Raw genomic sequence first — 57,508 nt, 5'->3', positions numbered from 1 at the left:
CGGCCGGAGCGGCAGGCGGTGAGCGGCAGCATGCCGCCGGGGAGTTGGGTGCCGGCGGGCAGGTGGACGGCGTGCGCGTGGAAGCCCACGGCGGACGAGCGGGCGCAGCGGACGGCGACGGTCCGGGCCAGCAGCCGGCTGCCGTCGGACAGCACGCTGAAGCTGAGCGCCTGGGGCAGGCCGCGCAGATCGGCGTCGGTGAGGTGGTCCGGGATACCGCGCGGCGGCTCGTACGCGAGGAGCGATCCGGCCTCGGTCAGCACGGACCCGGGTATGGAGGGGTCCACGGCCGCGAACCGGGCGGCCGTGCCGCCGTCCTCGCCGGTTTTGTCCCCGTCCGCCGAGGTGTAGTGCAACTGTGCGAGGCTCATGCGTCGGCTCTCTTCGTCCCTGCCTGAAGATCCCCTGCCACCCGCACCCGCCCGCGCGGGGGCGACGGCCTCCCGGCAGAGCGGCGACCCCGGCGGGGAGTGCTCCGCAGTCGCTGGGGCGACGCTATCAAGGACCGGACGCACGAGAGGGTGAAGGCCGCTCACCCCCCGGCGGGCTCAGATCCAGCCGCGCTCCCGCGCCCGGACCCCCGCCTGGAACCGCGTGCCGGCATCCAGTGTGCGCATCAAAGCCGCCACCCGCCGCGTCGCCGTACGGACGCTGACCCCCAACTGCCGGGCGATCGCCTGGTCCTTGAAGCCGGCGTGCAGCAGACGCACGAGCACCAACTCCTCCTCGCTGGGCCCTCCTGCACCTGGGCCACCTGAGGGGCCAGCAGGGGTTCGGCGCGTTCCCAGTACGCCTCGAACAGCTCCATCAGCCCATCCAGCAGGCCCGACGGATGCACGAGCACGATGGATTCCTTGCTGCCACCGGTCAGCGGCACCATCGCCACCCTGCGGTCCACGATCCGCGCCTTGAACGGGAGATGACGCAGCAGCCGCGACTTCTCGCCGAGCGCAGCGAGCCGCACAAGCGTCTCCATCCGGCCGGGCGGATCGATCGACTCCAGGCAGTACACGCCCCGGATGTCCACACCGCCCGGTACACGTTCTCGTCGAACGCGCTCACCCCCACGGCTTCCAGCACCGCCAGCCCCTCCTTGCCACGCGAGAGGACAGCGCAGAAGGCCCCTGCCCGGTGCGGGCCGACCGGTCCGGCACGTGCGGAGCACGCGTGCCGCCCCCACACGCGTGCTCCGCACGTGCCGGCTACACGAACCGCGCGGTGTCGCCCGGGACCTCGCCCGCGCCGGACACCGCCGACGTTCCCGCGGCGGTCGACCCGGTGCTCGCCCCATCCGACCGTCTGCGCCGGGCGAGGCTCTGCACGCTGTCCGGCTCGACGCCGACGCCGGGTGGGTCACCGGTCAGGTCGGCGCCGGCCCGCGGAGCCGCCGACGTTCCTCTGTGACGAACCGGGCCCGCAGCTGGCACGGGGCAGACCGCGAATGCCCGAGGCAGAGCAACGATTCGCTGAGCGACCACAGTTCACCCGACACGAACCACGGCCGCCACTGACGCTTCGTCACATCCAGCGCAGCGAGCCGGCACGTCCGGCTACCACCGTCTCAGACCTCGCTGCGAGCCCAACCCCGACAAGTACCTGGCATTCCTCGGACTCGCCGCCGCGCTGTGCTGTGACAAACGGCTCGTCCGCCGCGCCACGTAGGACGCGGTCCAAAGAAAGCTCCACGCAAGGCCCCTAAAGACGTAAAGAGTGACAAAGTGGGCAATATGAGGCATCGGTGCGGTCGTGCAGGAGACCCGTTCGACGCCAACCGGTCACGGCAGTGCCCGGCCGCCACTAGGGGCGACCGGGCACCTGAAAGGAGTCCCTCATGGCTAACGCCATCAACGTCGCGCTACACGTACAGGTCGAGGCCCAGCCAGGCAAGGAGGAAGAGGTAGCCACCTTTCTCCGCGAGGGCCTTGCCATCGTGCAAGAGGAGCCCGGCACCGTCGCCTGGTTCGCCGTACGCCTGAGCCCGTCCACCTTCGCCATCTTCGACGCCTTCCCCCACGACGACGCACGCCAGGCCCACCTCGCCGGCCGCCTGGGCAGTGCCCTGATGGAACGAGCCGGTGAACTGTTCGCCCAGCCTCCTTCCGTCGAGCAACTCGACGTCCTTGCCCACAAACTCCCCTGAAGACCAAACCGCCTTGTCCACGCCGGTCGCGTCGAACCTGTCCCGGCCGGCGCCCAAATCACCAGACCGGCGATCGATCGGGCCGGCACGAGCACCTGCCTCCTTCGCGGAGCCGCTCCCCGCGGCGAGGAAGCTCCTGCTGGCAGCATGAAGCGTTGACCTGACGTCAAGGTCATCGCCGTTCCGCCCCGACATCCAGATCGCCGGCCGATCAGACACAGCGCCGCACGACGAACTGCCTGCCGCGAACTTGGCAGGCAGTGAACTTGGCATGCCGTGAACCGCCATACCCATAGCTGCTCGCAGCCTCATATGACTCCGCCGGCTGCGGACATCCTGAAGCGATCAGCTGACTACGCTGAACCACCCCGGCCGCACTTCGGCCAGCAGCTGCAGGGACCGCACGGCGGACCGCAGGTCCTCCTCCGTGACGTCAAGGGGCTCCGGCAGGCTCAGCCCATACTGGCGCAGTCGCCAGAGATCGAAGACTTCGCTCCCGTCGGCTGCGAAGTCCACATCGACCTCAGTGCCGTTGCCACCGACGAATCGGCATCCCGCTCCGTGAACCGTGTAGGAGTAGGTACCCAGGTGCCCACTCCGGCTGATCCGGCGCGAACGGGCCAGGCCAAGTACATCTGCCAGGCGCTCAAGCGAGGGGATCGCCCCCCTCATGGCCTCGTCGATCGCGTTCAGAGCGTGGACGTAACCGAGCACGAGGTCTCGCGCAGCCCCAACCCGTTCCATACGGTGTCATCCCCCTGAGCCCGTGGCTGAAGAAACTGTTCCACGGGCCGCCGGCGACTCCGCAGGACGACATTCTGCAACGATCGGTCAGCGGGCGTTCTGAGGAGGTACTGCTGGTGCACCGACGGCTCGACGGCGGACGCCACCAGGTAGCCGATCTGGCCGCCGACAGGCCGCAGCGGGAAGGCCCACCACCAGGCCGCCTCCGGGCGCGGCGGTCGGGCCGTCCGGCCAGGTCGGTGAACCGAGCACGGGGCACCCGGTCGACCGTGGTGGTCGCCCCCTGCCCGTTTCGCAGCCACGGGTGCTTGGGTCGGTCCTCGGGTGGGCCCGCCGTGCGCAGCGGAGCACGCGAGGTTCGGTCTGGCAGGTGGAGGCGCGCGGGGTCGAAGTGGACCACGCTGTGGGTACACAACCGCGTACCCACGGCAGAAATGGGACCTTGCCATGACCATCAAGACGGAGTCCGTGTCCCTGGAGGACGCCCGGCGAGTCGTCGCCGCGGGGGAGGCCAAGGCCGACGAGATCGGCTCGCCGAGCAACATCGCTGTCGTCGACGTCGGCGGCAATCTCGTCGCACACATCCGGATGGACGAGGCCTGGATCGGGAGCGTCGACATCTCCATCAGCAAGGCCTTCACGTCCCGGGCCTTCGACATCAGCACCGCCGACCTGGCCGCCAACGCGGGCCCCGGTGAGCAGTTCTTCGGGATCAACACATCCAACAACGGACGCGTCATGATCTTCGCGGGCGGTGTCCCGCTGCGGCACGGCGGCCGGATCGTCGGCGCCGTGGGCGTCAGCGGCGGCAGCGGTGAGCAGGACCAGACCGTGGCCGAGGCTGCGGCGACGGCCTTCTGAAGACTGGCCCGCGCCAGGCCGTGGTCAGCGCAGCCGCAGCGCGGCCGCTCGTTGGAATCTTTCTCGTCCACCAAGAACAAACCGGGCTGGATCGCTACCAGGTCCGCATCCGCGACGCCTGGTACCGGTACATCATTCCTGCCGGTGCTTGCCGCCGCTCTCCTCGCCATCACCGCCCACCGGCAACGGATACGGTGAAAAACGCGAGGGAAAGAGGCGCCACGACCGCCGGCAAACGCCGGATTCCGATATCCCGCCACGACATCGCCAACGGCGACGCGGCGCCGGACTTGGCAACTTTGGGCGGCCTGCTGGCCATCCGTCAGCACACCTCCTTCAAGCGGCAGCCGTGCGGACTGATCGGGCAGACCAAGGCCAAGCTGCCCCGCCTCGTCTGCCAAGAGCTGTCGCTGGACCGAGCCCCGGCTGACCGGCACTTCGGCCACTGCGCGGACGGTTGGACCAAGGTCCTCCGCCACCTCGACGGCAGCTGAGCGGCGACAGCGCGGACCCGAACCGGCTCCCCGCCGACAACCGGAAGGAACCACGCATCATGACCAACGAACTGCACGGCACGAAGGTCGCCATCTTGGCCACGGACGGCGTCGAGCGCGTCGAGCTCGAAGAGCCTCTCGGCGCACTGCTGGGCGCTGGAGCGCAGGCCGAGCTCCTCTCCCTCCATACCGGCGAGATCAACGCCCGCCAGATGGACATCGACCCGGCCGGAACCTTCACCGTGGACAAGAAGGTCGCAGACGCCCGCGTGGGTGACTACGACGCGCTCCTGCTTCCCGGCGGCACCATGAACCCCGACCAGCTACGCACCGACCCCGACGCCGTCGCCTTCGTGAGGCAGTTCGTGGAGACCGGGAAGCCCGTTGCCACCATCTGCCACGGACCTTGGATACTGGCGGAGGCTGACGTGCTGCGCGGTCGCCGCCTCACCTCTTGGCCCAGCATTCGTACCGACCTGCGCAACGCCGGCGCCGAGGTCGTCGACGAGGAGGTCGTCATCGACCGCCAGCTGATCTCCAGCCGCAGCCCGCAGGACCTCCCCGCCTTCTGTAAGGCGATCGTCGAACGCTTCGCCGCCGCAGTGCAACCCTCCTGATCGGGAGACGCGTCCTGTCCGCCCTCGCCGACGCCACGAAGAACGGCACCGACATCAGCGTCACCGCGATCGCGCGCCGCGCGGGTACCGACCGCACCTTCCTCTCCCGCCACCGCGACCTCCTCACTCAGATCCACGCCCAGGCCGCCGACCCCGCACTGTCGCCGCCGGTCACGGCCCGGCCGTCAACCGGGCCTCGCTCATGGCCGACCTTGCGCCCGCCGACGCCCGCCCTCACTACACAGGTCCGTCGCCTCGAAGCACGACTGAGCGAAGTACTCGGTGACCAGGCCTGGAGCGAGCCCGGTGTCGGCGGACCCGACCACACCGAACAGCTCAACGCTCGGATCACGCCCCTCGAACAGCAGCTGATCGACCTGGAGCTCAAGCTCCAACAACGGGACGCCGCCCTGGCCGCTGCCCGCGCGGCCAAGCGGGAACTCAGGTTCACCTCAACCGCCTCGCCGACCGCTTACCCAACCCGCCCGGGCACGCGCACGCACCCGCAACACCCCGGTCCCGGTCTCTCAGCGGCCGGGAACCGGGTTGTCGGGAACGGGGCCTGTGACGGATCTTGTGAGCCATCACCCCATTTCAGAGACATACCCGCGCTGTTCTGCCGGCGGTGAACACCGGCCGAACCGAGCTCGACAATCACTACGGTCCCGTCTCATGACGATGACGACGCACACGGTCGAGTACCAGGCCGACGGACTGACGATGATCGGGCACCTCGCCGTCCCGGCCGGTGTCGATCGCCGACCCGCGGTGCTGGTCGGACCCGAGGGCATGGGGCTCAGTGACGTCGAGCGCCGGCGGGCCGATGCTCTTGCCGAACTGGGATATATAGCGCTGGCCTTCGACCTTCACGGCGGGCGCTACCTGGGTGACCCCGAGGAGATGCTGGCCCGTTGCCTGCCCCTGCTCGCTGATCCCGGACGGATGCGGGGCATCGGCCACGCGGCACTCGACGTGCTGCACGCCGAACCGCGGACCGACCCCGACCGGATCGCCGCCATCGGCTACGGCACCGGGGGCGCCATCGCGCTGGAACTCGGACGCGACGGCGTCAACCTGAAGGCGATCGGGACAGTCAACGCAACTACCACGGGCCGACCGGGCGAGGCGGCGCGCATCCGCTGCCCGGTGTGGGCCGGGGTCGGATCGGACGACCCGATCATGCCGCCCGCGCAACGGGACGCGTTCAGCGCCGAGATGCAGGCCGCAGGCGTCGACTGGCGCCTCGTGGTCTACGGCGGCGCCTTGCACGCCTTCCACCACCCACCGGTCGACCACCCCGTGGTCCCCGGCGTCGGCTACCACCCACGACACGCGCAGCGAGCCTGGCACGACGTCGTCGCCCTGCTCGCCGAGTGCCTTCCCGTAACGGAATGATCTGGTCGGCATCGTCGCGATTCCGGACCGCGAACAGGCCGGTCGAGCGCCACCGCTCCGGCTTGGGGCCGGCGCTCCCTCACTGGGATCGGCCGCCTGCCGACCAGCGCTTATCGTTCGTTACGGCAGATTTCTGAGTATTCGATCCCACCCCAAGATCGCCCGACGTACTGCAGACGGCGAAGGCGAGTAGCTGCTGCACCACACCTGTTGCATCCGCTGCAGGGCTCGCGGCCGCTCCTGAGGTGCGAAAACTCCATCCGCACACTCCGGGCCGGAGAAACATCGGTCGCGGTCGCTCAGCGCCTGCGTGGCCTGCCGTTTTCAAGGTGGCGTCGGGAAGGACGGTCAGGCCTGGGCCTCTGCGCCGGTCGGGGCGCTGAGGGGGCATGCGAAAAACCTTCCCCTCAGTGGCCAGCCACTGAGGGGAAGTGGATGCCTGACTATGACGATCAGCGAACGCCGCAACCCCGCCAGCTACCAGGTCGCCCTGGTGTGCGCGGCGCTCAGCTCGAGCCGCGGCCACGCCGACGCCGACCAGGCCGCCACCGGGGCGGGCCTGCGGCCCCTGGCCCTTGCCGCATTGCGCGAGACCGTCCGGGAAGCCCTCCAGCGCCCGGTCGACTTCAGGGACGTCACCGGCAGCCCGGACGCCGTCATCGGCGGCAACGACATCAGGCAGGCCGTGTTCGACGCCGTCAGCGAACGCCGCCCCCTGGTCGGGCTCGGCGCACGCGGCCGTCCGGTCGTGATGGTGCCGCAACCCGTTGAGGTGCCGGCGTGAGTGCCCACAACAGCCAGAGCGCCGGGGCGCGCGAGATCGCGTTCGCCCCGGGCGTGCCCGACAACCTGAAATGGCGCAGGGGCACCGGCTCCTTCCACCGGGCGGCCTGATCGTGCACACCGGCTGGTCCGCCCGCTGGAGGGCGCACCGAACGAGCGCAGCCAACACCCGCCCACGAGGGCAGCTGCGTCCAGTGCTGGCACATCTCCACATCCGACGGGCGCCGCGTGGGCCACTTGCCGTACCTGCGGCGCCCGGACGCGACTTGGGCTGCGGCACGCATCACGGTCAGCCTGCCCGGCGGGCTTTGGCCCGCCGACGCCGACACCGCGGAGCTGCTGCCGCGCGTCAGGTCGAGTTTCATCAGGTCGCGGAGTGTGGGCCGTTGGTTCTTGAAGGTGTGCAGGACGTAGTGCATCAGGGCGTCGGCGATGAGGTGCTGGCGCTCTGTCAGAGGGGGGCGGCTCCGGCGGGCCAGTTGAGGTGGGGGCGCGTTGGCGTGGGTCATAGTTTGCCGATGAAGAAGCTGGAGCTGGCGACTGCGAGGAGCAGGTAGCCGCCCGGGAAGGCGATGTTGTGGACGACACATGCGCGGATGTGAGCTAGGACCGCACCGATGAAGAAGGCCGTCAAGCCGACTCCTGCCGCCAGGCCCAGCCAGTGGACCCCCAGAAGGCCGACGAGCAGGCCGACAGCGCCCGCGAGTTTGAGGGTTGCCAGGTACGGCAACGCGGCCGGCTGGAGCCGGATCGCTGCGGAGTTCGCCAGTACGAACGGCGCCCGCAGGTAGTCCGCGATCGCCATGAACCCGTTCGCGACGACACACCCGACAGTGGCGATGATCAGCACGGAGCTCACGGGTTGTACGACCCCACGACGACGAAAGGCTCTGGCGGCACCGGCGCCCCCGCCGCTCGGCTGATGAGTTCTCGCAGCTCAGCGGCTTGCGGCAGTGTCAGCAGCGGATTCGCTTGCGCCTCCTCCATCTCAAGGGCCAGGATGAAGTCCGTCCCAGACTTGCTGGAGTACGCCGTATAGAGCACGCCCTGGGGTGATGCCGTCTGCAGGGCGGCGAACACCTTCGCAAGTTGCGACCGGACCTCGGCAGCTGTGTCACTGTTGGTGCGGAACCGCACCATCTGTAGGCTCATGGCGTTGCCATCTCCTCGGGATGCGAACAGGAATGGGTTGAACCGACCGTCCTGACGTCCGCCAGCCCGAAAAGGTGACACCCATGCCTGTCACGGTCGAAGAATTCGAGACCGCACGACCGCATCTACTGTCGGCTGCCCACCGCATGCTCGGCTCGGCTCATGACGCCCAAGACGCCGTCCAAACCGTATGGTTGCGGGCCATGACCGCCCGTTCCTCGTCACCGATCGAGAACGCGTCAGCCTGGCTCACGACCGTCACCGCCAGGGTCTGCTTCGACGAGCTGCGTGCCCGACGCCGTCGCAATGAAGCGCCGCTGCTCGCGGACGCCATCTCGGCCGTAGAACTGGCTGCAGACGAAGCAATCCTCCGCACGCAGGACGTCTCTCGGGCGCTCATGGTCTTGTCGAATCAGTTGACCCCGCCTCAACGGGTTGCCTACGTCCTGCATGACCTGTTCTCCGTGCCGTTCGACCAGATTGCCCTTGTGCTGGGCGGGACAGTGCCCGGTGCCAAGAAGCACGCCAGCAGGGCCAGACAACGCCTCGACAGCGCCCAGCCCTCCTCAGAGCAGGACGGTCGACCAGACCAGCAGATCGTTGAAGCCTTCCTGACCGCGGCCCAAACCGGGGATACACGCAGGATGATCCAGCTGCTGGCGCCCGACAGTGTCCGCGACGCCGACGCGGCCCTCCTGCCTCGCGGAGCCCGCACCGCCGTCATCGGTGCTGTCGACATCGCCACCGAGACCGCGCACTTCCGTGATCGCATTCAGGCAGCGTGCAGGCTCACCCTCGACAACAAACCGGTGTACCTCATCGCCCCGGGCGGACACCCTCTCGCCACGATCGAGATCAGCACGGCCAATCAGAAGGTCACGCGTATCACGCTGCGATCGGTCCAGGTCGACGACCGCTTCGAGGCCGCCCCACCGTCATCAACCTCCCGACCCGCAACACCTGGTTGGAGAACGGCGCCGCTCAGGGCCGTCGAGTGTCGACTCCCATCGCCTTGATCACTCGCTGGTGTTGGTGGTACGAGCCGGCCGCAGGCGGCCCCTGATACGCCCGAGCGTTTGAGCTCCCGCGGAGACCGGGGCTCGTGTAGGCGAGCTGGTGCCGCGCACCGTTGCCGAGGTGTCGGCCCGGCGGTTACGGGCTCATCTCCCACCGGCTGTGCACGGAAGACTGCACAGCCGCTATGGGCCCAGACGATGTCGTCGAGGCTGTGGCTCCGGCTGCGGGACTGCCCCTGCCAGGTGCGAGGTGCCGGCGGGGGAGGGGCGTGTGCTGCATGCGGCTCGCGCCGCGGCAAGGGGCGCCGCTGATGAGCGGGGGTAGGCGGTGGTGCTGGCTCTGCGACGAGCCGATCAGACCGGGGCAGCCGACGATGACCTTCCTCAAGATCTCCATCTCGGTAGGCGGAGCGCCCATCACCCTGCACGCGAGGTGGGCAAAGCGGGGGGATGCCTCCACCGCATGCAGCGATAGCCCCCGCCCCGTGGCTGCCTCGCAACAGCCGCGGTAGGGGAGAGCCCCGGGGCGTGGGTGGAGGAGGGCGCCAAGGATCTGCTGATCCAGAGGCATACGGTCGAGGAGCGGACGTGCGCCATGTAGCTCCCACGCCGACCCCGCCAAGTCGGCAGTCCACTTGAAATGCGGCACTCATGGTGGGCGCTGCGGCGGGGGCAGCGGCCGTGGCCGGGAAGCTGAGACCTGCCGTGGCCCCCGGGCAGGGGGGATGCTGTGCGGGAGCTTCCTCCTGGTGGCTGCCGCGGGGGTCTGCCGCCCGAGGGGGCGGCGGGTACCGGAAGGACTGTGGGCGCCAGGGCGGGTTCTCCCTTGACGGCCGTCCGGAACGGGGGCGGCAGGACGTGCAGCCCCCTGGGGCGGCCCGCCTCGTGACACGGTGTCGGGTCTCCCTCCTCGTGCTGCCTCCCTCTCTCCGCGCCAACTCTCCTTCTGCGTTCGATGCCGAGTGTCTTCGTTTCGAATGAACGAAAATCTATGTTGGCTGGAGTAGACATTGGGATGTGGTGTGGTTATGGTTTCTCTCGTAGCCGAGATCAGCAGGGCCCGGCAGACACGAACTGCCGGGCAGTAGTACCCGCAGGAGCAGTTGCAGGACGGTGCGGTGGTGGAGTTGCGAAGCCAGAGCGGTTGCAGGACGGCGACGGGACTGACGACCGGACCGAGTGGCCCGCAGTGATCAGGGGGCTGCCACGAGCAGGACCGTAAGTGCAGTACAGGTAAGTGCAGTTCGCAGTATCAGCAGCGAAGTCAGAGCAGCACCTTGGTGAAGGCGTCGGCTGCGGGCGCGCGCACCGGGAGGTTCGGCAGTGGGGTTCCAAGCCAGAGCAGATGCAGGAGGGGCGACGGGGCTGGCTGTCGAAGAGTGGCGCTGTCACAGGCCACCAGGTGGTTCGCATCACGAGGAGTACGCAGAACAGCAGTATCGCCAGTAGGCAAGTGCGCGATCCCAAAGGGAAAGAACGGAGGACCGAGCGCCATCAGGATCGCCCGGACGGACGTCTGAGTCCGGGTACCGCAGGACATCGACAGTGAGGTGGTCTCCGGTCAAGCAACCGCGATCCCCGCAGCCCCGACGGCAGGTTGGTCGGGCAGGCGGAAACAAAGAGTCGGCGCAGATATAGGGCTGGCAGATGGTGCAGTAGTTCCTTCGGGGCCCTGGTGCGAGTACGGCACCAGGGCCCCTCCACGCGTTCCAAAGGTTCCAGGGGCTCCAGATGCTCCACGCGTGTTCCAGAAACAGGTGCTATGACAGCAGACGACACGTTCAACCGACTCGATGACGATGACTACCCCGCCTACACCATGGGCCGGGCCGCCGACATGCTGGGCACCACCCAGGGCTTCCTGCGCGCCCTCGACCAGGCCCGCCTGATCGCCCCGCTACGCTCGGCGGGCGGACACCGCCGCTACTCCCGCCACCAGCTGCGCATCGCCGCCCGCGCCCGCGAACTCGTCGACCAGGGCACCCCCGTCGAGGCCGCCTGCCGCATCGTGATCCTCGAAGACCGGCTCGAGGAAGCCCAGCGCACCAACGCCGGATATCGGAGCACCGCCGCAGCAACGGCCCCCCAGTCGCGTCTGGAGAGCGCCACCGAAGGCGGCTAGGCTTCCTGCTGCCTTTACCGGCGGTCCGGGGGCAGCCGGCCCGGGGCGCCGAACGCGGCGACGGCCGTGACTTCGCCGACCTCCTGGTCGCCGACCTCGCGGTCCGCGCGACGGCCGACGCAAAGGGCGTGCGCTGGTCCAACGTCGAACACTGCGACACACCCAGGGACCTCGCTCCTGCCACCGGCTGGGCCATGGGCAACGCGGGCATCATCCGCGAACTCCTGCGCCACGCCCGTGCCCAACCGCGACCCGCACTACGCCGTCTCGTTCCCGGACCAGCCCCCCACCGCTTGACTGCCCAGACTGGTGGTGTGCTCCAAAGCTGGCAGCCATCCACACGCTCGCGCAGGACCACCAGATCGCGGCGCAGATATCCGGTGATCTGCTGCGGCGCCCGACAGCGGCGGGCAGGTTCACCTCGGAGGTCAAGGTCTTTGTGGTGAAGGTGTTCACCCGGGACAGAGGTTCGGACACGGGCGCTACGGCGCAAGCGATAGTCCGCCCAGGTGCATTGTGCTGGGCCTGTCTACACTGCCGCCATGGGACTGGATCTGACGCTGTTCATGGCGGACTGGGAGCAGTTGAGCACCACCGCCGTCGAGCACCGGATCCAAGCACTGCACGACACGACCTGGCCGCGGGAGCTTGACGACGAGTACCAGAGGTACGCAGCAGGGGGCTGGTTGTGGCCCGTGGACCGGGAGGCTGCGTGGTGCGCCGAGTATGACTTCTTCACCACCACCGGCGCCTATCGCCCGCACGCTCGCGCGGGCGACGCATGGGCCGATATGCGGGTCCTCGTCGCTGCATCCTTCCGTGACGGGATGGACACCTTTCTCGATGGTCTGATCTGGGACGCGGATCCGGCCGACGACCCAGCGCTGACAGGCGGCGGAGGCTTCCTCCCGCCGGCCGCCGATGGCCGGAGGCCGCACGTCCTTCTCGTGTGCACGCCCGCGGGCGTGACCGCCAAGGCCCGTGCCTGGGAGCGGGTGAAATCCCACCTTGCCGAGCTGCGCGGGCCGTTCTTCGCCGAGTGCGAGGGCTGGGCAGGCCGCCCGGACACCTTCGAGGACTTCACCGCACTGCTGCACGAGTGGGGCGACGTGACCACGGAAGCCGCCCGCCGCAACTGGGGGCTGGTGGGGCTGCCCTAGCCAACCAGGGTGAGTGAACAGCTGCCCCAGCTCGCCCCGGAGCAGAGGCGGCGGACCTGCCTTCGACACGCCCCTGGCCAGCTGAGATCGGCCAGTTGAAGTCCAGACCATAGGCTCTAGGTGGTACCGATAGGCTCAGTCGTCGCGCGGAGGGAGCCTCGCGCACTTCGACTGTTCCTTTCAGGGGGATCATGCGTCACATCACCACGGCACCCGCGCTCGCAGCGGTCTGCTGCTTAAGCCTCGCCGCCTGTTCCGACAGCGGTGATAGCAGCGATCCACGGCCAAGTCCGCGCACCGTGCTCAAGCTGGGGCAGGGATCCGACACTGCGGGGGTCGACGGCAAAGGCACTGTGAAGATCACTGCAGACAGCGTCGCCTACGTGGAGAAAGCCGGCTCCTCCGCCCCGGAGCATGATCTCTTCGCCGTCATCAGGTACGACGCAGCGAATCGGTCCAAGACCCCGGTGACAAGCACGGCCGACACGGGTGGCTTCCGATGGAAGACATCCGACGGGCATACCGTCAAGGCGGGCAACACCACGGCTGCACGAGGGGTAACTTCCCTCGGATCCAGTAATGAAGGTGGAGCAACAGTGCCACCCAAGGTCTTTGTAACCGACACAGTCGCGTTCGACATCACCATGGCCCAGAAGGGAGCCACCCTCATCTACATCGACGGTGACGGCGTCACCTACCGATGGAGGATCCCTCCCACAAGTGCAGGATCTACGGCTTCCGCCCTGGAGTCCGACCTGCAGTAAATGCCCATCACCAGCGTCGCTGACGCGCGCTATGGGCTTCGCCCATTCTGCACGCTACAACGCCTCATTCGACTCGCCCGACACTGGCCCGCAGTCGCCGACTCGGCATCGATGATGACCTGCACATTCGCCGAGAACCGGTAGTTGCGCGAGGAGGCGGCAACCTTGCGGTCGCGGACCGGGATGGGCGTGCCGTCCACAACCGGCCAACCGGGGCCAACCGGCCAACCGCATCCGAAGGAGGCCCATCGGCTCCATCGTCAGCAGCGGACCCAGTTTCTGGATCACCCGGCAGACAGTCGCCGGCCTCCGAACAACGGCGCCAGCTGCCGCATCGTCAGATGCGCGCAGTGGTACACCGCTAACAGCAGCACCCGCTCGCCCAGTGGCAGACACCACGAACGCCCCATCCCGGTGCCGTTGCCGCCTCGCTCACGCACAACCTTCAGCAACCGCTCAAGGGCACCTATCCGCAGCCCAGTGAACGTCTCCACCCACAACGCCTCAGCCCGCAACGCCCCACGAGGAACTGCCCATTTCGCAGCTTTGTGCGACACCCTTTAGCTGGATGCTGGTATCAGTGGCTAGCTCATGAGCGAACGGTCGTGCTGCGTGACCTTGCCACCCAGGGGCCAGGCCATGCGAAGCGAGTCCACGACGACCGCCACCCGCGTGCGCACCCCTCCGTCCGCCCCTCGCATAGACCTACGAACCGATGCCGCGATACACCCGCGCCTACCTGGTGGCCGCGCTGGAAGCCGTGTTCACGATGCTGTCCGCGCTCTAGTGGGCTACTCGTCAGGCCATCAACGGCCAACGCCGGCCTGCCCGTGGCCCGGAGGCTCGGCGGGCGCAGGCGAATTATGTCCCTGCCGTGGTCAGGCGGCCTCGGTGACGTCGTCCTGTTTCTGGGCGGGCGAGAATGCCGGGCCGACACTTGACGTCACGGTCGGCAGGCCAGTGGCGGTGCTTTCCACGATGGCGTCCGCGACACGCATCGCCTCGAAGATGTTGGTGGTGCCCGTCATGGTGCAGAGCGTGTGGGCGCGGTCCTCTCGTGTACGGGCTGTCTCAAGCGTCGAATGACGCTCGTCATCAATGGCAGCGTCGGCGTATCGCGCCAATGCCCGTCGAAGTTCGGCAGGCGTGGGAAGCAGCACCGTCATCTCCTTGCACATCAGGAGCCTCTGTCAGTCAAGGCCTTTGTTGTGCCATGTGCCCCAAAATTGCGGTCTTACGGAAGAAATTCGGCCGTTCTCAAGCGGCTTTCGGCCCGCCCTCGCAAAAATCAAGGGGGGTCTGGACTATCTGACTCCGCTCACGGACCCATTTCTGGGTACACGCAGATCATGCGAACCCATCTGGCCGGTCTGGCTGCGTCCAGCTCCGCTCCTGTGCTGCTGGCTGTGATCATTTTCGGGCTGGTCAGCATCTACCTCGCGGGACGCAGGTGGACTCTTGCCGAGGGAGCGCCCACGGCCGGAAGGCCGGCGTGGAACTGCCGCGTTGACGCCGTTCCGTGCCACGACGTGCCTGCGGGGATTCGGTATCCCCGAATTCCTGAGAAGAGCCTCGATCCCGTGCCCTGCCGCCATCAGCGCGACAGCAGCGGTCCGAGCGGTCAGAGTTCGAAGTTGAGGTCCTCGGGGCCGAGGCCATAGCGCTCGCACGGTTCGGCCATCCGGTCCTCGAGCAGCCTCAAGGTGAGACCGATCCGCTCCTCCTGGTCCTCCGACAGATCCCTCGTGTCGTTGCGGCGTACAGCCTGACGTCCCATCACCGGCCGCCGTCGGCATACTCAGCCTCTTGTCACACCCTGCTGTTACGTTGGCGCGTGGATCTTGCTTCGACCTCTGGAGAAGGCGCATATACCACGAACGGCTCGCCGAGTTCTCCCGCGAGCGACTGGACGGCCGTCCGATACCCGGCGATCTGCGCGAGCTGTTGGTCGCGCAGTGGGAAGGCCGCACCGACTTCACTCACCTTCTCGACCTCGAATTCTTCGAGACGGGAGAGGTCCATCCGCTCCTGGACACCAGCTATCGCAGCGAGAAGGAACTCGCGGACCCGGAGTCGCAGGCCGTCGACGCCGGAGTCGCAAAGATGGCCAGGTACGTCAAGCTCGTGGCAAAGGGCGGAAAGGGGTGGATGGGCTACTGGCTGCACCCCGACGAACCCGCGGACCGTGCCTGGCCCCTCATAGAGCTGGACACGGAGTTCAGCTTCTGGGGTCTGGCCGGGCTCACCCTGACCGAGGGGGCCGCCGCCGCGCAGGCAAGCTACCAGGACGAGCCCGACGAGCGGATCGCGTTCACGCACCTGGCCGCCCGGCTCGCCGAGCTCGGGCTGCCGCCCAGCACCCGGGACTACGACGCCCTCGATGACACCGAGTACACGGTTGAGCCGGAGCAACTCATGAAGGAATTGGTCGAAGCCGAACGCGAGACACGCGGTCTTAACTGAGCAGGCAGACTGCAGCTCCTTGGGTGCCGCAAGGGGGGAGTTGGCAGATTATCTTCCCGACTGCGCCGCTTCCTTCGCGGGCTTTTTGCGCGTCGCCGAGCAGTGGAGCGCACCGCTGCCGTGTGTAGTGGGCAAAGGCGCGCAATGGCGCGAATGCCAAGCAGCGGCAGGATCCCGGGCACGCTTCGAGGCGATCCAGCGAAGAGGCTCGCAGCGCGCGTACGGCCCGCGCCCCCAGCACTGGGGGCGCGGGCCGTACGCGCGCAGGTCAGGTGCGCTCGTCCGCCGAGCGCACCGGGCTGCCGCCGACCGAGGTCGACGCCGTGGCGGACTCCTACGGCCTCGGCGCAGCTGGACGGCCTGAAGGCCGCGATCCTGGCCACCGGCTGCGTCGCCCTCGTCAGCTTCCTGGCCACTCCGCACCTGCCGACGGGGCGAGGGGATCGCCGGGCTGAATGCGGAGCAAGCCACCGGTGTCCAGAACCAGAGTCAGGACCGCGACCGGCCGGGCCGCGGGCCGCGGGGAGCACCGCGCCGAGCAGGTTCCTGACGGACCCAGCCGTAGCCTGCGGTGGGCTGGATCTCGTGCAGGCCGAACTCATCGAAGGCGAAGAGCGGGTGCGGGAAAACGGGCCACCCCTTCCTCACTTCGGTCCAGCTGTGCCTCTCGCTGGCCGGGCCGGAGGCTCCTTCCCTGTCTCGGGGTGCTGGAAGGTGAGGCCACGGCGGGCGAGCAGGCAGCGCAATGTTGCACGGTTGCTGCGGATGGATCGGTCGTGGACTTTCCGCACTTACGCGGCGAGCTTCCGCGGTGACCAGCAGGTGAAGCGCTGGCCGAGCTCGACTGGTCCGGTGGTGGCCGTCTGGATGACGAAGTGTGCGTGCTGACACATGAGTTGGCGGGGCCAGCATCCCGACCGGCGAGCGTCCAGGAAGGCCATGCCGATCTCGTGTAAGCGGCGTATCACATCGCACGGTGTCCTCGGCTGCCTGCACCCGCTGGCCGATCACCTGCGCCCGGTTCCCGCTGGCCGCGCCCACAGCATCGAGTGATGGCCGACTGGGCCGGCCGACCCGAGGGGTGGATCGGCCGGTCGCGCCGGATCTCAGTAGCGCTCGGGCAGGTCACGCTCGGCGGGCAGCGGTGCGTGGTCAGGGGCTGCGGAGGGCGCCGTGGAGCGGGCGGTCGAGGTGGTTGTAGGGCTCTTGCCGCAGAATGCGGCTTCCAGGGTGCCGCCCAGCGCGGTGTTCGCGGCGCCGTGGTTGGAGGTGTTGGCCAATGCCGAAAGGCTGCGGCTGCCGTCGCGGGTGGAGAATGCGTAGGTGTAATAGCCTTGGACGGTGCCAGTGTGGCCGTACACCTGGGTGCCGCATGTCAGATCGTAACGGCGCAGACCGAGACCGTAGAACCGGGTATTGGTGGTGTCCGTCGGCGTCACCGTGGTCATCGCCTCCAGCATCGCCGGGGACAGCAGTCGTCCACGCATGAGGGCGCTGGTGAAGGTGTTGAGGTCGGCGGGGCTGGAGATGACGGCGCCGGCGGACTGCGCCCAGGAAACGGTCTGCTCGGTGGAGTCGACGAGCGGCGCACCAGCCTCGTCGGGGTGCAGATAGCCGCGCACGTGTGCGCCCTTGATCCGGGTGTCCGGGTGGACGTATGCGGTTTTGCGCAGCCCCAGCGGCTTGATGATGCGTCGCTGGTAGGCGTCGGCCACCGACCCTCCGGTCAGTTTCTCGATCAGCATGCCGACGACGACGAAGTTGGCGTTGGAATACTTGTACGCGGCACCGGGCTCGGTGGTCCGAGGTTCGGCGAGGGAGAGGTCGACCAGCTCCTGGTAGCTGAACACCCGGTTTCGCACGGCCTCGAAGCCTGGCACGGTCTGGTTGAACATGGCGTCGGTGTAGTCGGCCAGGCCACTGCGGTGAGTGAGGAGATGACGGACCGTGATCCGGTCGTCAGGCAACAGCCCCTTGAGGTACGTGTTGACGGGCGCGTCCAGCTTCACCTGGTGCTCTTGGACCAGCTGGAGCAGCACCACGCTGGAGAACGTCTTGCTGACGCTGCCGATCCGGAACCGTGCCTGGGTGTCCATGGCCGCGCCGGAGTCCCGGTCGCGGACGCCGAAGGCCCTACCTCTGGCCCCGTCCGGGCCGGAGTAGCGGGCCATCGCGCCCGGCGCCCCGTTGGCCATGGCGGACTTGAGTGCGGCATCGATGCCGGCCATATCGGGCGCGGGCGTCTGGGTCTGGGTGGTGGTGGGGGCCGCAGACGCGCTGGTGGCGGGGGCGAGAGCACCGGCGAGGGCGGCGATCAAAGCGGCGCTTACGGTCAGACGTCGGTGTGACGACAGAGGCACGGTCATCCTCGGTTCTTGCTCGGCTGGATCAGGAAGGCACCACGATGGTGATCCACCGCAGGCGCCACCGAAGGAGAGTCCCGGACAGCCGGAGTGGTTCCCAGCACAAGTGGTACAGCATCCGGATGAACTGGTTCCGATGTCGGATGCGAGGGGCCGCTGAGAGAGTCTGACTGAGCGCTGCACTCGGGCCAATGCGCCCACCTCGGGTAGAGCTTGGCCGCGTCCGGTGCTGGGCCGTTACTTCCGGCTTGACCGGGCGCCGTCTTGACGCAGCGGCTCGGCGCCCCCGGGATGCACTGCGGGGGTAGCGGGCCGTTTGCGGTGTGTCAGGCGTGGAGGCGGGGTGGTCACCTAGTCTTTCCTCTCAGGTACTGGCTGATGAGTTCCCGTGATGTGGTCACGGGCAGTGCGGCGTCGGCGGCTTTCTTGAAGACCTCGGTCATGTATGCGATCTCGTCGCGGTCTTCGCTGTGCGTGCCGCCCAGTGGAGTGGCGACGCTGACGACCGCTGCCCAGGGATGCGCGAACGACAGGAGGGTGGTCGCTGCGTTGGATCCGAGGCCGGATGCGACGTGAGCGGGAGGACCCGCAGGCGCACGGTGCTCTGCTGGGAGACGCCAATGAGCCGGCCCATTTGGTCCTGCATGATCCTCGCGCCCGACTCGAATCGAGCGTGGAAGGCGGACTCGGGTACGAGCGCGTGCAGCCTGACCGGGGGACTGGTAGGCGGCGGGCAAGCGGTCCGGCGGCAGCATGGGCTTCGGGATGATGGGCGCATCCGGGCCCCGCCGGGGTCGCACGCAGCACGACAACAGGCGGCGCGGCACAGCCAGGGGCGCGCCCCGCAAGGGACACGCCCCGTGTAGAGGTCAGCCGGCCTGGCCGAGACTTGGGTCGCCCCGGTCGTCGTCACTGCCGCCGGGAGAGTCGTCGTCGCCGCGCTTGTAGGGACTGTCGTCGGCGGTGTCGTCGAGCAGGGGCTCCTCCACCTCGACGGGGCGGTAGGGGGAGGGGTTGTCTGTCAGGAGCGGGTTGCTGAGGCCCCTCCCTATGATCGATATCCCGGCCTGGAGCTCCGTACCGGCACCGGCGTTCTTGGCGGCCACGGAGTGGATTCCGTCGGCGGTCAGCCTCCACTGGTACGACGGGTCGTCAGGACTGCACTGCCCGGTGTCCGCGTACCAGTCCCGGCCCTGCGGCTTCGCGACGAGGCACTTGTCGCCCGCGACCGACAGCATGTATGTGCCGGGGTAGTTGCTGTAGCGCACGGTCACCCGGAAGCTGGGATCGTTTTCGGCCGTGATCTTGTCGAACTTGGCCACCTGTGGACGGTCCGCGATCGAAAGGGCGTGTCCTGTTTCCTTCTGGGACTCGAACCGATAGGTGCGGCCCGGCAGCGGGGAGGTGCAGTCGGCGATGTCCCTGCGGCACTGGTTGCGCACGAGGTTCAGGTAGAAGTGGTCGGAGGTGTCTGGCCCGCCCGGACGGTCGAGGCTGAGGGTGCCGTTGTTGCGTCCGCCCATCAGCCAGTAGTCCAGCTCGCGTCCGCCCTGGTGGGTGGGCTGGTCCGCGACGATGGCGTGGCGCTGGAGCTGGACTGGGATGCTGCCGGGCGGGTTGTTGAAGTCAGCCATGAACATCCAGTCGGCGCCCGGGGCGTGGCCCCGCATGCAGTCCCTGGCCGCTTCGTACATCTGCACCTGGTCGTTGGGCTGGTTGCCCAGGGACCGGGCGTGGCCGGTCCAGTACCAGTCGTTGTTGATCTGAATCCCGAAAATGGGTCGCCGGGACCCGGCGACGTCCACCGTGACCGCGTCCGTCACGGTCTCCCGCGTCACGAAAGCCAGGCCGTTGCGCTGCTGGCCCACGTCGGCCCAGTAGATGTTGGCCGGGCCGATCCGGTTCGGGTTGCGCTCGTTCGCTCCGGCATGCCAGATGTGCTCGGAGACAGTCGACTGGGAGAAGCGGCGTCCGGTATTGGCCCCGGGCGGCTCGCTGCCCGCCTCTTGAAGGGCCAGGACGTCGACGTTGTCGAACCGGGGCACCACACTGGTCGCCCAGCGCGAATCGCGCCCGGGGCCGTCCACGCCCAGGAACTGGCCGTTCATGTTCCACGAACCGAGGCGCCGGTCCGTGGGCTCGGCGTGGGCGGGCGTCCCCATGCCGGGCAGAACCGGCACGACGAGCGGCAGCGCCAGCAGGGCTGCCACGGCGCCGAACAGGGTGACGCGCGCGCGGCGGCTCCGTGGAAGGCGTATCCGATGTTTGCGATGTCTCAACAGCATTGCCTGGGGGTTCCTTTCGGAGAGATCGTCGGCCGGCTCCCGCCACGGAGCGGGGCTGAGCGGACCATGCGTCCGCGGGGCGGGGGATCTCCGTCCGGAAACGGAGGCACCCCACCGGCCCTCTCCTCCTCGGACCCGGGGCCGGAGGCGGAGCCCTCCACGGGGCTCCGCCTCCGGGCGCCCCGCCTTCGGACAACCGCAGGGAGTCAGCGAAAGCCGGTCTCCGGCGCTGTCGTTGCCGGGAAGCGCATTCGGCGGTGAGGGAGAGGACTGATGCGCCGGACAACGGTGACAAGCGTGCGCCGCCGCCGGCAGGAACGAGCTTCGCGCCGGGGCGGCCCGACCCACAACGTTCTACTGGAAGGAAGGGATGCTGGAACGGTGAAGCAGCCTGTGGCCTGCAGGAGTTCCGTCCCCATGGAACGATGGACTGGGACGGGAAGAGGCACGACGACGGCCTGCGGAGCACACCCCGTCAGGGATACAAGACTGCGCGAGTAGCCACCACGCGCCTGCGGTCTGCGACGCACGGGCAGGGGCACCCCGTCCCCAGCAAGATCCACCGCTCGGTGACGGAGACATGGGGCGGGGTGGAAGTCGTCAAGGGTTGCGAGCAGGGACCACCCGCGCGTGCGCGGAGCGGACGGTGAGCAGCACCGGCATCTGCACCACCTGCCACCAGCCCCTGCCCACCCGAACAGCAAGACCAAGACAGACCTAGCGGAGTCCTACTCAGTGCCAAGGCCGTGAAGTTACGGGTCCGGTTGGGTTGTTGCGGGGTCTCTCGGCTGCGATTTCACCGGACAGGGGGAGCGGAGGCCCGGTAGAACTGGCTGTCGACCAAGACAAGTCATTTTCAAAGCCTGGAGGCTCCGCCTTCCGGACGGTCTGCCATCACCCGTGCCGTTCGCGTGGCCGGAGGCCCCTTCGCGCCAGGCCATCTCGGCGAACTCACGCAACTCGCGCCTTTCGGGATGCCGTCAAACGTTCGAAATTTCCCCCCTTGACGGAAATTGGCGGATTGGTGTTGAGTCACAGCAGAGAGCAGAAAGTCACAACTCTTGCCGCCGAGGTGACGCATGCCCCTCCCCGACTCCCACCTCGACGCCCCGGCACTGAACGGAACCCCGGAAGCGGCCTACGCCAGCCATGAGGAACGGGCCCTGGGGATCGCTCGCCACTACGCCTACACGCACCCTCTCGGCGAGTTCGACGACCCGGGCGGCAGGGAGTTCAGCGAGGACGCCGCCACCGCGCTCATCGCGCACCTCCACGCCGCGGCTGCGGACCCGGCGTTCGCCGCCCCCGGAGCCGAGGCCAGTCGCACCCTCATCCCCAAGGTGCTGCATCACTGGAATGCCGGAGACGGCGAGGTCGGCACGAAACGCGATTACGACATCGCGCTCAAGGGTTTGATGACGGCCGTCTGCCGCTACCCCGGCCTGTTCGGTCCCGAGGACCACGACTTCATCCTCGACACGTTGATCCCTTACCACATGACGAGCGGCCACCGCCCGTCGATCGAGTACTACGAGGTGACATTCCTCAACATCGACGTCCCCGAGACCGAGAACCACCTGCTCATGATCGAGAGCTGCCGGTACCTCAACAACCAGCTCTTGCACGACAGGAACCCCTACCCCGCGTACGACAACGTAAAGAACGGGCTGCGCGACTGGCTCCTGGGATATCTCCAGCGCGTCGCCAAGCATGACTTCCTGGAATTCAATTCCAGGCCCTACGCCCGCCTCGCGCTGCACTCGTTGCTCAACCTGTACGAGTTCGCGCGAGACCCACAGATCCGCACGGCCGCGCAGGTGCTACTCGACTACACCATGGTCAAATACGCGGTCTCCAGCAACCGAGTGCGCCGCGTGAGCCCCTTCCGGCGTGTGCAGCACCGGATCAACCACGCCGCGAACGAGCGCAACGACCTGTTCGCCGCCTCCGGCGACCAGGTGACGGGGATGTTCGCCGCCTATACCGGGTACATCGACACCGCCGGGAACCCCGCCCGCTTCCCGCCCTCGCTCACCGACACCGCGCTGATCGCGGCGACGAGTTCCTACCGTCCGCCGGCCGCGGCCTACCTCATCGCGATGGACCGCACGACGCCGCCCTCGCTGCACCGCTTCTTCCACGGCAACCGTCCTCGCCTCACCACCTCACCCGACGACGCCGACGGCGGCCTGGAAATCTACTACCGCTCGCCGTCCTTCCTGCTGACCGCCGGAGGAAACTTCCTCAACAGCGGCTACGGACGCGACGAGTTCAACATCGGCGTCAACAGTTGGGAGCAGACCGCCAGAGCCCAGGCCACCACGCTCATCCCGACCGGCGCCGACGTCGCCTACGCCGACCTGCTCAGGTTCGAGTCCTGGCCGGATCCCCAGCTCGATCCGTATGTCGTCAACCGATACGACCCCGACGAGGACCCGTACGCAGAGAAGATGTCCGCGGTCAATATCGGGGTCCACCGCGGCATCATGGCGGGCGCGAACCTGCGTCCGGCGGAGAAGCAGATCATCGGGCAAACCAGCTCACACGGGCCGGCGGTATGCACGCACAAGGACCGTCTGTACGTGGCGTGGAAGGGCTCGGGCAACGAGAACATCAACATCGCGCGGGCGCAGACCACCACGCTGATGGGCATCGACGGCATCGAAGGACTCCAGGACGTCGTCACCTACGCGTTCACGACCGAGACCACTCCGGCCATCGCGTCCCAGGACGACCTGCTCTACCTGGCCTGGAAGGGCGCCGGGAACAATCAGCTCAACCTCGCCGTCTCCGCCGACGACGGGCGCACCTTCTCCACCCCCACCACGCTCGGCGACAGCTCCGACATGGCGCCCGCGCTGGCCTCCCACAACGGCCGCGTGTACCTCGCCTGGACGGGCGAGGGCGAACAACGACTGAACGTGGCCCGCATCGTGCTGATCGGCAGCACCGCGGGTACATACGACATCGAGGGCCTCGAGCGCAAGGCCGTCCTCGGCGACACCAGCGACGGCGCACCCGCGCTCGGCTCCTGCCAGGGGCGGCTCTTCCTCGGCTGGCGCGGATCCGGCAACGAGGACCTCAACCTCGCCTTCTCGGGCGACGACGGTCTGACGTTCCACGGCAAGCACATTTTCGGCGAGTACAGCGACAGGGGCCCGGCCCTCACCACCCACGACGACCTGCTCTACCTCGGCTGGCGCGGATCCGGGAACGAGGACCTGAACCTCGCCCGCGTCGTCCTGTACGGCAGCACCGCCGGCGACTTCGGCATCGACGGGCTCACGTCCAAGGTCATCCTGCCGGACATCAGCACCGAACCGCCCGCCCTCGCCTCCGCGGCCGGCCTGCTCTGTCTTGCGTGGAAGGGCGAGGGCTCCGACCTGCTCAACCTGCGAATCTCGCGGGACGGCTCCTTCACCGCCCCCGGCCCGTGGATCTTCACCGATCTGTCCCACCTCGGCATCCACCTGGCCGTCTACCGTCCTCCCGCCGCACCGCTCCCGCCGCCGCCCCTGCCCGACCAGCCTCGCCTGCCCCCCGTGAACAATCTGGGGTTCGTCTACGCCGCCGAGGCGTCGGCCCGTACCTTCGACGACTTCCGCGACCGGATCGTGCAGTCCAACAACCATCTGCCGAGCATCCTGGAGCACGGCTCGACCCACGTGTTCCATGCCCCGGACGGCACCGGCTTCCGCATCTGGTTCAGCCACCAGGACAGCAAGTACCGCGCCCGCATCCAAGACGAACGCGGCGACGTCCAGGACCTGGACACCCTGCCCCTGGTCAGCGGCGAGTTCCTGCGCTCGGACGGCCATACGGGCATGCTGGAGATCCACACCCCGGGCTGTGACGCCCCCCTCGTCCTCGACTACCGCAACCCGCTCGACCCCAAGCGGACCGGCAAGCCGGCCTGTTCCGCCTGGTACGACCGGCTGTGGCCCGCTTATACGGACCTGGCCGTCGACCGCCTCCGCACGGGGCAGACCACCGCCGCCCTGTCCCTCACCCACGAGACCCTGGACCAATTCCGCCAGGCTCGTCTCAACACCCCCGAACTGGACAGCGCCGGGCTCCTCGCCGCCGCCGGAAGATTCCACGCCATCGCCCGCGCCGCCCACCCCGCCGACATCCCGCTCCAACTGGCCGCAGCCCAAAGCGCCTGGCAGCTCTACCAGTTCCTGGCCGCGGAACAGCCCCCGGCACCCGACCTCGCCTCCCGCATCGCCGGTCTGCCGGGCTACCTGGCCTTCGGCGCCGCCGACAGCGCCGACGCCGTCGCGGCAGGGGCCGTAGCCCGGGACCTGTACGCCCGCCTACCCGGCGACCACCGCCTCGACATCGCCGCCGTCTGGACGAACGAGGCACTCATCCACCACTCGGCGGCTGTCCGTCCCGGCCACCCCGACCCACCCGCCGAACTCACCCGCCAGCGAGAGGCCGCCGCCGAAGCCCTCGCACTCCTCCGCCCCCTGGTCCAAGCCGCGCCGCCCGCATCCGACCTGACACGCATGGCCCCCCTCCTGTCCCGCCTGATCGGGGTGGCCTCCTTCGGCTCACCGGATTCCGGCCCCAGCGTCCACGCCGCCGACCTGCTCCGCCGCGTCTACGCCGCCCTGCCCGGCGACCACAGTCTCGACCTCGCCGAGGCCCTCACCGGCCTGTCCCAGCGTCACCACGAGACCTCGTTCGTCCGCGGCGCTCCCGACCCGGCCGCGGAACGGACCCGCCAACGAGACGCCGCGGCCGAAGCCACCACGCTGATCCTCACCCTCGCCGACACCCTCCCCACCGGCCCACCGGCAGACCGCGCCCGCGCCGCCGCCCTCCTTGACCGCCTCATCGGCCTCCTCCTCTTCGGCGCCCCCGCCCCTCCCGACCCCCGCACCCTCGAACTCCAAGCCCTCGCCGACTCCGCCACCAGCCTCCGCGACACCCTTCGCGCCACCACCTGATGCCCGGGCGGCTAGTGTCCTGCACCAGTAAATGGTCGTTAGTTAGCGCATGGTGACTTCTGCTGCTGAAGGGTCAGTCCCGCGTCGCGGTCCCAAGCTAGAGCCGCTTCTTCTATCCGTTGAAGAACAGGCCCAGTTGGAGCGGTGGACGCGTCGTGCGACGTCGGCCCAGGCGCTGGCGTTACGGACCCGCATCGTGCTGGCGTGTGCGGGTCCTGAGGTGCCCGCGATCGTCGCGGTTGCCCGGGATCTGCGGGTGACCGCAGACACGGTGCGCAAGTGGCGGCGGCTCCTTGGCGAACGGCTGGAGGGTCTGGTCGACGAGCCGAGGCCGGGCCGGCCGCCCACGATCAGTGTCGACCAGGTGGAAGCCGTCGTGGTCTCCACGCTGGAACAGTTGCCGAGGGATGCCACCCACTGGTCGCGCACCTCGATGGCCCGGCACAGCGGCCTGTCGAAGTCGACGGTGGGCCGGATCTGGCGGCAGTTCCAGCTCAAGCCGCACCTGGCGGACACCTTCAAGCTGTCGACGGAGCCGCTGTTCGTGGAGAAGGTCTACGACGTGGCGGGTCTGTATTTCAACCCGCCCGAGGGTGCGGTGGTGCTGTCGGTGGATGAGAAGTCCCAGATCCAGGCCCTGGACCGGTCCCAGCCGGTGCTGCCGATGATGCCGGGCATGCCCGAGCGGCGCACCCACGACTACGTGCGCAACGGCCTGACCACCTTGTTCGCCGCGTTCGACGTCGCCACGGGCGAGGTCATCACCGCCCTGCACCGCCGGCACCGGGCCGCGGAGTTCAAGAAGTTCCTGATCCGGATCGACAAGGCGGTGCCCGCCCACCTGCAGGTGCATCTGATCGTGGACAACTACGGCACCCACAAAACCCCCGCGATCAAGACCTGGCTGGCCAGTCACCCGCGCTTCGAACTGCACTTCACCCCGACCGGATCCTCCTGGATCAACCAGGTCGAGCGGTGGTTCGGCTACCTGGCCCACCAGATGATCCGCCGCGGCGCACACAAGAACATCCAGGCCCTGGAAGCCGACATCCGAGCCTGGGTCAAGGACTGGAACCAGAACCCCAAGCCCTTCATCTGGACCAAGACAGCCCAAGAGATCCTCGACTCCCTCGCCCGCTTCTGCCGACGGATCTCTGGCGCAGGACACTAGCGTTCCGTCGCGAGAACGCGTTTGCCGATTACCGCTGGGCGCTCTTGGATCTCGTTTCGCAGGCTCCTCTCGGGCCGCACGATCAGGAGGAACCCGTGGACTCCGCGCAGTTGAGCACCCCGGAGGCGAAGCTCGCCGACGCGAAGAAGCAGCTGAACTTCCCGCGGATCGTCGTGATCTGCGGCTCCACTCGCTTCATGGCCGAGATGGCTGAGGCCGAGTTGCGGGAGACCATCGCTCGGCCCGCGAAGATTGTCGTCAAGCCGGGCTGTGACATGAAGTCGTCGCACGATCTTTGGTCCGATCCCGTCGAGGCTCAAGCGTTGCAGATCCGGCTCGACGAACTGCACCGGTCCAAGATCGTTCTCGCTGATGAGGTTCTCGTCGTCGGCGACTACATCGGGGACAGCACCCGCGCTGAGATCGCCTACGCCCGGTCGCTGGGCAAGCCGGTGAGGTTCACGCATCCCGAAATCGATCCCGGCGCCTGACAGCCAGCTCCTCCCCACTCGGGCACCCCAGGGGCTGGTCGTCGGCGGAGGGGCGGAGCACTGTAGATGCGCTCATGACGCGGCGGACCGCATCGCTGCCGTCACGGCGGCCGTCGAGTCCGCCGAAGTGCGCCGTGAACGCTCGCCAGGAGAGCAGCCGGTCCGCGCCGATGAGGCTGGGCGGCGGCGGGGGCGCCCTGCGGGGCGCCGTAGGCGGACACGCCCAGCCAAGTGGGCAGCGGGCCTCGCTCGTGAAGGCGGCGTGTGAGCTGGTAGGCGATCAGGGCGCCCATGCTGTGACCGAAGAATCCGAAGGGCCGGTCGAGCAGCGGGGCGATGGCGGCGTGTAGGGAGTCGACCAACCGGCCGCAGTCGTCGACCAGGAGTAACAGGGGCGACCGGCCTCGGCCGGGTGCCTCTAGGAGGCAGAGCTCCCAGCCCTCGGGGAAGTGCTCCGTGCAGCCTCGGTAGAGCAGGTGCGAGCCGCCGGCGTGGTGCAGCAGGAACAGGCGCACGGCCGGGTCGGTCAGCGGCCTGGGGCAGATGGCTGGACCGTGCCCACGCGCGTGGGCAACGGCGAACTCGGTTGGAACCATTTTTCGGGTAAGCACAACATCAAGAAGTGCAAGGTCGTCAACGCCCCCCTCAACGGCAAGCCGGACAAGGTGAGTGGCGCGCGCCTGGGGTACTGGGGTTACGCGATCAACGGCGGCCCGCCAGGTGACGATCATCGTCGTCGCGCGGTACGCACGAAAGACCTCCGACCGACGCTACGATGCGAGCGTCGGCCAGAAAATCGGCGTCATCACCGCCTACTGCAAGGGCATGAACAAGTGCCCCAACTGGGTCAACGAGTGACAACTATGGACGAAGAGATCGCGGAGCGGCAGGCGGACGTCACGCGTCTGCTGCTCCACCATGTCCAGGCACCTCTGACTGACACTCTGTACATCCGGGGCATCCTGCCCCTCCCGGCCCCGGCCGAAGCCGTGCGCGTCGTGACGGGCGCAGCGAACGCCTACACTCCGAACCGCTTGATGGCCTACGAGATCCCCCTTCGGGTGCATGACGACATCGTCACGGCACATGATGTCCGCGTACTCGTCTGAGTGCACCACTGAGTACGAAGGTATGTGCACCACTGCTCAGGCCACTTCGGTGTCCCGCTCGATGGCCTGGAGGCGGTTCTTGAGTCGATAGCTGTTGCCGTTGATCGGGACAACCTCGCAGTGATGCAGGAGCCGATCAAGGATTGCGGTGGCCAGGACCTCGTCGCCGAAGACCTGTCCCCATTCGCTGAAGGTCTTGTTCGACGTCAGGATGATGGAGCCCTTTTCGTAGCGCTTGGAGATGACCTGGAAGACTAGGTTGGCCTCGGCCCGCTCCAGAGGCTGATAGCCCACCTCGTCAACGACGAGGACGGCGGGGCGGAGATAGCTGGTGAGCTTGCTCATCAGCCGGCCCTGGTCTTCGGCAGCCTTGAGCTGGCGGACCATGTCGTCGAGACTGGTGAAGTAGATCGAGTAGCCCGCCCGGCAGGCCGCGACGGCCAGGGCAACAGCGATGTGAGTCTTGCCGACTCCAGGCGGCCCGAGCAGGGCGACGTTGGCCTTGTCCTCGACGAAGGAAAGCGCGGCCAGGTCTTTGACCTTGCGCGGGTCAAGATCGGGCTGAAACGAGAAGTCATAGTCCTCGAGGGTCTTATGGTGCGGCAGTTTCGAGAGCCGAAGCCCGTTGCGGAAGCGGCGATCCTCACGGACCACGAGTTCCTCAGCCAGCACCAGATCAAGCAGATCGAGATAGCCCATCTTGGCCTCGTCCGCCCGCTGGATGTACTGGTTCAGGGCTTCGGCCAGATGCGGCAGGCCGAGCTTGCCGGCGGTGGAGCGGATGCGGTTGCTGGTCAGCTCGCTCAACGGACTTCCTTCGTCGGTGCGTTGGTCGTGAAGGGACGAGTGCCGGTCAGCTCGTCATAGACAGACAGCGGACGACGGCCGACCTCGACACTTGCGACGGCGGCTCGGTTCAGCAGATTCTGCAGCGGGCCGCTCGGCACTCCCAGAGGCTGGCCGCGGCGGGGAGAGGAGAGGTCGTCCCCGGTCGTGACGCGGCGGCCGGCGCCGGTGGGCAGACCCTCCCAGTGGGTCTCATCCACGATGCGGGCGCCTCGTCCAACCGCCCTTCGATGGGCCGCAAGCAGCGTCTGGCCGTTCAGGTCGGCGACCGTTGCATGCAGCGTGATCTGGGACTTCGTGGCCCGGATCTCGACCAGTTGGCGAGGGCGGACCTTGCGGGCAGGAACCGAGTAGAGGTTCGCGTCGAAGGCAACGAGGCAGTCCTTGCCGACATGCCGCAGATGCCGCTGGGAAACCACATACGGAGTTGTCGGCAGCGGCCGCAGAGCCGTGTGATCACGTCCGGCGCGATGCCCGATGATCTCGCCGTGGGTGCCATGGACCTTCGACCGACGCAGCGGGACCCAGGCCGCAAAGGCGGCGTTCATCTCCTCGACGCAGGAGAAGGCCCGCCCGGCCAGCACGTGGTCCCGGACGATGCCGACCTGGCGCTCGACCCGGCCCTTGCCCTGGGGCCGGTAAGCGGCAAGAACGTCGATGTCGAAGTCGTAGTGCCCGGCGAAAGCGACCGCTTCCGGGTGCAGCGGGACTGCCTCACCTGGAGCGACATGCCGGCGCACCACCGTCTTGGTGCGGTCGTAAACGATGCTCATCGGCACTCCGCCGAAGTGCGCGAACGCGCGGCGGTGGCAGTCGAAGAACGTCGCCAGATCCTGGCTGGTGGTGAAGCAGCAGAACGGATCACGCGAGTACGACAACGTCATATGGAACGAAAAGACCTTCGGGATGCCGACATGAGCCAGGACCCTGCCCTCATCGCCCCAGTCCACCTGGGCCTGAGCACCTGGAACGACCTCGAACCGCCGGTGCAGACCCGCCAACTCACCGGGACTGATGCCCAGCTCCTCCGCGATCCGCGGCCGGGCTTCCTGCAGATACAGCTTCACCCGCTGGTAGTTGATGGTGACCGCGTAGTCCTGGACCAGACGTTCATGGATCACCGACGCCTTGAGTAGAACCTCGGACCTGAGCATCGCATCGATCAGCGGTGCAACCTCGTCCACCAACCGCCGAGGCCGCTGACCAGTCCCTTCCCGCTTTGGCGGCGCAACCGGAGCCCGAGCCCTCAAGTACTTACTGACCGTCCGACGGTTCAGCCCGGTCTCCTTAGCGATCTCTCGCAGGCTCATCGCACCGGACTCATACAGCGGACGAAACCGCCTCAACTCCAGCCACCGATGTGGATCCAAGACCACCGCCAGCCGCCTCCCTGCCACCCCGAACCGACAGCAGCAGACTCACGGCTCGCGCCCCATCACCGCACCACACTTGGAGCACATTCCTCCGTACGAGGTGGCGCACGTTCACTTGTACGCCGACACATGACATCACCGGGATTTTGCGGACGCTGACCGCTGGCACTCGCATCTACCCCAGTGATCGCATCAGCAGCGTGATGGGCATGACCCTCGTCCACCTGGACTCCGCCTCCGTGGAAGCGGCCAGGCCCACGGGACAGGACAATGCGCTGACGATCCTGCGCGCCATCGCCGATCCTTTCACTGAGGAGCAGCCGGACCCGCGATTGCTCGGGTTCCTCTTCCTGGATCAAGATCGGCTACGGCTGTACCTGGACGTCCAGGACGCTATTGGTGTGATCGCCGCAGATGTTCGACCGTCCGGCGCTGTCACCGCGCTTCTCGCGGCCCTTCCGTCCTTCATCGTCGAGGAAGAACGCATGGTGGAGGACAGCACGGACCCCCACTGCTCCCACGTTGTGGATCTCACCAGCTGGTAAGAAGCATCGGCCGGCCGTCGGCACCGCCGCGCACCCGCAAGCTGATGCTGATGCGCGGTGGGTGCGGGGGTTCAGAGAACTGGTGCCCTACCGCCGAGTGGTGACGGTCGTGCCGACCGCCCCGTGGAGGGTCCGCAGTGATCAGTTCGGCCCCTTCGCGCCGTTTACCACGTCCACCGCTGCCTGGGTCACGGCCGGGAATTTCAACTCCTGGCCCGTCATCGGTGATAGCGAACCCGAGGATGACGGCCTTGCACGGCCCCTCTGCGGGCGGAGAGTTCACGCTCCGGTTCACCCTGAGCACGGGTAATGCGATCATCGCTCCGGACGCCTGCTCGCTCGCCCAGCGCCCTCGCCAGAGGGGTAGCGCCGCATGAGGCGGCAGAGCTGTAGACGCCTTCGCTACGGCCAGCATTCCGTGGGGTGCGCATCCCGTCTCCCGCCGCCTGGCTGTGTAGGGTCGCCGGCCGCCAGTACCTGCACCGCCCCGTGCGTGAGGAGTCGATCGCCTACACCCCGGGGCTGCTCGGCGAAGTGTGGCCGCTGACCGCGGTGGAGCTCAAGGGAGGAGGCCCCGGCCGCACTGCTGCCGCTGCAGCCTGATCGTCGGCGACGCCCCAGAGCCCGTGGTCGAGCAAGTGCAGGGCGACTATCCCGGCATAGTGGACGTGGCCAGGATCACGCTGCAGTCCGGGTCAGCCGTATTCGGCTTGTCTCGGCCGTCGCCTCGCATGAACAGCCTGGTCATGGCCTTCCGCCGCAGGTGCAGGGGAGGCATCGGCGTCTGGATTCCGCCGCTTTCGGCTGCCCGCTCGTGACGTGTTGTCAGTCCTGGCTGGTGTCCTCGCCTCAACGGACCGGTCTAGCAACCGAGTTGAGGTGGAGGACGGGCATGCCCTGGGTGGAGGAGCACGAGCGCGGCGGCAGGAAGGTGCGCCGGCACTTCCGTTGGGCGCCCGGCGCGCGGCGGGATCTGTCGATTCTGGTCCTGCTGGGGATCGTGGTCGCGGGCTACGGCGGGACGAGTGGTGCGTCCGGCAGCGGGGATCCGGGGCCAGATCCGCGACCGGCGCCGACGGCTACGTACCCGGTGCGTTTCGAGGGCCAGGAGGATGCGAAGCCCGCACCGCGGCCTACGGTCTCCTACCCGATCCGGTTCGAGGACCAATGAGTTTGGCCGCAGCGTCCGGTGGGTGAGGCGGGCCCTCTTGTCGGGGCCGGACAGGCCTTCCACACTGCGGACCAGGGGCACGGGGAGTGGGGGAGTGATGGCGGCACGACGACGGCGTCGGCGGATGAGGAAGCGTACGCGCCGGCAATTGCAGGGCTGGGGCGCGGTGGCGGCGGTCGTCGCTGCGGTGTGGGTGGCGGGCAATTGGGCGAGCGTGTGGCCCGTTCTGGTGTGGGGGCTCGCCATCGCGGTGGCGGGCGGGGCCGGGTGGGGCCTGTGGCGGGCGCACCGGCTCGCGCTCGGGCGCGACCGGCTGTGGCGGGCACAGGAGGAGGCGAAGGCGCGGGAGCTGTCGATGACGGAGGTCGACGCGCTGTCCTGGCAGGAGTTCGAGCGTTACGTCGCCGATCTGTGCCGGCGGGACGGCTGCACGCAGGTCGTCGTCAGCGGCAAGAGCGGCGACCTGGGCGCCGACGTCATCGGCTATCTCCCGGACGGCCGCAAACTTGTTGCCCAGTGCAAGAAATACGCGCCGCAGCGCAGCGTGTCCTCGCCGGACATGCAGAAGTTCGTCGGCACCGCCCGCCTCGAGCACCGGGCGGATGTCGCCCTGTTCGTCACCACCGGACGCTCGTTCACCAAGGACGCCCTCGGCCAGGCGCTGCGCCAGGACATCGTGGCCCTCCATCGCGACCTACTGGGAGCCTGGGTGAGGGGCGCTCGCCTGGAGACCCTGATTCCGTTGAACGGAAGCGGCGGCGGCACCAGGGGGCGCCCGCCTGCATGACAAGAAAGCGGTGTGCCATGGACGGCGATGAAAGCTCGCAGCGCGTCATGATCACGGTGGAGTTCGAGTGCGAGGTGACGGATCCCCACGCACTGATCGAGTACGCCAGGCGCTATTACCGCGCATCCCCGCTCGATCCCGGAGGGAAAGAGGTGGAGAACGTCCCGGTTGCTCTGCTCATGGCTTCCGATTTCCGAAGTGTGCGTGTACTGCCCGGGCGCGGGGATACGGGTGTGCCGGGAGTGGAGATACGGGACTGCGCGGTGACGTTCGATCCGGAGGCTCGGTGGAGGTGAGCCCTACAGCCGGAGGCGCGGCAGCGCATGGAGTATGTCGCCTACCCGCTGTATGTGTCGACCGCGACCCGCCACATAGGTGCCGCACATGGAGTCCAGGGGCGGAGGCCAGCGGCGGGGGACTCGTCCTCACCCGTCGGCGACGGGCAGGTTGTGCCACCAGTGACCGCATCCGCCGGAGCAGAAGCGTTTGCGGCGCCGTTCGTCTGCGACCGCGAGGACCTCGATCAGTAGCCGGAACGCTTTGCGTCGTTCGTCGACGGGGGTGAGGCCGGCGATCTTCCCCAGTTGCTGGTCGATGGGGCCGCGGGTGATCAAGACCGCCGGGGTGTGCGTCGGGCGCAGCCCGGCACGTCGGATGCTCTGCGGTCCGTCCTCGGTGACGGCGCGCGCCTGCACGCAGTGGTGGCACAGGAACAGGAGTATCTCGGCCTGCTCGTCCGGGCTGTGGGTGTCGAACCACTCGATGCCCTGTGACTTCGGGCGCAGTCCTTGGGCGAGTTCGTTGAGGATGATGTCCCGCTCGGTCATGATCAGCTCCCGCAGGCCGGCGAGGCGAAGACCTCGGCGGTCTCGTCGAGGAAAGCACACAGGTGCTGCACGGCCTGCCGACAGTCATGCGGGTCGACAGCCGCCACGGCCCGGACGTCGAGCCATCGGTCCCAGGGACCGGCCGGGGCAAGGAACCGTGTCGTGTACTCGGAGCCGAGAAGCTCATCGAGATACAGAAGCGTCCCAAGGACGACTGCCTGGTCGTAGTCGAGGTCGGGACGCGACAAGTGGTGATCAAGGTATGCGCTGAGCAGTTCGGCATCCGCTGCAGTACCGAACTTCGCAAGGGCGACGCAGTATGCCGCGCCCGCATACGGCCCCTCGCTGGCCAGCAGGAGCCGGCCTATGAGCTCGCGGAACTCGGACCTGTGGGCCACAGCATCCAGCCAGGCGGCAGTCTTGCGCTCGCGCCATCCACCCTCGAAGAGGACGCCGAGGTCCGCCGGCGTGATTTCGTACGCGGCCTGAGCCAGATCCCGCACAAACGCGGAGCGCTCGACCGGGCTCAACCGGAAAACGCTCCCGCCCAACCGAAGGTATCGCCGATCAGGCGTGACGAACCGCCGAACCAGATCCTGCAACTGGGGATCGCCCTGGACATCGCGCATAGCCGCATCCTGGCCCGGGACGGTGCTCATGTGCCACAGGTTTGCCGACTGCCTCAACGGACGGTAGTTGCCGGTGTGCAGGACGAAGAGGATGCCGCACAAAGCTTGCCGGTCCGGCACCCGCGGTCTGCCCTCGACCAGCTTCGGCCCGGCTGCGGCGGCAACGGATCGATCAATGACCACAGCTCATCCGAGACGATCCACGGCCGCGACTCGCGATTTCCCATACACAGGTCTACGGGCAGAACAGTCGACGGGCTCATGATCAGCAGCTTCCCCCGGGACGACGACCCAGGTCGAGCCCATTACGGTCATCCGGGCTCTGCACCGGTTCCGCACCGTTCTGGCCTGCGGCGGCCGCGAGACGGACCCCTGGCCGGGACAGAGCACGCACGACATCCTCAACATCTCGCGCGATGCCCCGCTGAAGACGCCCGTGATTAGGCCGGAGACCTGGTTCCCACTGGTCCGGGCCGCCTGGGCCTACATTGACACCTTCGGCCCCGACATCCTCAAGGCCCTCGACCGCTGGAAGGCCATCCAGGCCGACTACCACGACGGCCACATCGATGAGATTCACCGCCGCTTCGCGGCCTGGCTGGACGATCCCGCCAGCCGCGTTCCCATCCGCCCCGCCCAGGACGGGCGACAGGCGGTCAACTGGTCACTGCTGAACGCGCTCCTCGGGCGTCATCCCCGCAGGTTCAACTTCTTCCCCATCGACACCAAGTCCGGCCGGGCACGCCGCCGCACGGTCGAGGAACTCGCCGAGAACGGCCGGGTCCAGGTCGGCCTGCTGCCCCGGCTGGCCGAGGTCGAGCGGCCCGACGGGACACGTGGTCCCTGGCACGAATCGCTCCAGCCGCAGCAACTGCACTTCGAGGCCCTGGCTCTACGCAATGCCTCCTACTGCCTCGCCGTCGCCTTGTCGATGATGCGCGACTCCGAGATCCGGGAGATCTCCAAGGGGTCCGTTGTCGAATACTTCGGCACCACAGCGGTGAAGTCGACCAAGCAGAAACTTGATCCGGACCTGCCCACCAAACACTGGTGGATCGTCGACCAGGTCGCCTGCGCCATCGAGACAGTCGAGCAGCTGTCCCCGCACCCTGAACTCGCCTTCGGCTCCGTTCCCGGCTACGGGCCCGAGACACTCTTCGACAGCGGCGACGCACTCCTGGACTTCATCCGGCGTGTCAACGAGTCCCGCCACGTCACCGGGCTCGACGCGATCCCGCCGCAGCACGTCGCACCACACATGTTCCGCAGGACCATGGCCATGCTCACCCGCGACTTCCCCGGCTCCGAGATCGCTGTCGGCATGCAACTCAAACACGTCGCCACCCGGGCCCTAGCCAACCGGACCACCGCCGGTTACATGGTCAAGGACCCGACCTGGGCCAAATACCTCGACAACGCCATCGCCGAACGCCGCTTCGACCGTCTCAAGGAACTCTTCGCCGCGGACAGCCGCGGCGAGACCATCGGCTTCGGCCCCGGCGCCGGACGCCGCCGCAACCCGTCATCATGACTTTACTCTCGGAGAACGCCGCACTTCGCGAACACGCAGACAACGGCTCAGCCGCCGTCGTTCCACTCCCTCTCAGCCAAGCGCAAGCCACCCGGCAGTGAAACCCTCTGGCGCGAGGCGGGCGTCAGCCGGGACACCATGATGGGAAGAGCCTGAAAATTGCCCCACCCGATCACGGTGCCTTCTTCAGTCCACGTCGGCTTGAAAGCAAAGCGACATCCTTCTTGTTGACACTCCGCTGCAAGCTGCCCAGGACGGCATGCTCGGTCTCGGGTGTCCAGAAGATCTGGAGATGCTCGCGTGCCCGGGTGATCGCCGTGTAAAAGATGCTGTGCGAGATGTCGTCCTCGTTGGCGTCCGTGATCACGACCTTCACCGAGTCATACTCCAGGCCCTGTGCCTTGTGGATGGATACTGCGTAGGCAACCTGGAACGGTACGGACCCGGTCGTCGAGTCGTCATCGTCGTCCCCGCTGCCACGCTCATAGACATCGAACTGCACCGTGGAGTCCTGGACGTAGCGAAGTTGGACGCCATCAACATCGAAGGCGGTCACCGGTCGATCGAGCGACACATCGAACTGGATCCGACCAGGGAACGTCTGGATCGCTACGATCTTGCCTTTCAGATTGTTGTAAATGACCGGCTTGAACCGATCAGTCTCGTTGAACAGCACCGGGTCGCCGACCTTGTAGGTCGAAGCACCCCAAACGGTCGCCGCACCAGGGTTGCTGCTCTGGAGGAACCGGTTGACGTTGTTGATGCCATACAGGCCGTCGTAGTTCAGGCACAGGATGATCTCGTCGTTCCGCTGTGCTGCAAACAGAGACTTATCGAGAACCGTGGAGTAGCTGTTGCGCGCCAGCGTCTCCGTGATGTCCTCCTTCAACTCGCGAACAGTCGACCATAGGTCCAAAAGGTTCGCGTTCTTGGTCCTGAAAGGCGTCTCAAGTTCGAATACTGCAGTGCTCGGGATGAACGACCGGGAAAGCCCAAACCAGTTTCCAAACTGAATTGACTCAATCTGGAAGACGTCACCCACTAGCACGAGGAGTTTGAAGGAGGTCTGCTCAAGCACCTTGAGCAGGTCAGAATTGCTGACCGTACTGCACTCATCGATAACCAAGACGTCGTATTCGGTCACGTCGCTGCGGCCGATGTGGCTGCTGATCGTGCGAAAGGTGGACTTCTGTGCACTTACTCGACGCTTGAGGTTGTCGACGGCCGGGTGCGTGTGAGCGAGGAAGAGCTTTTCCTTGCCGTTGAAATAGTTGGCGATGAGGCCCACCATCGTCGACTTGCCCGTGCCAGCAGCCCCGTAGATCAGTGCGACTTGCGAATCTGCGAAGAGTTTCTGGAGTGCCCGCACCTTAATTGGGTCGTCGGGGGCGGGAGTCGCCTGAGCGAGCCACTGCTTGACCGCAGTCTCATACCCAGCAATCCCTGTAGCCGCGAGCTGCTGGAGCTTGGTGATGATCTCGACGATGTCGTCCTCATAGCCCTTGATGAAGACGTGTCCCTTGTCCTTGAGTAGCTTCCGAGCAGTGTGCTTGTAGTACAACTTGCCATTGTGGGCTGCGACTAGCTGATCTACGTCCCCGAGAGCCTCCAGGTCAGCTACCGGCGTATAGAGCATGCCGCGGTCTTCGACGTTGGTTTTTACGCGTCGAGCTAGGAACTCATGAGTGTGACCGCTCGTGTCCAAGCTCTCAACAAGGTCAGAAAATCGAGGGTTATGCCTATACAAAGACGTGCAGAAGGGCATCTCGTCGAACGGCTTGCACCCGTACTCCAGATTAAGGTCTGACAGCACACCGCATGCGGCCGGCCTGTACTGCCACTTAATGAACTGGTTGTTCATCTGCAGCATCAGGTAGCGGAGTACGTTGTGCCCGGCGGCCCTCGACTGGATCATCTGGCGTGCCATGTCCAGTACGGGGAAGATCTGGGGCGCCTGCGACCGCTGCGTTACCCAGGTCCTCACTCGCGAGTACTGATCATCTGAGAGGTCTACGAGGTCGAGCACGCTCGATGAGGTTGCAGTCAGATACTGCGCCAGGTAGCGATACTCGGGACTGCCGGAGGATGCACTGATGGTCTGGCCGAAGATCCTTGCGAAGTTGTCGAACTCGCATGGCCGGATCGACACCTCCCACTCGCGGATGATCGTGATCGGCATGGTCTGCCCGAGTACCTGAATCGAGTCGCTCGCAAGCGTCAGATTGGCCGCATGCTTATCAGTGATTTCGATGTCCGTGAAGCCAATGATGCGATCGAACTTGCTCACCCTATTAACGGCGTTGTAGAAGGTCACCTCGTAGTAGATGTGCCCGCCCGTGTAGAAGGGGCGCACTGCGTGGATGTAGTAGCGAGCCTTGGGAACTTGGCTGAGTGGAAACGCGCGTGCAGCCTGGATCCGAGCCGCGATCTTCTCGTGGTACTCCCGAAGCGAGGGGTCGAGGTCGACGGGAAAGTCTCCCAGATTCGGCAGAATAGCGAGACTGAGCTGAGTACGAGCCAGGTCTCGGATCCGAATCAGGTAGTCGTAGTACTTGAGCATCAGCCGCTCGGAAGGATCGCCGCCCATTGTGTAGTGCGACGCACTGATCTGAAGCAGCTTATGGAATCTCGCGAGGAAGTTGAGCTTGGCATCCGAACTCACGTGGCCTGCCGCAGGTTTTACGGAGGAGTACTGGAACTCCACGTCTCCGCGGCCGGCGTGAACTCGCACCATGACGCCCTCGACCAAGTTGCGAAGCTGGCTGAGGATATTCTGTGCCAGTAGGGCTCGATCGTGGCCCAGGGACGTAATGTTCGAAGAGATCGTGCTGGCAGCACTACGAATCTGTTCGTCTACGGTGCCCATGCGATGCCCTCTGACTTCCCCTCTGCCCGGTTCCAAGACGGCTGCGGCACTCCCACTCACCTCTACCAAAACCGAGGCCGAAGCACCGCTCGCAGAAGACGCCAAGCTCGTTCAGCACGCTCTGCTTCCTCGCCGTGGCCACCGTCAGCCACGAGGCGTGAGGCCGACGGAAGCACCTTGGTGCCCAACCGGCTTCAGGAACAACTGCGACAGCTCCCTATTCTGCCTCACGAAGCTCAACTACCACCCAGAGTCGACGCGTTGTCTGCGCTCAGATGCTCCGCCGGACATCCGTCCGGACGCCGGAGACAACGGCCTGCTGTGCGCGGTCCACCTCTCGGACCAGCCGATGCCTCTTCCCAACGCCACTCGACGGCTCATGCAGCCTCTCCAGCCCGCGCATAGACGTCCGCCGATGTCTCATGAGACACACCGAAGTCTGGAGAACCAGGGCTGCAGCCGTCCCACAAGATCCATCTGGCCCGGTGACTCGATCTGGAAGCAGCCCAGCGTGTCCGAGCGGCGGATCATCTCGAACGTGGCTTCGTCGTCGAGGGGCACGTGGGGGTTGTCGAGGTCGAGCTGGCGGCCGGTGGCGCGGTGGATCTCGGTGGAAGCGGCGAATCGATCGCGGCCGGTTCTGATCGGTCCAGCGACAACCTCAGGCAGCTCCATAATCGCGTCACCTGCAAGAACACTCCGCGCCATGGACCGTCACGGCTCAGGTTCCGGCAGCAGTATCCGCTGCATTCGGCCAGCCGTGCGAAGCTGCGGGCATGGCGACCCCGAGTCGTGCATCGTTCGGCTTCGGTTGTGTGAGGACGGCCCGGCAGTGACCGGCTGGTGGACCGGCTTCACTGCTCCGCCTCAGCCTCATGCGAGGGTGAGGTCGGTGAGCGGGAAAGCCTTCGTGTGGAAGTGGTGTGGGGTGAGGAGTTGCCCCGTCCAGGAGTCCAGAGCTTCCTCCGCTTCGTCTCTCGGTGTCCTGGGGGGCTGTGTGGATATGTTCCAGAATTCCCGTACGGTTTCCAGGGCGTCCGGCGGCATCTCCGTGGAGGCCGGTGTGTGTGACGTGGTCGTCTCGGAGGTGGCGTGCTGCGTGCGGTGGAGTTGCTGTCTTTTGTGCCGCTCGACGGGTCTGCGGTGTAGGTCAGCGGTCACATCGCCGGCCGCTTTCGCCCTTTCGGGCGGGTCGTTGTCAGGGGCTTAGGGGATTCTTGTTCCGGGGCCGTTGTCGGCGCTCAGGTTTTCGCCGAACAGTGCTTTGGGTGCCGGTGCTCCGATGTCCGTCGGGTTTTGGGCGGTCGAGTTCGTGGCCGTCACTCCGGAGGCGGAGCCGCGCAGGAGCCACACCGCGCCGCCGTTCACGACCGTGCCCAGGTTCTCGCCGGGCGCGCCCGCGGTCAGGTCCGCCTTGCCGTCACCGCTCACGTCGAGCAGCCGCAGTGAACTGCCGAACACGTCGCCGGACTCCGCGGCGCCCGGTATGCCCGCCGTGTCCTGGTGGAAGGCCTGCGATCCCTTGCCGGTGAGCCCGTTCTTGCCGCTCTTGAGGAGCACCACGGCTCCGGCCTTGGCCTTCGAGCCGATGGCCTCGCCGGGGACGCCGACGGCCAGGTCGGGGTATCCGTCGCCGTTCGCGTCGCCCGCGCTCAGCCGTCCGCCGAACTGGTCGCCCTTCTCGCTCGCCCCGGGCACGTCCGCCGTGTTCTGTGTGATGGTCTGCGTGCGGGTCTGGCTGGGGCCGGACGGCGAACCGTAGTAGATCTTGAGGGTGCCGGGGTCCGTCTCGGTGCCCTCGGTGTCGCCGTTCGGGATGATCCGGGTGGCGAGGTCGGCGTAGCCGTCCTGGTCGAAGTCGGCGACGGCGGTGCTGGATGCGGAATTCAGGGCCTTCGCAGCGGTGGACAGGCCGGACTTGCTGCCCAGCCACAGCTTGCCGCCCTCGGCGTGGTTCTCATAAACGTAGAAGGTCGCCAGGTCCTCGATGCCGTCGCCGTTGAAGTCGCCCGCGGCGGTGGAGTTGATGGAGTTGTCGGTGCTGTACACCTTCAGCTGCTGTGAGCGGGCGGGGGCGCCGTCGCGGCCGAAGGGGCCGTGGAGCACGTCGTGGTAGTCGTAGTCGTCGCCGTTGCGCATGAACAGGTCCGGGTGTCCGTCACCGTCGAAGTCGCCCGCGGTGAGGTGGTCCCCGACATCCGCGTTCGCCGGTGCGGGGACGCGGACGGCGTCTTGGCCCGAGATGCCGCCCTTGCGGCCCCACAGGACGATGACCGATCCGTTGACGTTGTCCTCCGGCCGGTAGCTGCGGGCCCTGACCGCCAGGTCGGCCAGGCCGTCGCCGTCCAGGTCACGGGAGACCATCGTGTAGCCGAAGGCATTGTCGTCGCCCGATTCGCCGGGCACGCCCGGGGTGTCCTGGGTGATGACCGTGGTGCGCGCGGGGTCGATGCCCTGCGCCGAGCCATAGCTGACCGTGATGTAGCCGGCCCAGGCATGGCCGCCGACTTTTGCGCCGGGGGCGGTGACGGCGACGTCCTGGTAGCCGTCACCGTCGAAGTCCTCGCGCACGGTGCCCACGGCTGCGGCGCCCCCGTCCCTCGCGCCGTCCTTCGCGGCAGCGGTGCCGGCGACGATCGGCACGCCGAGCGACCCGATCAGGGCGGCGGCCACGGCGGTCGAAAGGGCGGGTCGGCGTATGCCCACGGTTCCTCCTCAGAGCGCAAGCGACGTCGAGACGCGTGCGCGCGGATGTGATTCATGTGCGAGACACGCGGATGCGGCCGATGGTTGTGCTCCCGGCCACACATCCCCTGGCGGGACGCCCGCGTCGCAGTGGCTGGGGCGAGCGCCCCCGGTCGCAACGGGGTTAACGAACCAGATAGGCGCGGCATCGCCGGCTTCAAAGGCGCGCGGTGACCTGGTCCGTAGACCAGGTCACCGCGTGCGTCGTTGGAGTCGTGGTCAGCTGCGAACCCGGAGATACCGCACACAGCCCATCTGCTCACCGGCGTCGCTGGGCCCTCGTCACGAGCAACACACTCACCGGACCGACGACGAGTCCAATAACTGCACCAATTAGAGCGACAGTGAGAGTGCTCAATTTCCTGGGCCTCCGCTTCCAATTCGATGATTACTTGAGGAGCTGGTTGAGGGTCGGTGTCACAGCCCCGCCAGCCAAACCGGCGGATCCGCCCGGGGCCGCGCCGATGCCACAGCCTCCAAGAGCGCCGACCGTCGTGCCGCCGGGATCTGCTGCAGAGCCGACCATTCCGGCCGTGACCGCGCCGCCGACACAACCCGTGACAGCACCGCCTATGCCACCGATCAGCGTGTCGATGCCGAGGTCTTTGAAACTGAAGAGCCCGGTGGGGTCGATGCGGTTGACGGGGTCGCCTTCGGCGTTGAGGCAGGGGTTCTTCTCCTGTCCGGAGGGGTCGGGCCGGGTGAAGCGGCCGATGGCTGGGTCGTAGGAGCGGGCCGCGAAGTGATAGAGCCCGGTGGGGTCTTGTAGCCGCCGGCGAACCGGTAGGGCTGGGCGACCTTCTCGCTGCTCGACGTGCGGGTGACGCTGCGGGGGCTGTAGGCGTAGGAGTTCACCTTCGCGCCGGTCTCGTCGGCGGTGGCGACGACGGATCCCAGAGCGTCGGTGAGGTAGTAGTGGGCCTTGCCGCCTCGGGTCATGGAGTTCAGTGTGCCCCCCTCACCGCCCTCGACGCGATCACCTTCACATCGTCCTGGTGGCCTCTGCTGCCAGGGGTCGCACGCCCGACCGGGCGGGCGTGGCCCGGCGGCCGAAGCCGCCCCTCCCGTGATCCACAACCACCTCTCCGGCGACGTGCACGGGGACAGGCGCGAAGTTGGCACGAGGCCGAACGCCGTCTGGGCCAGGAACGACATCAATCAGTAGGAGGACCCCATGCCCAGCCCTCTCATCCTCGGTCAGGAGCAGCGTCTCGATCGGGCTGCCGTCGATCCGGGGCAGGTGTGGTGGTGGTCGCCGCAGTCCGGCACCGACGGGCACGGTATCCGGGCCTGGCGCGCCATCTGCCTCGTCGGCGTCGCCTGCCGCTGCCCGGGCGACCGGGACGACGGGGGAGGGTGTCGGTCTCGACGCGGGCTGCCAGAGGCTGTACGCGATCGGGCACGGCCTGCCCGTCGGCGAGGTCCTGGCCGCGGTGGCAGCGCACGCGTCGTGGGGGCACGCGACGCCGCAGCAGCTGCGCGCCCTGACCTGCGTCGATCTCGTCGAGGGCTGGGTGGAGTTCCTGCGGCGCCGGGCGGCTGGCTGTGGAAACCCGAACGGCTGCCTCGGCGTGGACTCCTTGTACGTCTTCGACGCGGATCCCGACGACTAGCGTGCCCTCCCGGTCACCGGCATCACCCACCCGGAGATCCACCGGGGCGTCGCCGCGGGGTGAACTGCCGGACGACGAAGGCCCCGAACGTTAGTCCGGGGCCTTCCGTATGTCACAACCCGGACGCTTCCCAGCCAGCCCATCCACATCGGGCGCACCATGCCTGCACACCACGTTCCGGGGGGAACCATGCAACGTCGAACGATCATCATCGTTGCCGCGATCACCGCCGCCGTCCTCGCCGTTGGGGGAGGCGTCTACTGGCTGAGCAGGCCGTCCTACAACGACATCGCCGACAACTGCATCGCCGCACTCAAGGAACGGCCGAAGGACGACAAGGCCAAGCCCGAAGCGTGCGACGGACTCACCGAGGAGGACTACAGCACGATCGGGCCTTGACCCCGATTCCTGAACACGGGTTATGCGGCTGGTGTCAGCGTAGTTGGTGTGAGGTGGAGGGCGTTTTCGAAGGCGATCGGTGATCGTTGCCCGAGGCGGGAGTGTCGGCGTCGGGTGTTGTAGCGGTGGAGCCACCGGAAGGCGTCGAGTCGCGCCTCACGCTCGTCTGCCCAGCCCTTTCGTCCCTGCAGGGTCTCGCGTTTGAAGGTCGCGTTGAAGGACTCGGCGAGGGCGTTGTCCGCGCTGGACCCGACCGCGCTCATGCTTCGCCGAACCCCTGCTGACCTGCAGGCTTCGGCGAAAATCCTGCTCGTGTACTGAGCTCCGTGGTCGGTGTGCATGATCGATCCGGCGAGACTGCCGCGGGTGCGGATCGCCGCGGCCAGGGCGTCGGTGACGAGGTCAGCGCGCATGTGGTCGGCAATCGCCCAGCCGGCCAGACGGCGTGATGCGAGGTCGATGACGGTCGCCAGGTAACAGAACTTCCCGCCCTCGATGGGCAGGTAAGTGATGTCGCCGACGTACTTCGTGTTCGGCCTGTCCGCGGTGAAGTCGCGGCCGATCAGGTCCGGCGCCTTGACCGCTGCCGGATCAGAGACGGTGGTGCGGTGCCTGCGGCGCAACCGGACCCCTTCGATCCCCGACGCTCGCATGATCCGGGCGACACGCTTGTGGTTGACCGACTCACCGTTCTCCTCGCGGAGCTCGGCGGTGATCCTCGGGGCTCCATAGGTGCCGTCCGATTCCTGGTGCACCGCCCGTATCCGGGCGGCCAGGCGGGCGTCGGCCATCTGCCGGGCGGCCCGGTCCGCAGCTGTCCGGCGCCAGTAGTAGAAGCTCGAGCGGCTGACGCCGAGAATGCTGCAGAGCCGCTTCACGCCGTGACGGCGCTGGAGGTCGGCGACACACTGGAAGCGGTTCACCAGCGCGTCTCCCCGGCGAAATACTTCGCCGCTTTGCGCAGGATCTCCCGTTCCTCCTCCAGCTCACGGACCTTCTTCCGCAAGGCGGCGTTCTCCGCCTCCAGCGGGGCCGGCGGCAGGGCCGGTTCCTGCGTCCGCCGTCCCCGGGGACGGCTCACCCCGGCTGCCCTCACCCAGTTCCGCAGGGTCTCCGGGTTGATCCCCAGATCGGCGGCGACCGACCTGATCGTCGCTTCCGGCCGCGACTCGTACAGCGCGACCGCGTCCGCCTTGAACTGCGGCGGGTAGTTCTTCATGACCACGAGATGTCCGTTCTCAGATCCGCAGGATCCAGTGTCTCGTGTGTTCAAGATCCGGGGTCAAGGCCCATCCTCATGTCGCACGTCATCGACAACCTGCCCAGGAAGGACCGCGACACCCTCGACTACTTCGACAACGGCACGATCGACGGCAGCATCGATTAACCCGACACGCCCGGCCCCCGACCGGGGCTTTCGTCGTGCGTGACGGGCGTGGGTGTGCAGCGGATCGTTCCTGCTTGCCGTTGATCCACTCGCCAGGGTGAACCCACCGGTGCGGCGGTGGCGCCGCACCACCGCGCCCCTCAACGCTGTCTCCAACGGGACGGATCGAATGGGAGGAGCGCCTGTGAACCGGCATTTCGCCACCGCGTGCGCGGCCATCGTGCTGATGGCCACGACGATCGGCATGGCCCCGGCCGGCATCCAGGACCCAAACGGCTGCGGGAGGACGGACAGGGGGTGGGTGTGCATGTCCAGTCCGGCCGGTGGCCACCGGCCGGGCGTGTACAAAGCCCACTACGCCCGCTACCGGGGCGGGGAGATCACCGTCAGGCTCGGCTACGAGATCCGTATGAAACGCACCGGGATCATCGCGGAGTCCAGGTGGCTGGGCACCAAGAGGACCCGCAACGGCTACGCGGCCTTCAGCAAGCGGCTCCCGATGGGCGACGACGCCTGCATCCGCGCCAAGATGAAACACGACGGCAAGCACTACATCTCCAAGTACCTCGGCTGCTGACGTATTTGAACGGGCAGGGGAGGATCCTGGCGTGTGGCGCATCGTCTTCTACGTCAATGTGTGGATGGTAGGCGGCTTCGTGGCCGCCGTTGCACTGGCGGCTGTCGGGCTGGGCACGTGGCGGCGCACCTCACCCCGCCGCCAGCGTCGGGCCGCCCGGGTGCTGTGGCTGGTGTCCCTGGGGGCGGCGTTGGCAGCCACCGTCATCCCGGACCAGCCGATCGGCTCCGGCGTCCCCTACGTGGCGATGATTCCCGGCGAGGGGCTGTGGGGGAGCGCTGCCGACTATATGTACGCCGGCGAGCGGCACATGATCCTTGTCCTGCAGATCGCCAACGCTGCGATGTTCGTGCCGCTGGGCCTGTTCGCTTATGCGGCGGCACGGCGCCCCTCGGTTCTCACGATCGTCGTGGGCTGCTTCGCGTTGAGTGTGACCATCGAGGCCGTGCAGCTGGTGATGAACGCCGGCCGGGTGGTGGACGTCGACGATGTCATTTTCAACACCGTGGGGGCTCTGGTCGGCTGCCTGTTGGCCAAAGCGGCCTGGGCGGTGACGGGGCGTGGCACCGAAGCAGACGTGAGGCGGCACGCCACAGGGATGCACCCGCTACGTGCATGGCTGGGGCAGCTCAGAGACTGACGGCCGCATGGACTGTCCAGGCACGACAGGGCCCCGGTCGCCATCTTCGCCGGCCGGGGCCCTGGTCTGTGCGGGTGCGGCGCGGGCCCCCAGTCGCGTCCGCCGACGTCCGTCGGCTGCGCCGGCACGTGGACGCCCCTGCGGTCACACAGCCGCTGTAACTCGGCCTGGCTTTGTATCTCAGTACGGGGCTCTGGCACAGATCTTGGGGAATGGTCGCGAGGGGTTACGGATCATCTTGCGGAGTAGTTCGAAGCTTCGGTGAGATGGGCCGACGGCTCGTCCCGTATGGCACTACGTTGTTCATGCCCGGAACCAACCTGGCGGCTCCGACCGACTTGCCGCTCACGTCCCAGAAAGGGGAGCGATGCCCGCCCTCCTTCGTTTGCTCCACGCCCTGCCCATGTCGCCCTGGGCTTGCCTCACAGACCGCGGGGGCGAGGAGTGCAGCCCCGGGATCCAGCGGCCGGGTCGGTTGTGAGGCGCGATTCAGGGCCCGACCCGTGGGCCGAGGCGGCCGAGACCCCCCGGACCGGTCGCCGTGACGGCGCACTGGACTTCCCGCCGGTTCGTAACGGTGTGGACTACCTGAGCAGTGTGGTCGAGCTGCTGAATGGAGAGGGTGTGACGTGGTTCGCGGACGACGCGCCCACGCCGCGGGATGTCAAGTACGCAGTGCTCCACCTGCAGGCTGCGGCCGAAGTGCTCTTGAAGGCCCGTTTGCTGCGCGAGCACTGGAGTCTGGTCTTCAAGGATCCCGGGCAGGCCTCCGAACGCCGGTTCCGCGAAGGGGACTTCGAGACCTGCGGCACCGACGAGACGGTGCGGCGGCTGCGCAGCATCGCCGGGGTCGCCATATCCGAGGCCGACCAAAGGGCACTCAAGGCCCTGGCCAAGGACCGCAATGCCCTACAGCACTACGGCCTGAGCCTCAGCGCGCCGGCCGTCGAAGCGCGCGCGGGCAGTGTGCTGGACTTCTTGGTTCGCTTCCTCGACGAGGAACTGCGGCCGGGGCTTGCTCCCGGCGAAGAGCACGAGATCGGCACGGACTTGGACCGCGTCCGGCAAGGGGTCCTCGGCATTGATGCCTTCGTCGTTCAGCGGACCAAGCGGGTTCACGGTGAACTCACCGAAAACGGCCAGGCGAATCGGGCCGTACGTTGTCCCGAGTGCTACGTAGCAGCCCTGGTGGTCGAGCCGGGCAGCAATCGCTGCCACTTCTGTGGCAGGTCCTACCCCGACGCCTCCTTGCTGGCGCGCGGCGACCCGTGGCGATCGGAGCCCGATCCGCTGACCTGCAGTGAGTGCCAGGAACCCACAGCCCGCAAGGGGGTCAGTTTCCTGGACGACCCCACCACCCTCTACCTGTTCTGCTACGCCTGCGCGGCCCGTAAGCCTTGCTCTACCACGTAAGGAGTTCGAATCCGGCCCGTCCGTAGAGCTGTCTTTTGATCTTCTTGATGCGGTTCACGGCGCCTTCGGTACCGCCGGAGCTCCAATTCGAGGGTGAGTCCGGCTGTCACTGCGTCGAAGTCGCGGAGCATCCCCCAGTGCCAACCCAGCCCCGGTTCCTGGCCCCTACCCCGATGCCGGAAGGTCTAGGGTTCTGGATTTCCTCCGCCGCGTGATGCCGGACGGTCCTCTTGTCTCGGATTTGCAGGGTGACTGGGAGGAAACCAAGCGGCGGTTGAAGCCTGAGAACAACTGCCCGATAGAGGATATGGCTTGTGCCCCAAAGACCGGAACTGTTGACGTTGGAATAGGCGGAGCGGCAAAGAAGCTGGCGTCGGGTGCAGCCAAGAACGGGGGTCGGAAGGTCGGGGAGAGGCTCGCAAAGAATTGCGGTAAGTGCTTCCCCGCTGGCACCGACGTATGGTTCAAGCAAAGACATCGAAGATGTTGAACTTGGTGACAAGGAGGTTGACTTCACCATCGACCTAACCCGATAGCGTGGAGGACCTAAGTGATTGGTCAGGCGCAGTACGATAGGATACTGCAAGAGGTTCGAGATGAGCACCCAGAAGGAGTTGAGGTAGAATTCATCCTCAGGTCCCTTAAGGAACGCGGTTTCTCGCAAATAGCTTGCATTCGCGCATTGGGTGACCTGGGTATTTGTCAACCTTCTGAGGCCAAGCGGGTGGTTCACTACAGTCGCGCATGGTCATCTGGCCGCGAACAGAATGAAATCCTGCACGAAGGACTGACTGAAAAACTAGCCGACGGTACCTAAGTCGCAGCTGGTGCTCGAAGTCCCGTTAGGCTCTTCCTTGCGGGGTTTCGAGCATGTTTTTATTTCCGACAATTTAGCGTGTCGTCCGCGCTACCGTGCCGTCGAAGCGCGGGTGCTTGAGGTTGCCGTCGAGCGGGCCTGTGCCCGCTTCGGCCCCGGCGCGGTCAAACCGCCTGCTCCGGCAGGGTGGCCGGGGCTGGACCGCGGCCAACGAGTCACCGGTCGCCCGGCTCAGCGGTGAGGTTTGCATCGTCCGCGCCGGGCAGGATGTAGCCCTGCTCCTCGTCCCACGGGATGTCGAGATCGTCCAGGTGTACGCGCCACTGCGCGTGCGGCAGGGCACGGCGCAGTTCTGTTACGGCCTCCAGCATGTGGGCGATCACCGGCAGTACCCGGGCGTCATCGGGGGGCAGCTTCGTCGATCCGTTCACGATCTCGCCCGGCTCAAGTCCGCTGTCGTCGTACAGGCAGAGCCCTTCCTCGTCCTCATAGGGAAAGGACGACATGCGGGCAGCGACGATGCGCTCGATCGCGGCTGTCTCGAGAGGCATCAGCGCCGCTGTCCGGCGCGCGCCGTAGTAGAGGGACACACTCATGCCCTCGAGCATATGGACGGGGTGTGACAACACCCGTGCCGATCCGCTGCGACCGCCGCGCCCACGTGGGCCCTCAGGCTCGGACGGCGGCGAACTCCCTGCCGGAGACGGCACCTGGACCGCTGATCATCGTGCGGGCCTCGCGCGCGGCGAGCGTTACGCCGTTCGACGATTCGAACCCGGCCTCCCGGTGGGCGCGCTGATAGCGGCTGATCGATGCCCGCATGATGACGCCCGTGCTGAGCCCGAGGAGAACGACGACAGCGAGCGACCCCAGCGTCAAGAACCCGGTATCGATGCCGGCCCAGGCCGACACGATCCCGGCCACAAGCCCTGCGAGAGCCACATAGGCCAGGCAGAGGAGAACCCTGGACCTTCGCTCGCCCAAGGCGCTGGCACGCTGCAGCCCCTCCTCCATGGCATCGAGCTGCTCGATCTTCGGCGTCCGCGTCGTCGCAAACTGCTGGAACAACTGTTCGTGCTCCGCGCTGCCCCGGGACCGCTGCTTGATCACCGTTCCATCTGGGGCAACATGCCACTGGATCGTCCAGGGCTTCTTCTGTTCCACGCTTCACCCCGCCTTGTCGGCTGGCGAGGGCCTTCACCTCGCCACGTCGGCGACGATGCTACTTCTTCCTGGCACACCCCGAGTCGCTCTCCGCTCAGGGCCCCTGGTCGCCCGCACCCAGCCGTTCCTGCTCCTCCTCGATGATCCGGCGGGCGTGCGCAGCGGCAGAGGCACGAGTTCCTCTTCGCGAACGGGCACGGGGGTGTCTCTGCGATCGGTGCCGGTACGTTGGCCCGATGGACGAGGCGTGGAGCAGGTTCCGTGACCGGCTGCGGGCGGAAGTGGCCGGCATGCGTGAGGGGGACACTCTGGTGGTCTTCGAGCCCGACCCGGAGCCTGCGCCGGTGCCCGACGCCCCGGGCCGGCGCTGGTGGCGGCGGCGCCCCAAATCCCGGCCGGAAACCGGGCGTTACGTACAGTTCATGAGGTGGCACGACGGGTTCAGCGCCGAATGTGTCTCGTTGGCGTACCGGAAGATGACCGAGGCGCAGAAGCAGCGGCTGCTGTCGCTCGGCTGGTCCGACCCGGACGCCCACCCACCGCGCGGCGGGCGCTCGGAGAATCACGAAATGTGGTTCGACCTCGTCGAGGTCGAACGACTTGCCCAGATCTCCACCGACTCGCTGCGCGTACTGGGCGAGGAGCCGCCTGACGCGCAGTGGACCTGGCGCAAGGACCCGCCGGCGTGAGGGCCCGCCCGGCTGGGAAAGAAGGCCGATCTCTCACGCTTCCGCACCGGATTTGGGGGACGGCTACTGCGTGCCGGTGCTGGGCTGGAGGAGCTTGAAGACCAGGCGCGCGGCATTGCGCTGCGCCGCCTGGCGCAGGCGCGCCGGTGCCGGCGGTAGCGGGGGCGCCGTGGGGGGAGTTGCGGCCAGGCGGGGAAAGAGTGCTTCGGCGTTTGTGCGGTTGACGGCTTCGCGGGCGTCCGGGGCGAGGTGGTCGTCGAGGCCGCTCGCGAAGTACTGCCCGGCGGGAGTGGGGGCAAAGGGCCAGTCGCTGCCGAAGAGCACGTGTCCGGGTCGGGCGAAGGCGAGCAGGGTGGGCAGGGCGGCGGGGCTGGAGGACAGCGCGGTGGACGAGAGCCCGGAATCCGTCCCACTTCGGCTCCGCAGCACAGCCGGGCCGCAGATCGGGGCCCGTTGCGGCCGCGTCAAACCGCTCGCTCATCAGTTGAACGGCTGCACGGAGCAGTGTGCGCGATCGGTAGATGGACGAGTACGGAGCAGCAATGACCACAGTGACTCCAGGTAGAAGCAGTGCCCAAGTGGCTCCTCAAATGCGGCGCCCCACTTTGATGGCCTTTCCCCGAGTAGGTGGTGGGGAGATCCGGCTGGACAGCCGCACTCCAGACATCGCCTTCGTGAGACTCACATCGCGTACGGCGGAGTTGTTGCTGGCGGAGAGGAACCTGCACAACCGCAAGATGGTTCCTCTCGCCCGAGCCCGGCACGCCAAGGCCATGCAGGACAAGCGCTTCCTTACCACTGGCGACACACTCAAGTTCGGGCACCATCCCGACTACCCCTGGGCTCTCACCATCGACGGTCAGCACCGCTTGGGGGCCATCGTTGACTCTCAACGGTCTTTCGACGTCGGCATCGCAGTCGGAATCGACTTCGAAGCCCAGCTCTACACCGACACCGGACGCGGCAGGAAGGTCCACGAGACCCTCGCGCTCAAAGGGGAAGCCAACGCCCTGAAGCTCGAGACCATCGCGCGATGGGTCTACCGGCTCCAGAAAGAGGGGACCATCCGTAAGCACGGTGGCGGCCGGGACAGCCTCTCCGGCTATGAGCTGACCGACTTCATCAACGAACACCCGGCGCTCCGGGACTGTGTGACGGTCTCCCGATCGACCTATCGGCGCTTCAAAAGCGCAGTCAACCTGCCCACTCACGGTTGTGTGGTGGCACATCGCCTGCTCCGGCGCCGCTTACCCCGCGCTGGCAGACGAGTTCTTCGAACGGATCGTCGACGGCACCGGCCTCACCGCTACAGACCCCGTCTACCTGCTGCGCGAGCGGATCCATTCGGTGGCGGGCCTGAAAGCAACAGCCAAGCCCTCCCCGCACCAGCAGTTCTGCCTGCTTGTCGAGGTGTTCAACGCCTGGGTCGAAGGGCGCACGATGCGTCGCCTGCCGACGGGGGGGGGAGCAGGGCGACCCCGCCAGTCCGTGCCCGCGCATCGGTTCACCGTGTTGGACCTGGCGGCGCGTGTATGAACACATCCGCCCCCGGCCGGACGCCGTTGGAGCGGGGCAAGCCCGGGCCCTGTGGATCTTCCAGTCGACGACGTTGGAGCTGCGGTCGGGGAGTGGTGACCGCTCCAGTTCCCGGCTGGTGCTCACGTCACGTTGCCGCGTAGCAGCGCCGTCGCTGCGCGCGTGGCGCGGGTGGCGACATCTTCGGGGGAGAGGCGGGAGCGGGTCAGGAAGTCCTCCGTGTCCAGGATGGCGTAGCCGTGGGCCAGGACGACGAGCTGTTCGAGGAGGAGCAGTGCCTGGGGAGGGTCGGCGTGGCCCGCCTGCCGGGCAAGGTCGAGCAACAGCGTCATCAGGTTCCGGCCGGCCCGCGCCACGTCGGCGTCGCGCAGCGGCCTCAGCTCGCTGGCGAAGATCACGTCGAGGCCGGCGCCGCGGTCGGACACGTGGCGCACGTAGGCACCCGCGAAGGCTGCGAGCCGGTCGATCGGGTCGGGGCCGGCCGCCTGCGCGGCGGCCTTGATGGACCGGGTGAGCTCGTCGGCGGACTGTGCCGCGACGACGGCGAGCAACGCCTCACGGTTGGGAAAGTGACGGTACGGGGCGGCCGTGCTCACCCCGAGCCTGCGGGCGAGTTCGGCGATGGAGAAGCCGGCCATCCCCCTCTCGGAGAGCAGCACGAAGCTCTCGTCGATCAGCGCCGAGCGGAGCCACCCTCGGGCAGGGCGCACACCGCCCGCCCCAACTGCTGCATCAGTCACTCAGTCCACCTTTCTTGACCATAAGTAAGAGGCCACTTACTTTATAAGTGATAGCCCTCTTACTTCTAGCGCTGGAGACGGCCCATGACAGGGATCGACGGCAAGGTGGTGGCCATCACGGGCGCGGGCAGCGGGATCGGCGAGGCGAGCGCGCTGCTCCTCGCGGCGCGTGGCGCCAAGCTCGTCCTCGGCGGGCGTCGCAGCGACCGGCTAAAAGCGCTCGGCGCCCGCATCGAGGCCGATGGCGGTACGGCCGCCTGGACGACGACGGACGTGTGCCGCCGCGGAGACCTCGCGAACCTGGTGGCGTACGCCTGCGAACGCTATGGCGCTCTCGACGTCCTCGTCAGCAACGCCGGGATCGGCCCCATCTCGCCGTTCGACGAGTTGCGGGTCGAGGACTGGGACCAGATGATCGACGTCAACTTCCGCGGCGTGCTGCACGGGATCGCGGCAGCACTCCCCGTGTTCCGCAAGCAGGGCAGGGGGCAGTTCGTCAACGTCGTCTCGACCGCTGGGCTGCGCATCGTGCCGAACCAGGCTGTCTACGCGGCGACGAAGAACGCGGTCCGCACCGTCTCGGAGGGGCTGCGCCAGGAGGCCGGGCCCGACCTGCGGGTCACCATGGTCTCGCCCGGCTACGTCGCGACGGAGTTCGCCGACTCGGTCACCAGCCCCACCGTCAAGTCGCAGACCCCGGCGGTCGACTTCTCCCTCTCCCCGGACGACATCGCCCGTGCTGTCGCCTACGCGATCGAGCAGCCGTCGAACGTCGACGTCGGCGACATCGTCGTCCGCCCCACGGCACAGAGCTGACGCCTTACGGGCCTCGCTGGGCGAACTCTTCGGCGCCCACGTGTGTTTCCTCTGAAGGGACGTCCCTGGCCGGGGGGCCTCCCGGCTGCACCCACCCGTCCGGCATGGAGCAAAGCATCAGAAAGGCTGTCGGGGCTTGCCGGTCCCGCATGGCCACTTCCGGGTGTTGCAGCAGTTCGCAAGCCCCTGCACCGCCACGGTCTCGTCGACGGTCAGGCCGCGGATGCTCTCCACCTTCGCCTGTACCGTCACCGGTGTGGCGGTCGCCCAGCCGACGACCCATTTGGCCGCATCCCCGCTCCACTGGCGTCGGCCCGTGCGCTCGTTCAGCGGCGGGTCCTTGATCCGCTCGAACGCGGCCGGCGCGGACGCCAGAACCCCAACGAAGGGAGGCTCCAGCCCGTACACCACAGGCTCCTCCGCACCCCCCATGGCACCAGAGCCGACCAGAAGCTCTCGCATCCACGCGCGAAGTATCCCGTCCCCATCCGAGCCTCACCCCGCCACGACCCCAAAGTGACCGAACCTGCCCAACCACCACAGACCGTCACCGCTCAAGGGATATGGCACAGCTACTCAGCTTGTTCTTTATGGTCGGAGGTCGAAATGGGCCTCGTACTAGGCCGCTCACCTGGGCGTTCGCCGGACGCTGGAGCGACCTTCGTCTGATCATGTGCTCCGACCAAGGTGCACCGATCGAGACGAAGGCCGTGAAGGTGAGTCTGCTGCCTGACGCCGGTCCCGGGGAAGCGTTCGCGAAGGCCAAGAAGAGCCGCATGCCCGCGTCCTGGCCCGCGTCCCGCCGGGCCCATGTCTGGATCGACCGAGGCCGCTCGGAGATGGAGAGCGGCCACCACCAGGCGGCGCTGCACTCCATCATGAAAGCCCGCGAAGTGGCCCCGCAGCAGACCCGCTACCACCCCGGGGCACGAGCAACGATCGAGGGCCTGGTGCAGCAACAGCGCCGCACACCAGACGCCCTTAGTTACCTGTCCTCGTGGCTTGGCCTGTGACATCTGCTGTCACCCAAGAGTGACAGTTGGCGTCCCTGCACGTCATCACCCTGGTCTGAGACCTGATCGACGCTGATGACGGCAGGGGCACAGGGTGGATACGCGGCAAAGAGACAACGCCATCTGCGAGTGGCTCGCGCGCGCTCATCAAAATCCCGCACAGGCATGGCGTGAGTGGTCCCCCAGCGGCGGCGGGGTGGCCCTGCTCCCGCTCGGCCGCGCCTTCGTGGCACCCCGCCTGCCCGAAGCCCTGGTGTACGCCGCTGCGGGGACGGTGGATCTGCAGGAGGCCGCCGCGTATCTCGCGCAGGCTCTTGGTCCTGTCCTCTTCGATGGCCGGACCATGGGCGGAACCTACTATCCGCTGACTTGGCCGCTGACCGTGCCCGTGTGGAAGCACCAGGCCGTCGCCCCGCTCCTGGGGCGGGGAACCTATCTCGGCGTGCCCCGCATTGAGCGCAGCCAGCCGCCGGGTACGTACTGGGCTGTGCCTCCGCGTCACGTGGGGGACCTGTGCGAGCCCGCCGCTGTCGACGCGCTCATCACCCTCGCCTGCAACACGGCCAGAGGGACCAAGCGGTGAAGCCCGCCGTCCCGGCCGAGGTCGCCCGCAGGGCACAGGAGGCCTATCAGGTGCAGCTCGCGCACGTGACCTCCTGCCCTCAGTGCCGGGCCGTGGAGCCGTGCGAGGACGGACGACGAATTCGCCGGGCCGTACAAGCGGCCCGGCTGGTGGCTGAGGCCGCCAACCCCACGGACGGTTGCCGCGATTCCGGCAGGCAGTAGGCCCTTTGCCCCAGGGTGCCGCCTCTTGCCGTGAGCGTGGGCCGGGGCGGACGAGCCGTTGAAACTGGTTGAGCCGCGGCGGCGAAGTCTTCGAAGAGCGCTGGTGGGAGACTGACGAATTCAGCAGATTTCACGAATTGGTGTGCAGTTGGGGAAACTTGCGCACCGCATCGTGTGATCCTCGTCGATGGGGTGGGGGTTATTCACGGCGCACGATGTCCAGTGCGGCGTCGACGAGGGTGAGGGCGAGGTCGAGGGCGGCGTCGTCGGCGAGGGGGCAGTTGATCTTGTAGGGGTCGGAGGAGGCGACGTTGCGGGGCTGGATGCGGGGGTTGTCCTTCTCGCCGAGGCGCTCGATGTCGTCGGGGCCGAGCCGGAGGGTCAGGCCGCCGTTGCTGGGACGCAGGTAGGCAACGGCTCCGTAGCGCTGGGGGCCGTCGTCGCGGATCATCAGGTAGTCGGCGAGACCGTCGAAGGTCTTGGAGGAGCGGCCGAAGGCCACGACGATGTCCTTCTCGTTCAGCAGTCGCATGACGAACCGTTCGGTCAGGAAGGTACGCAGGTCGTTCTTGCCCGCCCGGCCGTAGATGAACTTCATCAGGGCGACGTGGTCTTCGGGCGTCAAGAAGGCCGAGGCGCTGAGCGTGGCGGCTTCGCCGCCGCTCTCGGTGTCCGCGGTCTCCTCGCGGGAGGGAGCGGCGTCCACGGCCGGCTGTGTGGGGGATACGGCGGTGTGCACGCGCTCGTATTCCACGATCTCTTGTGGTGATCCTTCGATGATGCGCACGTGCATTGCCCCCTGATGCTTCACCATGGCGGGTATCACCCACCCGACGGCTGCACAGTATCTAAGGCTGAGCCACAGGGAGCCTGCCTTACCTAAGAAGCCGTCCCGCTTCTCCTTGGCTGGTGACGTGCTGTGACTGGACTGGTGTCTCAAAGGCAGCTGTCGTCTCAGAAACGTCACTGCTGAGCTGGGTAGAGGCCGGATGTGAAGGGCGCTCTCTCCGGTGCTCAGCGGTCCCACACGACGAGGCCCCAGGTCGTGGACCTGGGGCCTCGTTCACAAGCCGATGATGCCTGCCGTTCTGGGCCGTCGGGGGCCGGTCAGCGGTCGAGGACCGCCTCGATCGTGGTGGCCACGTGCTGGGCCTGGAGGTCGCGGCCCTTCTCGTTGGGGTGGGCGTACCAGGGGATCGGCTGGGTGAGTTCGACCTGGGAGTTCTCCAGCAGGCCGCGATGCCCCGGTTGGCGCCGTCGCACGCCGTGTTGCGTCCGGTGCGGCTGTAGAGGTCCACGAAGTCGGCGCCCGATGCCACGGCGATGACATGTACGCCGGTTGGGCTTCTGTGATGTCGGTGGTGGCTGCCAGGATGACGCTCATGACGATCAGGAACGTAGAGCGGCACGACGTGCCTGAGCGGAGTATCGCCCAGGCGTTGGAGGATATCGAGGGGCGGACTCTTCGCCGATGGCACACGATGCGATACGACTGCTACTCCGACGCGGAGTTGCAGGCCATGTGCGAGGACCTCCTCGATCACTTCGCCGCCTGCACGGTGACGGGCCCTCAACTTAGCGGCGCTCCCTCAAGCATGGTCCTGCGCACCGCGGCGGAGTGCGCCCTGGGATTCTTGGACCTCGGCTGCTGTCCCGACGGTGACCAGGAGATCAGTTTCCCTCTCGTCGACGAGAAGATCAGCAGCGAGGACCTGGCCCTCGGTGACGCAGTGGAGCACGCCTCGACCGCCAAGGACTGGCTGGACGCCTTCGCCTTGGGGGTGATCAGCGGTGCGATATGGGAACGGGACCGTGTCATCGGGCTGCTGCTGCGTGACCAGGCGTCCATGATCCACGACGGGCTGCCGTACTCGAGGCTGAAAGCCGAGTCTGATCCGGCAGAACTGGCGGAGATGGACACTTTGGTCTGCTACCTGACTGAGGCCAGTGGACACCTGCCTCGGGAGTGGCCGTCCGTGACGCTGTGCAGGCCGCAGGTCGACGAGCGCCTCGACGCAGCGCTGCGCCTGGATGCCCTCGGCGCCCTGACGCCGGATCAGCAACTGCTGCGCGTGCTCGTGAAGGCGCCGCGGCCCCGCCGCAAGGGCCGACGCGGGAAGGGGCGGCCGCTCGCCGGTGCGCGTCGAGCGGCCGTCCACCCACACTGTCCTTCGTGGGCTCGGCGCGGCTGTACTGGGTGAAGGCATCTCCGGTAAGGGGCATGCGAGTAGAGTCGCGGATCCGCTGCGCAGGCCTTTGAGGTATCCACGACGCGGGATCAAGATCCCCGCCACGCTTCGGTTCGAACCAGCGTGTTACGCGGTTTGGTGCGACTTCGCGGTGCGCCGACGGATCGTCATCCACGGTGAGGGGCCTTCCTCTTCCGTCCGGCAGATGCTGCTCTCGTGATGCTGTAGGCGGTGCATCAGCCGACGATCGCGCTGTTCGAGGGGCAAGGCGATCTCGGCCAGCAGACTGGGCCGACCGCGGCGGCCGGAACACCCCCACGCCGG

Annotated in this window: 54 protein-coding genes and 6 pseudogenes (1 of these 60 cut by a window edge); 32 read left to right on the top strand and 28 right to left on the bottom strand. The window is 67.3% G+C overall.

What is annotated here, in order from left to right; translation table 11 throughout:
- Positions 1-371: the 5' portion of a GTPase-associated protein 1-related protein gene (locus tag QBL25_RS00300; RefSeq protein WP_409054908.1), read on the bottom strand. Its footprint begins 2,083 nt before the window's first position; only the first 371 of its 2,454 coding nucleotides appear in the window; its start codon is at positions 369-371; its stop codon lies beyond the left edge, outside the window.
- 177 nt (positions 372-548) lie between these two features.
- The gene (locus QBL25_RS00295) at positions 549-716 is read right to left on the bottom strand and encodes a helix-turn-helix domain-containing protein (RefSeq protein ID WP_409054907.1); all 168 of its coding nucleotides are present in this window, start codon (positions 714-716) and stop codon (positions 549-551) included.
- An 829-nt stretch (positions 717-1,545) separates the two neighbouring features.
- On the opposite strand from QBL25_RS00295, the pseudogene QBL25_RS00290 reads away from it, so the two are divergent.
- Together QBL25_RS00290 and QBL25_RS00285 are read left to right on the top strand one after the other, a co-directional pair.
- Positions 1,546-1,662: pseudogene (locus QBL25_RS00290) on the top strand (IS5/IS1182 family transposase); the annotation flags it as partial.
- Positions 1,663-1,831: 169 nt separating this feature from the next.
- A complete protein-coding gene (locus tag QBL25_RS00285; protein ID WP_409054906.1) occupies positions 1,832-2,140 on the top strand; it encodes a putative quinol monooxygenase in 309 nt (102 codons plus the stop codon).
- Between the two features lie 345 nt (positions 2,141-2,485).
- On the opposite strand, the gene QBL25_RS00280 is transcribed toward QBL25_RS00285, so the two are convergent.
- Positions 2,486-2,884: a DUF6896 domain-containing protein gene (locus QBL25_RS00280; RefSeq protein ID WP_409054905.1), complete on the bottom strand. Its 399-nt coding sequence runs from the start codon at positions 2,882-2,884 to the stop codon at positions 2,486-2,488.
- Positions 2,885-3,331: 447 nt separating this feature from the next.
- Here QBL25_RS00280 and QBL25_RS00275 point away from each other — a divergent pair, with 447 nt between their 5' ends.
- The 5 genes from QBL25_RS00275 to QBL25_RS00255 all read left to right on the top strand — a co-directional run bounded on the left by QBL25_RS00275 (position 3,332) and on the right by QBL25_RS00255 (position 7,035).
- A complete protein-coding gene (locus tag QBL25_RS00275; RefSeq protein ID WP_409054904.1) occupies positions 3,332-3,745 on the top strand; it encodes a GlcG/HbpS family heme-binding protein in 414 nt (137 codons plus the stop codon).
- A 20-nt stretch (positions 3,746-3,765) separates the two neighbouring features.
- The gene (locus tag QBL25_RS00270; RefSeq protein WP_409054903.1) at positions 3,766-4,239 is read left to right on the top strand and encodes a hypothetical protein; all 474 of its coding nucleotides are present in this window, start codon (positions 3,766-3,768) and stop codon (positions 4,237-4,239) included.
- A 59-nt stretch (positions 4,240-4,298) separates the two neighbouring features.
- Positions 4,299-4,856, top strand: coding sequence for a type 1 glutamine amidotransferase domain-containing protein (locus QBL25_RS00265; RefSeq protein ID WP_409054902.1), 558 nt, complete (start codon positions 4,299-4,301; stop codon positions 4,854-4,856).
- 672 nt (positions 4,857-5,528) lie between these two features.
- Entirely contained in the window at positions 5,529-6,251 is a 723-nt protein-coding gene (locus tag QBL25_RS00260) for a dienelactone hydrolase family protein (protein ID WP_409054901.1), read from the top strand.
- Between the two features lie 445 nt (positions 6,252-6,696).
- Positions 6,697-7,035, top strand: a complete 339-nt coding sequence (locus tag QBL25_RS00255) for a hypothetical protein (protein WP_409054900.1) — start codon at positions 6,697-6,699, stop codon at positions 7,033-7,035.
- Positions 7,036-7,539: 504 nt separating this feature from the next.
- On the opposite strand, the gene QBL25_RS00250 is transcribed toward QBL25_RS00255, so the two are convergent.
- Entirely contained in the window at positions 7,540-7,884 is a 345-nt protein-coding gene (locus QBL25_RS00250) for a DoxX family protein (RefSeq protein WP_409054899.1), read from the bottom strand.
- A 5-nt stretch (positions 7,885-7,889) separates the two neighbouring features.
- Positions 7,890-8,186, bottom strand: coding sequence for a hypothetical protein (locus QBL25_RS00245; RefSeq protein ID WP_409054898.1), 297 nt, complete (start codon positions 8,184-8,186; stop codon positions 7,890-7,892).
- Positions 8,187-8,269: 83 nt separating this feature from the next.
- On the opposite strand from QBL25_RS00245, the gene QBL25_RS00240 reads away from it, so the two are divergent.
- The 5 genes from QBL25_RS00240 (at position 8,270) to QBL25_RS00220 (ending at position 13,248) form a co-directional block, all read left to right on the top strand.
- Positions 8,270-9,202 carry a sigma-70 family RNA polymerase sigma factor gene (locus QBL25_RS00240; RefSeq protein ID WP_409054897.1) on the top strand — a complete coding sequence of 311 codons (933 nt, stop codon included), beginning with the start codon at positions 8,270-8,272 and terminating at the stop codon, positions 9,200-9,202.
- A 1,762-nt stretch (positions 9,203-10,964) separates the two neighbouring features.
- A complete protein-coding gene (locus tag QBL25_RS00235) occupies positions 10,965-11,324 on the top strand; it encodes a helix-turn-helix domain-containing protein (RefSeq protein ID WP_409054896.1) in 360 nt (119 codons plus the stop codon).
- A gap of 133 nt (positions 11,325-11,457) precedes the next feature.
- Positions 11,458-11,976: a DUF6192 family protein gene (locus tag QBL25_RS00230; protein ID WP_409062498.1), complete on the top strand. Its 519-nt coding sequence runs from the start codon at positions 11,458-11,460 to the stop codon at positions 11,974-11,976.
- Positions 11,867-12,484 (top strand): hypothetical protein, encoded by a 618-nt coding sequence (locus QBL25_RS00225; RefSeq protein WP_409054895.1) that lies wholly within the window; start codon positions 11,867-11,869, stop codon positions 12,482-12,484. Before QBL25_RS00230 ends, QBL25_RS00225 begins: the two co-directional genes overlap by 110 nt.
- 299 nt (positions 12,485-12,783) lie before the next feature.
- Entirely contained in the window at positions 12,784-13,248 is a 465-nt protein-coding gene (locus QBL25_RS00220) for a hypothetical protein (RefSeq protein WP_409054894.1), read from the top strand.
- 98 nt (positions 13,249-13,346) lie between these two features.
- Here the strand turns inward: QBL25_RS00220 and QBL25_RS00215 are convergent.
- The 3 genes and pseudogenes from QBL25_RS00215 to gvpK all read right to left on the bottom strand — a co-directional run.
- Positions 13,347-13,805, bottom strand: a pseudogene (locus QBL25_RS00215) (IS5/IS1182 family transposase); the annotation flags it as partial.
- A gap of 321 nt (positions 13,806-14,126) precedes the next feature.
- On the bottom strand, positions 14,127-14,408 hold the full coding sequence (locus QBL25_RS00210; RefSeq protein ID WP_409054893.1) for a DUF5133 domain-containing protein: 282 nt from the start codon (positions 14,406-14,408) through the stop codon (positions 14,127-14,129).
- Positions 14,409-14,869: 461 nt separating this feature from the next.
- Positions 14,870-15,034 (bottom strand): annotated as a pseudogene (gvpK, locus tag QBL25_RS00205) (gas vesicle protein GvpK); the annotation flags it as partial.
- A 41-nt stretch (positions 15,035-15,075) separates the two neighbouring features.
- On the opposite strand from gvpK, the gene QBL25_RS00200 reads away from it, so the two are divergent.
- Positions 15,076-15,711, top strand: a complete 636-nt coding sequence (locus QBL25_RS00200) for a hypothetical protein (RefSeq protein WP_409054892.1) — start codon at positions 15,076-15,078, stop codon at positions 15,709-15,711.
- A gap of 1,106 nt (positions 15,712-16,817) precedes the next feature.
- Here QBL25_RS00200 and QBL25_RS00195 read toward each other — a convergent pair.
- From QBL25_RS00195 to QBL25_RS00185, 3 genes and pseudogenes are all read right to left on the bottom strand, one after another.
- A complete protein-coding gene (locus QBL25_RS00195) occupies positions 16,818-18,077 on the bottom strand; it encodes a serine hydrolase domain-containing protein (protein WP_409054891.1) in 1,260 nt (419 codons plus the stop codon).
- Between the two features lie 344 nt (positions 18,078-18,421).
- A pseudogene (locus tag QBL25_RS00190) lies at positions 18,422-18,852 on the bottom strand (Scr1 family TA system antitoxin-like transcriptional regulator).
- 91 nt (positions 18,853-18,943) lie between these two features.
- Positions 18,944-20,284: an endonuclease/exonuclease/phosphatase family protein gene (locus QBL25_RS00185; RefSeq protein ID WP_409054890.1), complete on the bottom strand. Its 1,341-nt coding sequence runs from the start codon at positions 20,282-20,284 to the stop codon at positions 18,944-18,946.
- 1,154 nt (positions 20,285-21,438) lie between these two features.
- On the opposite strand from QBL25_RS00185, the gene QBL25_RS00180 reads away from it, so the two are divergent.
- From QBL25_RS00180 to QBL25_RS00170, 3 genes are all read left to right on the top strand, one after another.
- Positions 21,439-25,314, top strand: coding sequence for a hypothetical protein (locus tag QBL25_RS00180; RefSeq protein WP_409054889.1), 3,876 nt, complete (start codon positions 21,439-21,441; stop codon positions 25,312-25,314).
- A gap of 49 nt (positions 25,315-25,363) precedes the next feature.
- Complete coding sequence (locus QBL25_RS00175; protein WP_409054888.1) at positions 25,364-26,485, top strand: IS630 family transposase; 1,122 nt, start codon at positions 25,364-25,366, stop codon at positions 26,483-26,485.
- Between the two features lie 95 nt (positions 26,486-26,580).
- Positions 26,581-26,976, top strand: a complete 396-nt coding sequence (locus QBL25_RS00170; RefSeq protein WP_409054887.1) for a hypothetical protein — start codon at positions 26,581-26,583, stop codon at positions 26,974-26,976.
- Positions 26,977-27,077: 101 nt separating this feature from the next.
- Here QBL25_RS00170 and QBL25_RS00165 read toward each other — a convergent pair whose 3' ends face one another.
- Positions 27,078-27,491 carry a thioesterase II family protein gene (locus QBL25_RS00165; protein WP_409054886.1) on the bottom strand — a complete coding sequence of 138 codons (414 nt, stop codon included), beginning with the start codon at positions 27,489-27,491 and terminating at the stop codon, positions 27,078-27,080.
- Between QBL25_RS00165 and QBL25_RS00160 the strand changes: the two genes are divergently transcribed.
- Positions 27,468-28,085, top strand: coding sequence for a hypothetical protein (locus tag QBL25_RS00160; protein WP_409054885.1), 618 nt, complete (start codon positions 27,468-27,470; stop codon positions 28,083-28,085). The two genes, QBL25_RS00165 and QBL25_RS00160, sit on opposite strands and share 24 nt — an antisense overlap.
- Positions 28,086-28,121: 36 nt before the next feature.
- On the opposite strand, the gene istB is transcribed toward QBL25_RS00160, so the two are convergent.
- Positions 28,122-28,892: an IS21-like element helper ATPase IstB gene (gene istB, locus QBL25_RS00155; protein WP_409054884.1), complete on the bottom strand. Its 771-nt coding sequence runs from the start codon at positions 28,890-28,892 to the stop codon at positions 28,122-28,124.
- Positions 28,889-30,307 (bottom strand): IS21 family transposase, encoded by a 1,419-nt coding sequence (gene istA / locus QBL25_RS00150; protein ID WP_409054883.1) that lies wholly within the window; start codon positions 30,305-30,307, stop codon positions 28,889-28,891. Before istA ends, istB begins: the two co-directional genes overlap by 4 nt.
- Positions 30,308-30,513: 206 nt before the next feature.
- Here istA and QBL25_RS00145 point away from each other — a divergent pair, with 206 nt between their 5' ends.
- The 3 genes from QBL25_RS00145 (at position 30,514) to QBL25_RS00135 (ending at position 33,103) form a co-directional block, all read left to right on the top strand.
- Positions 30,514-30,849, top strand: a complete 336-nt coding sequence (locus QBL25_RS00145; protein WP_409054882.1) for a hypothetical protein — start codon at positions 30,514-30,516, stop codon at positions 30,847-30,849.
- A 1,295-nt stretch (positions 30,850-32,144) separates the two neighbouring features.
- On the top strand, positions 32,145-32,807 hold the full coding sequence (locus QBL25_RS00140) for a restriction endonuclease (protein ID WP_409054881.1): 663 nt from the start codon (positions 32,145-32,147) through the stop codon (positions 32,805-32,807).
- A gap of 17 nt (positions 32,808-32,824) precedes the next feature.
- The gene (locus tag QBL25_RS00135) at positions 32,825-33,103 is read left to right on the top strand and encodes a hypothetical protein (RefSeq protein WP_409054880.1); all 279 of its coding nucleotides are present in this window, start codon (positions 32,825-32,827) and stop codon (positions 33,101-33,103) included.
- Between the two features lie 129 nt (positions 33,104-33,232).
- On the opposite strand, the gene QBL25_RS00130 is transcribed toward QBL25_RS00135, so the two are convergent.
- A complete protein-coding gene (locus QBL25_RS00130; protein WP_409054879.1) occupies positions 33,233-33,634 on the bottom strand; it encodes a DUF5958 family protein in 402 nt (133 codons plus the stop codon).
- Positions 33,635-33,636: 2 nt separating this feature from the next.
- On the bottom strand, positions 33,637-34,446 hold the full coding sequence (locus tag QBL25_RS00125; protein WP_409054878.1) for a DUF6000 family protein: 810 nt from the start codon (positions 34,444-34,446) through the stop codon (positions 33,637-33,639).
- 253 nt (positions 34,447-34,699) lie between these two features.
- Here QBL25_RS00125 and QBL25_RS00120 point away from each other — a divergent pair, with 253 nt between their 5' ends.
- Complete coding sequence (locus tag QBL25_RS00120) at positions 34,700-35,794, top strand: hypothetical protein (RefSeq protein ID WP_409054877.1); 1,095 nt, start codon at positions 34,700-34,702, stop codon at positions 35,792-35,794.
- 172 nt (positions 35,795-35,966) lie between these two features.
- Here QBL25_RS00120 and QBL25_RS00115 read toward each other — a convergent pair whose 3' ends face one another.
- The 4 genes and pseudogenes from QBL25_RS00115 to QBL25_RS00100 form a co-directional block, all read right to left on the bottom strand.
- On the bottom strand, positions 35,967-38,660 hold the full coding sequence (locus QBL25_RS00115; protein ID WP_409054876.1) for an ATP-dependent RecD-like DNA helicase: 2,694 nt from the start codon (positions 38,658-38,660) through the stop codon (positions 35,967-35,969).
- A 450-nt stretch (positions 38,661-39,110) separates the two neighbouring features.
- Positions 39,111-39,278 (bottom strand): annotated as a pseudogene (locus QBL25_RS00110) (hypothetical protein); the annotation flags it as partial.
- 588 nt (positions 39,279-39,866) lie between these two features.
- The gene (locus QBL25_RS00105; RefSeq protein WP_409054875.1) at positions 39,867-41,366 is read right to left on the bottom strand and encodes an FG-GAP-like repeat-containing protein; all 1,500 of its coding nucleotides are present in this window, start codon (positions 41,364-41,366) and stop codon (positions 39,867-39,869) included.
- A gap of 427 nt (positions 41,367-41,793) precedes the next feature.
- Complete coding sequence (locus QBL25_RS00100; protein WP_409062497.1) at positions 41,794-42,120, bottom strand: hypothetical protein; 327 nt, start codon at positions 42,118-42,120, stop codon at positions 41,794-41,796.
- A 718-nt stretch (positions 42,121-42,838) separates the two neighbouring features.
- Between QBL25_RS00100 and QBL25_RS00095 the strand changes: the two genes are divergently transcribed.
- Both QBL25_RS00095 and QBL25_RS00090 read left to right on the top strand, forming a co-directional pair.
- A complete protein-coding gene (locus QBL25_RS00095) occupies positions 42,839-43,018 on the top strand; it encodes a hypothetical protein (RefSeq protein WP_409054874.1) in 180 nt (59 codons plus the stop codon).
- A 189-nt stretch (positions 43,019-43,207) separates the two neighbouring features.
- A complete protein-coding gene (locus QBL25_RS00090) occupies positions 43,208-43,417 on the top strand; it encodes a hypothetical protein (RefSeq protein ID WP_409054873.1) in 210 nt (69 codons plus the stop codon).
- Between the two features lie 20 nt (positions 43,418-43,437).
- On the opposite strand, the gene QBL25_RS00085 is transcribed toward QBL25_RS00090, so the two are convergent.
- Positions 43,438-44,642 (bottom strand): IS3 family transposase gene (locus QBL25_RS00085; RefSeq protein WP_409054872.1). Its coding sequence is split into 2 segments (ribosomal slippage): positions 43,438-44,351 and positions 44,351-44,642, totalling 1,206 coding nucleotides; the frame shifts between segments, so codons are not numbered across the junction.
- A 346-nt stretch (positions 44,643-44,988) separates the two neighbouring features.
- On the opposite strand from QBL25_RS00085, the gene QBL25_RS00080 reads away from it, so the two are divergent.
- From QBL25_RS00080 to QBL25_RS00070, 3 genes are all read left to right on the top strand, one after another.
- Complete coding sequence (locus QBL25_RS00080; protein ID WP_409054871.1) at positions 44,989-45,381, top strand: hypothetical protein; 393 nt, start codon at positions 44,989-44,991, stop codon at positions 45,379-45,381.
- Between the two features lie 31 nt (positions 45,382-45,412).
- Positions 45,413-46,021 (top strand): VanZ family protein, encoded by a 609-nt coding sequence (locus QBL25_RS00075; RefSeq protein ID WP_409054870.1) that lies wholly within the window; start codon positions 45,413-45,415, stop codon positions 46,019-46,021.
- A 579-nt stretch (positions 46,022-46,600) separates the two neighbouring features.
- Complete coding sequence (locus QBL25_RS00070) at positions 46,601-47,434, top strand: hypothetical protein (RefSeq protein WP_409054869.1); 834 nt, start codon at positions 46,601-46,603, stop codon at positions 47,432-47,434.
- 1,032 nt (positions 47,435-48,466) lie between these two features.
- Here QBL25_RS00070 and QBL25_RS00065 read toward each other — a convergent pair.
- Positions 48,467-48,847, bottom strand: a complete 381-nt coding sequence (locus QBL25_RS00065) for a hypothetical protein (RefSeq protein WP_409054868.1) — start codon at positions 48,845-48,847, stop codon at positions 48,467-48,469.
- A gap of 73 nt (positions 48,848-48,920) precedes the next feature.
- Positions 48,921-49,415 (bottom strand): hypothetical protein, encoded by a 495-nt coding sequence (locus QBL25_RS00060; RefSeq protein ID WP_409054867.1) that lies wholly within the window; start codon positions 49,413-49,415, stop codon positions 48,921-48,923.
- 236 nt (positions 49,416-49,651) lie between these two features.
- Here QBL25_RS00060 and QBL25_RS00055 point away from each other — a divergent pair, with 236 nt between their 5' ends.
- Positions 49,652-50,104, top strand: a complete 453-nt coding sequence (locus tag QBL25_RS00055; protein ID WP_409054866.1) for a TY-Chap domain-containing protein — start codon at positions 49,652-49,654, stop codon at positions 50,102-50,104.
- 63 nt (positions 50,105-50,167) lie between these two features.
- Here the strand turns inward: QBL25_RS00055 and QBL25_RS00050 are convergent.
- A pseudogene (locus QBL25_RS00050) lies at positions 50,168-50,491 on the bottom strand (amidohydrolase family protein); the annotation flags it as partial.
- Positions 50,492-51,319: 828 nt separating this feature from the next.
- On the opposite strand from QBL25_RS00050, the gene QBL25_RS00045 reads away from it, so the two are divergent.
- Positions 51,320-51,640, top strand: a complete 321-nt coding sequence (locus tag QBL25_RS00045; RefSeq protein ID WP_409054865.1) for a hypothetical protein — start codon at positions 51,320-51,322, stop codon at positions 51,638-51,640.
- Positions 51,641-51,762: 122 nt separating this feature from the next.
- Here QBL25_RS00045 and QBL25_RS00040 read toward each other — a convergent pair whose 3' ends face one another.
- Positions 51,763-52,380, bottom strand: a complete 618-nt coding sequence (locus QBL25_RS00040; protein ID WP_409054864.1) for a TetR/AcrR family transcriptional regulator — start codon at positions 52,378-52,380, stop codon at positions 51,763-51,765.
- An 84-nt stretch (positions 52,381-52,464) separates the two neighbouring features.
- Here QBL25_RS00040 and QBL25_RS00035 point away from each other — a divergent pair, with 84 nt between their 5' ends.
- Entirely contained in the window at positions 52,465-53,196 is a 732-nt protein-coding gene (locus tag QBL25_RS00035; protein WP_409054863.1) for an SDR family oxidoreductase, read from the top strand.
- Between the two features lie 117 nt (positions 53,197-53,313).
- Here the strand turns inward: QBL25_RS00035 and QBL25_RS00030 are convergent, their stop codons facing one another.
- Positions 53,314-53,604 carry a DUF6192 family protein gene (locus QBL25_RS00030; RefSeq protein WP_409054862.1) on the bottom strand — a complete coding sequence of 97 codons (291 nt, stop codon included), beginning with the start codon at positions 53,602-53,604 and terminating at the stop codon, positions 53,314-53,316.
- A gap of 308 nt (positions 53,605-53,912) precedes the next feature.
- Between QBL25_RS00030 and QBL25_RS00025 the strand changes: the two genes are divergently transcribed.
- Complete coding sequence (locus QBL25_RS00025) at positions 53,913-54,209, top strand: hypothetical protein (protein WP_409054861.1); 297 nt, start codon at positions 53,913-53,915, stop codon at positions 54,207-54,209.
- A gap of 94 nt (positions 54,210-54,303) precedes the next feature.
- Complete coding sequence (locus QBL25_RS00020; RefSeq protein WP_409054860.1) at positions 54,304-54,792, top strand: hypothetical protein; 489 nt, start codon at positions 54,304-54,306, stop codon at positions 54,790-54,792.
- Positions 54,793-55,194: 402 nt separating this feature from the next.
- Here QBL25_RS00020 and QBL25_RS00015 read toward each other — a convergent pair whose 3' ends face one another.
- Both QBL25_RS00015 and QBL25_RS00010 read right to left on the bottom strand, forming a co-directional pair.
- Positions 55,195-55,782, bottom strand: coding sequence for a hypothetical protein (locus QBL25_RS00015; protein ID WP_409054859.1), 588 nt, complete (start codon positions 55,780-55,782; stop codon positions 55,195-55,197).
- A 320-nt stretch (positions 55,783-56,102) separates the two neighbouring features.
- Entirely contained in the window at positions 56,103-56,258 is a 156-nt protein-coding gene (locus QBL25_RS00010; RefSeq protein WP_409054858.1) for a hypothetical protein, read from the bottom strand.
- A 119-nt stretch (positions 56,259-56,377) separates the two neighbouring features.
- On the opposite strand from QBL25_RS00010, the gene QBL25_RS00005 reads away from it, so the two are divergent.
- Complete coding sequence (locus QBL25_RS00005; RefSeq protein ID WP_409054857.1) at positions 56,378-57,196, top strand: hypothetical protein; 819 nt, start codon at positions 56,378-56,380, stop codon at positions 57,194-57,196.
- Positions 57,197-57,508 lie beyond the last annotated feature (312 nt).

Source organism: Streptomyces sp. SYP-A7185 (assembly GCF_046103685.1).
Taxonomy (GTDB): Bacteria; Actinomycetota; Actinomycetes; order Streptomycetales; family Streptomycetaceae; genus Streptomyces.
Note: the sequence above shows the minus strand (reverse complement) of the source record. Positions and strands in the feature narration are given on the sequence as shown.

Coding starts and splice junctions, on each gene's coding strand:
- QBL25_RS00285 (WP_409054906.1), top strand. CDS start 1,832: ATGGCTAACGCCATCAACGTCGCGCTACACGTACAGGTCGAGGCCCAG.
- QBL25_RS00280 (WP_409054905.1), bottom strand. CDS start 2,884: ATGGAACGGGTTGGGGCTGCGCGAGACCTCGTGCTCGGTTACGTCCAC.
- QBL25_RS00275 (WP_409054904.1), top strand. CDS start 3,332: ATGACCATCAAGACGGAGTCCGTGTCCCTGGAGGACGCCCGGCGAGTC.
- QBL25_RS00265 (WP_409054902.1), top strand. CDS start 4,299: ATGACCAACGAACTGCACGGCACGAAGGTCGCCATCTTGGCCACGGAC.
- QBL25_RS00260 (WP_409054901.1), top strand. CDS start 5,529: ATGACGATGACGACGCACACGGTCGAGTACCAGGCCGACGGACTGACG.
- QBL25_RS00255 (WP_409054900.1), top strand. CDS start 6,697: ATGACGATCAGCGAACGCCGCAACCCCGCCAGCTACCAGGTCGCCCTG.
- QBL25_RS00245 (WP_409054898.1), bottom strand. CDS start 8,186: ATGAGCCTACAGATGGTGCGGTTCCGCACCAACAGTGACACAGCTGCC.
- QBL25_RS00240 (WP_409054897.1), top strand. CDS start 8,270: ATGCCTGTCACGGTCGAAGAATTCGAGACCGCACGACCGCATCTACTG.
- QBL25_RS00235 (WP_409054896.1), top strand. CDS start 10,965: ATGACAGCAGACGACACGTTCAACCGACTCGATGACGATGACTACCCC.
- QBL25_RS00225 (WP_409054895.1), top strand. CDS start 11,867: ATGGGACTGGATCTGACGCTGTTCATGGCGGACTGGGAGCAGTTGAGC.
- QBL25_RS00195 (WP_409054891.1), bottom strand. CDS start 18,077: ATGACCGTGCCTCTGTCGTCACACCGACGTCTGACCGTAAGCGCCGCT.
- QBL25_RS00180 (WP_409054889.1), top strand. CDS start 21,439: ATGCCCCTCCCCGACTCCCACCTCGACGCCCCGGCACTGAACGGAACC.
- QBL25_RS00175 (WP_409054888.1), top strand. CDS start 25,364: ATGGTGACTTCTGCTGCTGAAGGGTCAGTCCCGCGTCGCGGTCCCAAG.
- QBL25_RS00145 (WP_409054882.1), top strand. CDS start 30,514: ATGACCCTCGTCCACCTGGACTCCGCCTCCGTGGAAGCGGCCAGGCCC.
- QBL25_RS00140 (WP_409054881.1), top strand. CDS start 32,145: ATGAGGAAGCGTACGCGCCGGCAATTGCAGGGCTGGGGCGCGGTGGCG.
- QBL25_RS00135 (WP_409054880.1), top strand. CDS start 32,825: ATGGACGGCGATGAAAGCTCGCAGCGCGTCATGATCACGGTGGAGTTC.
- QBL25_RS00130 (WP_409054879.1), bottom strand. CDS start 33,634: ATGACCGAGCGGGACATCATCCTCAACGAACTCGCCCAAGGACTGCGC.
- QBL25_RS00115 (WP_409054876.1), bottom strand. CDS start 38,660: ATGGGCACCGTAGACGAACAGATTCGTAGTGCTGCCAGCACGATCTCT.
- QBL25_RS00090 (WP_409054873.1), top strand. CDS start 43,208: ATGCAACGTCGAACGATCATCATCGTTGCCGCGATCACCGCCGCCGTC.
- QBL25_RS00065 (WP_409054868.1), bottom strand. CDS start 48,847: ATGAGTGTGTCCCTCTACTACGGCGCGCGCCGGACAGCGGCGCTGATG.
- QBL25_RS00055 (WP_409054866.1), top strand. CDS start 49,652: ATGGACGAGGCGTGGAGCAGGTTCCGTGACCGGCTGCGGGCGGAAGTG.
- QBL25_RS00035 (WP_409054863.1), top strand. CDS start 52,465: ATGACAGGGATCGACGGCAAGGTGGTGGCCATCACGGGCGCGGGCAGC.
- QBL25_RS00005 (WP_409054857.1), top strand. CDS start 56,378: ATGACGATCAGGAACGTAGAGCGGCACGACGTGCCTGAGCGGAGTATC.